The sequence below is a fragment of the Chelativorans salis genome (genome assembly GCF_025336525.1).
Lineage (GTDB): Bacteria > Pseudomonadota > Alphaproteobacteria > Rhizobiales > Rhizobiaceae > Chelativorans > Chelativorans salis.
Window position 1 is genome coordinate 57,672 of the sequence record NZ_JAOCZP010000014.1, and the last position, 48,868, is coordinate 106,539.

The window sequence follows — 48,868 nt, forward strand, 5'->3', positions numbered from 1 at the left end:
ACATCGCGATGGTGTTCCAGAACTACGCGCTCTACCCGCATATGACGGTGGCCGACAACATGGCCTTCTCGCTCAAGCTGAATGGCACGGCGAAGACGGAAATGGAACGGCGCGTAAGTGCGGCGGCGGAGATCCTCGGGCTTTCCAGTTTGCTCGACCGCTATCCGCGGCAGCTTTCGGGTGGCCAGCGCCAGCGCGTCGCCATGGGGCGGGCCATCGTGCGCGACCCGCAGGTGTTCCTGTTCGACGAACCGCTGTCCAATCTCGACGCCAAGCTGCGCGTGGCAATGCGGGCAGAGATCAAGGAACTGCACCAGCGCCTGGCAACGACGACGGTCTATGTGACGCACGACCAGATTGAAGCCATGACCATGGCGGACAAGATCGTCGTCATGCATGACGGCGTCGTCGAGCAGATCGGTGCTCCGCTCGATCTTTATGACAAGCCGGCCAATCTCTTCGTGGCAGGCTTCATAGGCTCACCGGCCATGAACATGATCAACGGCCGGCTGGACCCGGAGGACCGCACAGCCTTCGTGGCCGTGGATGGCACGCGGCTTCCGGTCGCCGATCCAGGGCAGGCCGCGGTCGGTCGCGACCTCGTCTACGGCCTCAGGCCTGAATTCATCCGCCTGGATGCGGCGGGCCTGCCGGCCGAGGTCATCGTCATCGAGCCGACCGGCTACGAGACGCATATGATCGTGAAGCTCGGCGGCGGCGAGGCAAACTGTGTGTTTCGCGAGCGCGTTCGGGTGGGACCAGGCGAGACGATCAACATTTCCATCGATGCCGACCATGTGCACCTGTTTGATAAAGACACGGGAAAGAGGCTTTCCAGGTGATACGGCATCGACCGGCTTTTCGGGACGGGCGGAAGAGGGCCTTTCCGAACAGCTGATCGGTGCCTCGGCATCCGCATCAGCGGGACAGCGGATGGCGACGGAACAATGTCCCGTGACCATGAGGAGGAGACGATGATTATTAAGCGACGCGACTTTCTGACCGCTTCGGCAGGGCTGGCCGGCATGGCCGGACTCGGCGCGATGGGCATACGCCCGTCCTTTGCCCAGACCGAGCCGACCTATACGCCGGAGGAGGGGGCGAGCCTGCGACTTCTGCGCTGGGTGCCCTTCGTCAAGGGCGACGAGGAAGCATGGAACGCCAACACGCAGAAGTTCATCGACCAGACCGGCATCCAGGTGCGCATCGACCAGGAGAGCTGGGAGGACATTCGCCCAAAGGCGGCCGTGGCCGCGAATGTCGGCAGCGGGCCGGACATGGTGATGTGCTGGTTCGACGACGCCCACCAATATCCCGACAAGCTGGTGGACGTGACCGAGCTCGCCAATTACCTGGGCGAGAAATATGGCGGCTGGTATGACGGCGTGCGCGGCTATGCCACGCGCGGCGACCAGTTCATCGCCATGCCGCTGACGGCGATCGGCAACGCCGTATGCTACCGCGACAGCCATATGCAGGCAGCCGGCTTCAGCGAATTCCCCGAAGATACCGAAGGGTTCCTGGAGCTGTGCAAGGCGCTGAAGGCCAACGGAACGCCGGCCGGCTTCCCGCACGGAAAGGCGGTCGGTGACGGCAACAACTACGCTCATTGGCTGTTGTGGAGCCATGGCGGCAAGATGGTGGACGAGGATGGCAAGGTCGCCATCAACAGCCCTGAGACAATCGAGGCGATCAACTATGCCAGAGCGCTCTACGAGACCTTTATCCCCGGCACCGAAAGCTGGCTCGACATCAACAACAACCGTGCCTTCCTTGCTGGCCAGATTTCGCTGACGGCCAATGGCGTCTCGCTCTACTATGCGGCCAAGAACGACGAGGCGCTGAAGGAGATTGCCGAGGACCTCCGCACCACCAACTTCCCCATCGGCCCCGTGGGCGAGAGCGCAGAGCTGCACCAAACGAGCTCGATTGTGCTGTTCAACCACTGCCAATATCCGGAAGCCGCCAAGGCCTACATCAAATTTATGATGGAAGCCGACCAGATGAACGCGTGGATCGAGGGCTCCAGCGCCTATTGCTGCCAACCGCTCAAGGCCTTCGCCGACAATCCCATCTGGACTGCCGACCCGGTCCACGCGCCCTATGCACGCGCGTCGGAGACCTTGCGCCCAAACGGCTACGCCGGCCCGCTCGGCTACGCCTCGGCGGGGGTCATGGCGGACTATGTGCTGGTTGACATGTTCGCCTCTGCCGTCACGGGACAGTCGACGCCGGAAGAAGCGGCGACCGAGGCGGAGCGGCGGGCCAACCGCTACTACCGCATCTAGAACTGCGCCTTGCGCGGCTCGTCCCGATCGGCTTGCGCACCGGCGTTCCAGTGAGCGCCGGTGCGCGCTAAACCCACTCCGGCCGGAGAAGTGCGATGTCCACCATGTCGATTGAAAAGCCCCGCTTTTCCCTGTCCACTCTCATGCAGAACGGCAATATGCTTGCCCTTTTGTTCATGCTGCCGGCGGCGGTCTTCCTCATCTGCTTCCTGACCTATCCGCTCGGGCTCGGCGTGTGGCTGGGCTTCACGGATACGCGCATCGGCCGCGAGGGCATCTTCATCGGGCTGGACAACTACCAATATCTGGCGAGCGACGGCGTCTTCTGGTTGTCGGTGTTCAACACGCTGCTCTATACGACCGTCGCCTCAGCGGTGAAATTCGCGCTCGGCCTGTGGCTGGCGCTCATCCTGAACGAGAAGCTGCCGTTCAAGTCCTTTTTCCGCGCCATCATCCTGTTGCCATGGGTCGTGCCGACGGTGCTTTCCGCGCTCGCCTTCTGGTGGATCTACGATGCCCAGTTCTCGATTGTTTCCTGGTCACTGATACAGCTCGGCATTATCGACAGCCCGATCAACTTCCTGGGTACGCCGAACAATGCGCGCGCTTCCGTCATCACCGCCAATATCTGGCGCGGCATTCCGTTCGTCGCCATCTCGCTGCTTGCCGGCCTGCAAACCATTCCGCAATCGCTGCACGAAGCCGCCTCGCTCGACGGCGCCACAAGCTGGCAGCGCTTCCGCTATGTCACCCTGCCGATGCTGACGCCAATTATTGCCGTGGTGATGACCTTCTCGGTGCTCTTCACCTTCACAGACTTCCAGCTCATCTACGTGCTGACCAAGGGCGGACCGGTCAACGCCACCCATCTGATGGCGACCTTGTCCTTCCAGCGCGCGATTCCCGGCGGCCAGCTCGGCGAGGGTGCGGCCATCGCAGTGGCCATGATCCCCTTCCTGCTTGCCGCCATCATGTTCAGCTTCTTCGGCCTGCAGCGCCGCAAGTGGCAGCAGGGCGGCCAGGATTGATGGCAGGGATCAAGGAGGCCAAGATGAACACGCAAGCGCAATCCGAAAGCCAGGCCCTGACCGACACCAGCGAGGGCATGAGCTACCTCAACCGGCTGCCGCGCCGGCTGGTGGTGCTCTACCTGCCACTGGCGATCTTCGTGTTCGTTCTTCTATTTCCGTTCTACTGGATGACCATCACTGCGATCAAACCGAACGCGCAGTTGACGGACTACAATAACTACAGCCCGTTCTGGGTCGTCGGGCCGACGCTGGCGCATATCCGGTACCTGTTCTTCGAGACCTCCTATCCCGGCTGGCTGGTCAACACGATGTATGTGGCGGTCGCCTCGACCGTGCTGTCCATCGCGGCGTCAGTCTTCGCCGCCTACGCGATCGAGCGCATCCGCTTCACCGGGGCGCGGCCGGTCGGTCTTCTGATCTTCCTCGCCTATCTGGTCCCGCCCTCGATCCTGTTCATCCCGCTCGCCTATATCGTCTTCAAGTTCGGCATCTACGATTCCAAGCTGGCGCTCATCTTCACCTATCCGACCTTCCTCATTCCCTTCTGCACCTGGCTCCTGATGGGCTATTTCCGCTCCATCCCCTTCGAGTTAGAGGAAAGCGCGCTAGTGGACGGTGCCTCACGCTGGCAAATCCTGACCAAGATCATCCTGCCGCTCGCCGTGCCGGGCCTGATCTCCGCCGGTATCTTCGCTTTCACGCTGTCGTGGAACGAGTTTATCTATGCACTCACCTTCATTCAATCGTCGGAGAACAAGACGGTACCCGTCGGCGTGCTCACGGAGCTTGTGCGTGGCGACATCTTCGAATGGGGCGCGCTGATGGCTGGAGCCCTTTTCGGCTCGCTGCCGGTAGTGATCCTCTATTCCTTCTTCGTGGACTATTACGTCTCCTCGATGACGGGGGCCGTGAAGGAATAGCGTCGAATGGGATTCACTGGGTGGATTCCACGGAGCGTTCAAGGCGGCCGAAATCGCCGCCTAGCTTATTCGCTCCTATCCCGGGGCATGTTCAGAGCGTCCATTCGCTGTCTGCACTGACTGTAGAAGCGCCAGCCTGAAGGTCGTCCAGCGTATATGCGTGGATATAGTCGATCTGCATCTGCGCAGGCGCAGCTAAGCCGTCATCGGGCTCGCCGGCGATACCGCCCACCGCAAGGTTGGCCAGCAGGTACATTTCCCGGTGCATGTCGGCCGGCGTGGACGTACGCGCCACCTCCGTATCGTCGAAATACCAGACGAGCTCATCTTCAGTCCACAGCACGCCATAGGTATGAAACCCTGCTGTGTCGGAGACATTGGCCGACGACAAGGTTTTGATGTGGCTGCCCGTTTCCTTTGTGTGGGCGGTCAGGTCGAGCCTATTCGGCTCCTGTCCGCGCATCTCGACCACGTCGAGTTCAGGCGGCCACGAGTGATCTTTTGGCAAGAGCCAGAAGGCCGGCCAGGCGCCGTCATTCTCAGGCATGTCGGCTCGCATTTCGAAGTAGCCATATTTCTGGGCAAAGGATTCGTAGCTCGTCAGCAAGCCCGAGGTATACTCATAGTTCTCGATATAGGGGCGAATATCCTCTGGCGCGCGCGCGGCCGTGATCGTGACAACGCCGTTGTCCACACTGAACGGAGTGACCGGATTGGTGGGCTCATAGTCGGGCTGAACGTACCATTGCAGCTCATCATTCTTGTAGAGCGTGCTTCCGTTCTCCTGACCCCACCAGAAGTTCGTGTCCCAGGTGCCGGACTCTCCGTTCCACAGATCAAGCGTGCCGAATTCTTCCGAGAAAGTCGCCTGGAAACTCGACCTGTCGAGCTGAAGCTGAAACTGGCTTTCATCGAATTGCTCGATGGTGGTGTCAGCGAAAACCAGCGCCTCGGCGCCAAGGTCAAGCAGAACGTCATTGTCCGCTTGGGTCATTCTCGCCTGAACCTCTTCGAACGAAGTTATCCCATAGCCATTCAGGCGCACCGTGTCCTCAGCCGCAATATCAACGATCAAGTCGCTGCCGTTACCTGCTTTGATACTGAATGTATCAGCACCTGCACCGCCTTCGAGAACGTCGTCACCCAAGCCACCATCCAGCGTTTGCGCGCCGTTCTTTCCCATGATGATGTTGTCGGCATCGTTGCCGAAGGCATAGCGCCCGTCACCGGTGACTTTCAGGTTCTCGAAATTGTCAGGCAAGGTGTAGCTCATCCAAGTGACAATTGTGTCGACGCCCTTGCCAGGACTTTCGCTGGCGCGGTTGGTAGCCGAGTAGAGATGATAGATATCATCGCCGCCGCCGCCATACATGGTTACATCGACGCTCCCATCGCCCCACATCGCGTCATTATTGGTGCTGCCGTAAAGTTCGGGGCCGGCATCCGTCGCCGAATAGTGGTTGACTGAGGCTCCGCTATAGAAAAGCGGAACGCCCTTGGCATTGAGCACACTGTTTTCCGGTGCTTCGTCAATCGTGAATTGGCTCTCATCGAGCTGATCAATGGTGGTGTCCGCGAAAACAAGGATCTCGCCCCCGTCAAGGTCGATCTGAACGCCGACGTCCGATTGGAACATCCTCGACTGCAGGTCCGCAAATGTGGTGATCCTGTATCCTTCGATGCGCACGCTGTCCTCGGTCGTGAAATCAAGGATCAGGTCGCTGCCATTTCCCGCTTTGATGATAAAATTGTCGGCCCCCGCACCGCCCTTCAGCACATCGTCACCCCTGCCGCCGTCGAGGGTCTGGGTCCCGTTCTTTCCCATGATGATGTTGTCGGCATCGTTGCCGGTGGCCTTGCGCCCATCGCCGGTAATCTTCAGGTTCTCAAAATTGTCCGGCAACGTATAGCTCATCCAGGTGACGATCGTATCGACGCCTTTGCCCGGAGCTTCGACTGCCCGGTTCTTCGGGGAGTAGAGGTAGTAGATGTCGTCGCCGTTGCCGCCGTACATGGTGACATCGACGCTGCCGTCGCCCCATAACGAGTCATTGGCTGAGGTGCCATAGAGCTGCGGGCCAGATCCTGTCGCCGAAATGTGATTGGCTGAGGTTCCACTGTAGGGGAGGGGTACGCCTCGGGCGTTTACAACGGTGGTCATCATCAAAATCCCTTGCCTGATATTCGCTGCCCTGCGGCGAGGCTAACATCCTGCGTTATGCCAGACGACGGGGCCGGCACTAACGTTGTGCTACAGCACGTCATGAACGAGCCGGAGTCGGACGTTCCTTCCAGATGAGCTCCACCGGCTGCTATATGCTGTACCTCTGGCTTTGAGCCGCGGTGGCCCGCTACCTGGCGCTATCAGCTTGAGAGGAATGCATGCCCACTACGACTTGCGCCCCATCCATTGAAATGCAGGCAAAGTGAAACGCAAACTGGCGGCCCTTTTCTCAAGGACCTATTCCTCCCGAAACGCCCGACTGAAGCTGTCGACGACCGGCTTAGCTAAATATTCAAAGAATGTTCGCTCGCTGACCTTGATGTAGGTCTCGACGGGCATGCCGGGATAGATTTGTTCCGCTGTGATTTCCGGGGGCAGTGCATCGGTCAGGCGCAGCCGTGCCGTGTAGTAGGCCTGCTCATTGCTACGGTCGACCAGCCGGTCGGCCGACAGATAAATCACGGTCGCATCGACTGTCGGCGTCGTGCGGGCATTGAGCGCGTTGAAGCGCAATCGCGCTTCCTGCCCCACTTTGACAATATCCACATCCTGCGGCAGGACACGCGCTTCGATCACAAGATTGGTTGCGGTCGGCAGGAGTTCGAGCAGGGTGTCGCCGGGCCGGACCACGCTCCCGCGGCTATTATAGGCCATCTTCACAATGACCCCGTCGCTCGGTGACCGGATCACGATCCGATCAAGGACGGCCTTTGCGGCGCTCCGCTGCTCCTCGGCGTCGGCCACTTCGGCGCGAACGTCATTGAGTTCGGAAACAGCCGTCTCGATGCGCTGTGTCTTCAGCCGTGCAATTTGTTCCTTGGCCTCGGCGATTTGCGTGCGCGAAGTCAGAATGGAGGCCCTGGTTTGGCCAAGCTGGCCCAGCAGATCAGCTTCGCTTCGCAACAAGGCCGTGTATTCCGACCGATCAGTGAGCCCTTGGTCCAACAGCCTCCTCTTCCGTTCTGCTTCGTCCTGGACGACCTCAAGTTGCCGTTCGACCGCAGCCTGCTGGGCTGCCATGCCCTCGATCTGCTCATTCAGCGCATTGATGCGCTGCCGCATGATAGCGAGATCCTGGCGATGACGCGCAAGACGCGTGTTGAATTCCGTCGCCTGCTCGGTCAGAACGCTGTGTTCACCTTCAGACTTGGCCGTTTTCTCAAGGTCTTCGGGGAAAAGGAGCTTGTCGGCACCATCCCGCTCGGCAGCGAGCCGCGCGGCGCGCGCCGAAAGAGCGATGAGATGCTTGCGAAGGCGATTGTACTGGGTGCGGACATTGGTTCCATCGAGCTCGAAAAGCGGCTGACCTGCTTTGACGTGGTCGCCTTCCTCGACAAGGATCTTGTCGACTATACCGCCTTCAAGGTGCTGAACACGCTGGTTCTGTCCGCCCGCGGCAACGACTCCCGGCGCGACAGCGGCCCCCGCAAGTGGAGCGAGCGAGGCCCAAGCACCGAAACCGAAGACGTAAAAAAGTGTGGCGGCAAGCCCGACAGCCGAGACCAACCGTGTACTGGTCTTAACGCTCCTGGCCCAATCTGCGTTGTCGTTCATATCCATCGTTCCCCGAAAGCCGGCTCAACGACCGACATCGGCTACGCTTGCAAACTGCCCGGGAACAACCCGCCGCGGCGCTTTGCTGGCACTATGTTGCTGCTCCTCTCGCGCAGCCTGCATTTTCTCGGCCTGACGCTGAAATACCTCCTCGCGAAGCCCGTAGTCTTCCAGAATCCCATCGTACAGGACCATAATCCGGTCCGCCTTCTCAACGACCGAACGTCTTTGCGTCGCGATCAAGACAGTAATTCCTTCCGACTTCGCAACGGCGAGAGCGCGCTCCAGAGCCTTCTCGCCATTGATATCGAGATTGGCGTTTGGCTCATCGAGGACCAGAATTCTCGGCTTGCCGAAGAAGGCCCGGGCGAGGCCGACACGCTGCCGCTGCCCGCCCGAAAGCTGGAGGCCCCCGGGGCCGATCGTCGTATCGTAGGCTTTCGGAAACTTTAGAACGAGATCGTCCACTTGGGCCATCTGGGCGGCGCGGATAATGGTCTCGCCAGAGGCCTCCGGATCAAAGCGGGCGATGTTCTGCGCGACGGTTCCCGGCATAAGCTCGACCTCTTGTGCGAGATAGCCGATGTACTGTCCGAGTTGCTCGGGGTCCCAATTACGAATATCCGCGCCGTCGATTCGCACCGCGCCTGATCGTGGCTCGACTGCTCCAATCAGCGTGCGCATGAGGGTCGTTTTGCCTGCCCCAGAAGGCCCAAGCACCGCCACGCATGTGCTCGCCGGAATCGTGGCGCTGACGCGTTTCAGCAACGGCTCGCCGGCGTGCGTGCCGTCGCGACCCGCTGCCTCGCCAGCCGGCGGGAAGACGATGACGGCTTCAAAACTCACTTCACCCTGCGGAGGGGGAAGGTGTGTGCGTGGCTCGACCGTCCTCGCGGCGGTAAGTGCCTCGGTCAAGCGCTTCCACGCCTTGCGCGCCTCGACGAATCCTCTCCAGTTGCCGATCACCTGATCGATCGGCTGAAGGCCACGCCCGGAGATGAGCGAGGCGGCGAAGATCATTCCCGCTGTCATTTCACCGGCCAGCACGAGATAGCCGCCGTAGCCGAGGGTGGCGATCTGGAGGCCGAGGCGCAGGACGCGCGAGAAGCCGGCAAAGAGTGCGTTGACCCGGTTCGTCCGATCCTGCGCCGCGAGAGACAGAGCTTCATCGGCACCCCAGCGACGGACGATGTTGCGGCTCATACCCATCGCCCTCAGGCTTTCGGCGTTCCGCACAAAGGCTTGGGCGGCAAGCGTCGCATTCATTTGGCCGGTGACAGCATCGCCCATCGATTTGGTGCTCGCCCACTGATTGGCTATCGCGACCGCGACAAGAACAATCGCTCCCATGATCGTCAGCCAGAAGAGATTCGGATGGATCAGGTAAAGAAGACCTATGAAAATAGGGGCGAAGGGCAGGTCGAGGAAATTGAAGAGCCCGCGCCCGGAGATGAAGCCGCGGACGGTATGGAGATCGCGGAGCGGCTGGACGTCACCTAAGCTTGCACGAGGACCGGCCATGCTGGCCAAAAGCGCGTCCGCACCGGCCACCACTTCGAGACGACTGGCAAGACGTCCAGCCATGATCGCTCGTACGCTGTCGATGATGCCGAGGAGGAGAAGTGTGCCGGCGGCAATAACGGAAATGTAGATCAATGTCTCGGAGGAGGCAGATAGCAGCACCCGGTCATAGATCTGGAGCATGTATATCGGCTGAACGAGCAGCAGCAGATTCACGATGAAAGTAAAGCCGATGAGCCCCATGAGGCCCTGGCGAAAAGTGGCCGCCAATCGCTCTCCGCCTTGCATTCGTGGATGGTTCCCTCGCAATGTCGCCGCAGGCTTGCCGAGCACCACCAGCCGCAGCCGGCAATGACCTCCTTCCTGCATCATATGCACATGAAGAAGAAATGACAGGCCGATGACGAGTCCTTTCTCATCGGCTTCAACCTTGAAACCCGCGCACGCGCGCCATCAGACTTCGCCCCGGCCTCGTCCAGGCTGGTTCGCATGTCGTCGTCAAATGGTGGAGAGTGTCGGCAGCGTCGCCGAGGCGTTCGAATGCCAGTTGATGCTTCCTTACGTCTCCGACCCGCTCCGCGCCGAAGCCTCCAACTCCTCCTCGGGGATGTCGTCGAAGGAGGCGTAGTTGAGGTTGTAGAGTTTGGAATAAAGGCCGCCCTTGGCCATAAGCTGGTCGTGGTTACCGGTCTCGATCACCTGGCCGTTCTGCAGGACGATGATGCGATCGGCGCCACGGATGGTGGCGAGGCGGTGGGCGATGACGAGGCCGGTACGGCCTTGAAGGAGCCTGACCAGCGCCTTCTGGATCAACATCTCCGTATAGCTGTCGATGTTGGCGGTGGCCTCGTCGAGGACGAGGATCTTGGCATCGGCCACCAGCGCGCGGGCAAAGCTGATGAGCTGGCGCTGGCCGAGCGAGAGATTGCCGCCGCGCTCGCCGAGTATGGCGTCATAGCCGCCGTCGAGGCTCATGATGAAATCGTGCGCGCCAACGGCCCTGGCCGCTTCGATGACCTGATCGCGGGTGGCGTCGGTCTTGTGGTAGCGGATGTTTTCGAAGACCGTGCCGGTGAACAGGAACGGCTCCTGCAGCACCATAGCAACCTGGCGGCCGAGCGATTCCTGCGTGAGATCGCGAACATCATGCCCGCCGACCAGGACCTTGCCCTTCTGCACATCGTAGAAGCGGTGGACCAGCGCCATGGCGGACGACTTGCCCGAACCCGTGGGGCCGACAAGGGCGACCGTCTCGCCGGGGTTGACGCGGAAGGAGACGTCTTTCAGCACCGGCTGCTTCGGGTTGTAGCCGAAGGTGACTTCCCTGAACTCGACCGAACCATCCATTTCCGGCGACAACACCTTGGCGTCCGGCTTGTCCTTGACGTCGACCCTGACGTCGAGCACGTCGGTGAGGCGCTTGCCCGAGGCCATGGCGCGCTGCATGACCGAGTACTGCAAGGTCAGCGAACGGATCGGGTCGAAGAAGCGCTGGATATAGAACAGGAAGGCGACCATGATGCCGACGTCGAGACCGCCGTTCAGGACCATGGAGCCGCCGACGACGATGACGAAAGCCATGGCGAGCCCAGTGAGGCTGTCGACGATCGGCACCATGATCTGAGCGTATTTCGCGGCGGTCAGGTGAGTATCGAGATTGGCGCGGGCCTTGTCGTCGTAGAGGGTGAAATTGACCTGCTGGCGGTCCATGGACTGCACCGCGCGTACGCCGTGGATGGCCTCGGCCAGCGCACCGTTGGCGACCGAATTGGTTTCGTGGGCGGCCATGAACGCCTCACGCGCGCGCGGCAGCCAGAAGATGCGGACGATGAAGAGGACCGGCATCACCGACAGCGTTAGAAGGCCAAGGCGGAAGTCGAGCCACAGCATGACGAAGACGATGCCGAACAAAAGCACGATGTCGCCGATCGACAGCACCGAGGTTTCGAGGAACTCCTGCATCGAGTTGACGTCGCCCTGAAGCCGCGACATCAGGCGCCCGACCTCGGTCTTGTCCATGAAGGAGAGCGAGACCTTCTGCAGGTGCTCGAACATGGCGCGGCGGATGTCGAACAGCACATCCTCGGCCATCTGTCCGACCACCGTCTCCTGCGTATAGCTGGCAGCGTAGTTGACGAGAATGGCCAGCCCAAATGCGGCGACGGAATAGAGGAGGGCAGGGTGGTCGATCTCGCCGAGCGCCATGCCGTTGTCGATGGCGTAGCGGATGATGAGCGGGATGACGAGCTGTGTGCCGGTGAAGATCAGGACCGCGGCCACCGAGATGATCACCTTGGCGCGGTAGGGGCGGACGAAGGCCCAGATGCGCTTGACAATGTTCTTGTCGAACGCCCGGCCGAACATCTCTTCTTCGATGCGGTGCGAGCCGACGACGGCGCGCGGCGGCCGCCGCCCGTCATCGCGCACCTCGTTGCGTTCGACCTCAAGTTCACCTGTGCCGGTAGGCGCCATCAGCTTCCGCCTCCCATCTCTTCCAGCATTTCATCGCCTGGACGGACCTGGAGGTCGTAAAGCGCCCGGTAGCGCCCGCCCTTGGCGAGAAGCTCCTCATGGGTGCCACGCTCGACGATTTCGCCGCCTTCGACAAAAAGGATCTGGTCGGCGTGCATCAGCGAGCTCAGCCGGTGGGCGATGACGATGGTCACCCGGTCCTTGGCGAAACGCCGCATGGCCGTGCGGATGCGCTGCTCGGTGGCGGCATCGATGGCGGCGGTGGAATCGTCGAAGACGATGACCGAGGGCCTAAGCATCATCGTGCGGGCGATGGTGAGCCGCTGGCGCTGGCCGCCCGAAAGCGATACGCCTCGCTCGCCCACCACCGTGCCGTAGCCGGCGGGAAGGCCAAGCACATAGTTGTGCAGCTGCGCGAACTCGCTCGCCCGCCCGATGCGCCGCTCATTCGCCCACGGGTCGCCATAGGCGATGTTGTTCTCGATAGTCGTGGTGAAGAGAAAGGCATCCTGCTGGACGACGGCAACCGACTGGCGCAGCGAGGCCAGCGTGGCCTTGCGGATGTCCTGCCCGTCGAGCGTGATGGCGCCGCCGGTGACATCGTAGAACCGCGGGATCAGATGGGCGATGGTCGATTTGCCGGAGCCGGGCGGGCCGACGATGCCGACCGTCTCTCCCTTGCGGGCCTCGAAGCTGACATTCTTCAGGACCTGGCGGTCCGCAGCACTCGGATAGGCGAAGGAGACGTTGTCGAAGCGCAACGTGCCATCGGTTATCTCGAGCGGCCTGGCGTCCGACGCATCCTTGATGGCGATGTCAAGGTCGAGCAGGCCGAACAGGCGTGAGCCACAGGTGGAGGCGCGGGCAAAGGCGTTGACCATCATGCCGAGTTGGCGCACCGGCATCTGCAGGATGGTCATGAAAGTGAGGAACGTTGCCAGGGTGCCGACGCTGATCTCGCCGGCGACGACCTTGTTGCCGCCAACCAGAAGCACCAGCCCCATGGCCAGGAAGAAGGAGAAGGTCATGGCCGAGGTGTTACGCACGCGGATGCCGACACGCTCGTGAGCGAGTTCGAGCGCGCTCTTCGACGCACGGTCGAACTTCGTCATCTCGTGGGCCTGGGCGGCGAAGGCGCGTACGACGCGGATACCGCCGAGGTTCTCCTCCATGACGCGGGTGAGCACCGACAGGCGCTCCTGTAGTTCAAGCCAGGTGGCGCGCAGCTTCAACCGGGTGACGGAGGAGCGCCAGCCGACGAAGGGAACAAAGCTCAGCGCCAGAAGGCCGAGCACGGGATCGGTGGAGATCAGGAAATAAGCACCGATGCCGATCAGCATGGTGAGCAGGACCGCGCGTACCAGCGCCGTCGAAAAATACATCCGCACGCCTTCAAGATCGAGCATGCCGATGGTGATCAGGTCGCCCGAATGCATCTGGTCGTGGAACGAGAAGGAGAGGCGCTGGATCTTCTCGTAGCAGGCAAGCCTGAGCTCATAGCCGATGTGGTGGCCGACGGCTTCGGCGTAGTAGTTCTGCGTCATGGTGAAAAGGCCGCGCAGCACGCTGACGGTCAAAAGCAGCAGCGCCGAGACCAGAAGCGCGCTTTCGGCGGCCGCCCCGGCCGCCCCACCACCGATCGCCGTCTGCGTCTGGTCCACGGCACGGCCGAGAAGCTGGGGAATGGTGAGCTGCAAAGTGGCGGCGATGATCGTCGAGCCGATGGCGAAGGCGACCTGCCAGGGATGGCGCAGATTCATGCGCGTGATCCGCAACAGCGTGCTGAGGCCCTGGCCCCAACCGGCCGCCTCCACATGCGCGAACGAATTTCGTGCCTTCGTCGCGCTGCCAATGGCATCGCTGCTCAAGGTGCTTTCCAGACTGAATTTCTTCGCCCAAAGGGCGGCGGCAAGGCAAAACGACTCGCCGTCAGGAACACTCGCCGCGCAATTAGGGCGCAACGGGACTGCGGGTTCAAGTGTTTTGAGCCCCTATATGGCGGTTTTTTGACGCCTGGCATAGCATTTGCGGCAGGCGTGGCACGATGCTGCCGGGCTGGAGGCTTCAGGCGCTCAGAAGCGCTTCGACTTCGGCTAGCTCCGGCATCGAGGGCGCGGTGCCTGGGCGGGTGACGGAGATGCCCGCCACAGCGCATCCGAAGCGCACCGCCTCGGCCGGTGTCAGACCACGTGCGAGGCCCACGGCGAACCCGCCGTTGAAGGCATCGCCCGCGCCGGTGGTCTCCACAACGGGACCGGCGGCGAATGCGGGGACGTGCTCGGCGCTATCGCGGTCGACAAGGAGTGCACCTTTCTCGCCGAGCGTCACCACCGCCGCTCCCACACCTTTTTCCAGAAGCGCCTCGCCGGCACGGCGCGCGTCAGCGGGGGAGGTCACGGCAATGCCCGTCAACTCCTCCGCCTCCGTCTCGTTGGGAGTGGCGTAATCGCAAAGGGCGAAGATCTCCGGCGGCAGCTTGGCGGCAGGCGCCGGGTTGAGGATCGTCGTCACGCCCGCTTCCCGGGCGATTTCCAAGGCACGGATGGCCGCCTCGATTGGCTGCTCGAGCTGCGTGACGAAGACGCCGGCGGAGCGGATGAGATCGGCACTGGCTTCGATGTCGGCAGGCGAGATAAGCGTCGCCGCACCCGGGCAGACGATGATGGCATTGTTGCCGCTCTCCTCCTCCACGAAGATATAGGCTGCCCCCGTGTAGCTCTCCGGCGTCTCGATGACCGCCGGTTTGACCCCCGCTTCCCGCCATGTCGTGAGCGCCATATCGGCGAAGGGGTCGCGGCCGAGACGCGTGATGAAGCTGACGTCGGCGCCCAGTCGCGCAGCGGCCACGGCTTGGTTTGAGCCCTTGCCGCCAGGGCCGAGTTTGAAGGCGCTGCCCAGCAGCGTCTCTCCCATCCGCGGCTGACGGCTGGCGCGGTACGCGGTATCGGCGACGAAGACGCCGAGGATAACAGTCGGCTTGCCTTTCTCCATGGAGGTCAGTCCTGATCGGGCGGGATGACGCCCTTGCGGAAGGCGAAGCAACCGTAGAAGCGGCGTTCGCCGGTCTGGATAACGCAATAGGCCTGTTTGGCGCGCTCGTAGAAGGCATAACGCTCGACGCCGATCATCGGCCAGGAACGGCCCTCCGCCTTGTCGACCACCTTCTGCACCTCCGCCTGCACCGGCGGGATTTCGTCCGGTTGGCCGACGATCTCCATGCGCGCCGCCGCGTCGTCTACGAAGGTGTCGAGCGGATAGACGGACAGGATGGCCGCGGCCACCTCGGCCGCCGTGGCGTCAATGCGCAGGAGCCTGCCGAGACGCGTCTGCCGGGCAACGGAATCGGAGGGGAAATTCGTGTCGGCGATGATGAGGTCGTCGCCGTGGCCCATGGCCCTCAACGCAAAGAGCACGTCGGCGTTCAATAGCGGGTTGATTCCCTTGAGCATGTCTTCCCTCCAAGAGCGGCCGGTCGCGGCCAATGTTTCGATTGCGGCCTTACAGCCTCTGCCCGGTGTCGGCGTGGAATAGGTGCACCTGGTCCGGACGGGGACGCAGGCGGATGGTATCGCCAGGCCGGAAATTGTGGCGCTGCCGGAAAAGAGCCACCAGATCGTTGCCGCCGAAATGCAGAAAGACCAGCGTCTCCGAGCCCGTCGGCTCGACCACCGAAATCTCGGCCGGCAAGCCGTCGTCGGCGAGTTCCAGATGTTCCGGGCGGATACCCAGCACGATCGGCTGACCGTCCTCGACCCTGTGCTCGCCGGAGACGGCGACATGCGCACCGTCGATCTCCACCGTGCTCTTCTCCCCGTTCACCTTGGCCTTCAGCATGTTCATGGAGGGCGAGCCGATGAAGCCGGCGACGAACAGGTTGGCCGGGCGGTCGAAAACCTCCAGAGGCTCGCCGATCTGCTCGACCCGCCCGTCCTGCATGACCACGATCCTGTCGGCCATTGTCATCGCCTCCACCTGATCGTGCGTGACGTAGACGGTCGTCGTCTTCAGGCGCTGGTGCAGCTCCTTGATCTCCGTGCGCATCTGCACACGCAGCTTGGCGTCGAGATTCGACAGCGGCTCGTCGAACAGGAAGACCTGCGGATCGCGCACGATGGCGCGTCCCATGGCGACACGCTGGCGCTGGCCGCCCGACAGCTGTCGCGGATAGCGGTCGAGAAAGGGCGTGAGCCCCAGAATCTCGGCCGCCCGCTCGACGCGCTGGCTCACCTCGCGGGCGTCCATGCCGCGCAGGCGCAGCGCGAAGGCCATGTTGTCCTTCACCTTCATGTGTGGGTAGAGCGCGTAGTTCTGGAACACCATGGCAATGTCGCGCTGGGAGGGCGGCAGGTGGTTGACGATCTTGTCGCCGACCAGGATCGCCCCCTTGGTGATGCTTTCGAGGCCGGCGATCATGCGCAGCAAGGTCGACTTGCCGCATCCCGATGGCCCGACGAGGACGACGAACTCCCCATCCGCAATGTCGATATCCACCCCGTGGATCACCTCCACGGGGCCGAAGGATTTGCGGACCCTGCGGACCGTAACGTTGGACATGGTTCCTCCCGTGACCCGACCCGGCGAGAAGAACAGACGAGCCGGCGCGCGATGTCAATCGTAAAGAACCACCCGCTTTCTTTACCATTTTTGTCCATCCGGCCTCCCACCGGCGATTTATTGACAATGGTCCAACTTGCCTCATACTCATCGGAACCGGGAGGCATACGGGGAGGAAACAGGCGGGAGAAGGGCGAGACGACATCCTCAGTGCCTGCCTTCGATAAATCGTTTTACCGGCTACCGATGGCTCCCAGCCACAATCATGGAAGTCTTAAGGGAGGAAACCATCCATGAAGGTCCATATCTACGAGCGACTGATGGCCATACAGGCCAGCCGTCGCGGCATCCTGAAGGGCGCGGCGGGCGCCGGCGCCCTGACACTCGGCGCAACGAGCGGACTAGGAGCGCTGGCGCGACACGCCGTCGCGCAAGACAACCTGCGCGCCGAAATCCTGAAGATCCCCGGCGTGGGCATGGGCTCGCCCACCGACGCCGACTGGCAGAGGGTCGGCGAGATGTGTCTCGGTGGCACCAGGGAGACGGTCGAGGAAGGCGAGTTCGAGGGCGTGCAACTCACCTTCATGGGTCTCAATAACCAGAACCTGCATAACTTCCTGTTCCGCGGTTTCTTAAGGCCGTGGGAGCAATATACCGGCGCCCGCATCGAATGGATCGACCTGGCGCAGGCGGACTACAACCCGCGGCTCCAGCAGTCGATCGCCACCGGCACGGTGGATTTCGACATGCTGGAAATGGGCGCGCCATTCGAGGGCGACACGGCCGGGCGCGGTCTGCTCGACGAGATGCCCGACTGGGTGAAGACGCTCATCGACATGGACGACTATGTCGACTACCTGAAAGAGCCGGTCGGCACCTGGGACGGCAAGACCTACCGGATCTCCATCGACGGCGACTGCCACACGCTAGCCTTCCGCACGGACTATTATGGAAACGAAGAGTTTGCCCAGGCTTGGGCAGAGGAGGGCGACGGCAGCCCATGGGAGTCGCCGACCACCTGGGCGCAGGTCAACGCGCACTCCAGGTTCCTGGCCGGCAAGACCGATCCGCTGACGGGCCTGCCCGCGTACGGTTTCCTCGATCCGCTGAAGATCACCTGGGGCGGCTTCGGCTTCTACTTCCTGGCCGACCGGGCGGCACCCTATGCCAAGCACCCGGACGATCCGGCCTGGTTGTTCGACCCCGAGACGATGAAGCCGCGGGTCAACAACCCGGCCTTCGTGCGGGCCATAGAGGAGGTGATGGAGTTGGTGGAGGCCGGCGCCTATCCGCAGGACCAGCTCAACGCCGACCCCAACACCACGGCCTTCCAGCAGTTCCTGGCCGGCACCGGCGGGATGCTGACCTGGTGGGGCGACGTCGGTTCCAACGCGCGCACCTCCGACACCTCAGTGGTGGGCGACGTGGTGGGCTTCTCCACCAATCCCGGCGCGGATGCGGTCTACAATTCCCAGTCCGGCGAATGGGAGCAGACAGCCAACGAGGCGCCCAACAACGCCTATATCGGCTGGGGCATCTATGTGACCAACCGTGTCTCGGATGATGAAAAGAAGCGCAAGGCGGCATGGTCGGCGGCGGCACATCTGGGCGGCAAGGACCTGTCCTTGTGGACCTCGGCCTATCCGTCCGGCTTCCAGCCCTACCGCAAGTCGCACTTCAATTACGACGAGTGGGAGGCGGCCGGCTACGACCGCGACTTCATCGAGGACTATCTGAGCTCCAACCGCGACAGCTATAATCACCCGAATGCAGCCATCGAGCCGCGCATTCCCGGCATCTTCCAGTACTATTCGATCGCCGAGGACGAACTGGCCAAGATATTCTCCGGCCAGTACGGCTCCGTGCAGGAGGGCGCCGACGCCATCGCTGAGGCCTGGGAGGGGATCACCGACCAGATCGGCCGCGAGCGGCAGATCGAGCTGTACAAAGCCTCGCTCGGCATGTGATCACCGCCTGAGGGCGACGGACGAAGGGGGACCGGCGGCCACGCCGCCGGTCCTTTCTCGCCCGGACTTGCGGTACGGGACAAAAATGGAGCTATAGTCGGTGAGTGTATCGCGGCGGGAGCACGGGCAAGCCTCGCGCCGCCGGTATCAACCACCGCAGGGAACAGGCATGGACGAGGCAACCGCACGGGCGATCGAGTCGGACGATTTCGTGGCGCCTGATCCGATTCCCGAATCGCGCAAGCGGCTGGGGCGAATGGTTTTCGCCGTGGGCACAGTGGTGCTCGTCGTAACGGCGCTGGCACGCCTGCTCCAGGAGCTCGGCAGCTTCGATTTCGGCTTCGTCACCTGGCGGCCGGTGCTCTACGCCTACATCTTCTGGGGCATCGCGCTCGGTTGGTCGCAGGTGCTGCGGCGCGGCGAGGACGGAAAGCGCGCACTGTTCGTGCTGCCGGCCGCACTGTTCGTCGTCGCCATGGTGGTGTTCCCGCTCCTGTTCGCCGTCTACGTCTCGTTCACGGATTGGAACCTGTCGGCGCTCGGCGGACCGAAGTTCAACGGCCTTGCCAATCTGCGCCGGATGACCAGCGACCCGTTTTACTGGAATGCCATGCTGAACATGGTGTGGTACATCCTGGCCATCATCGTCGAATATGCCATCGCCTTCGGCATGGCGCTGATCCTGCATTCGCAAATCCGCGCCCGGAAGTTCTTCCGCGTCGTCTTCCTCCTGCCGCTCATGCTCTCGCCGGTGGCGCTGTCCTGGATGGTCGGCAAGTCGATGATGGAGATCCGCTTCGGGCCGCTCGCCAATCTCGCGCGGTGGCTGGGATGGGACAATCCCGCCTTTTTCTCCGAACCGTGGCTGGCGCGGTCGTCGATCATGGTGATGGATGCGTGGACCTTCATCCCCCTGATGATGATCATCCTGCTCGCCGGGCTCCAGTCGCTGCCCAAGGAAGTGATGGAGGCGGCCAAGGTGGACGGTGCCACCCCCTGGCAGACTTTCTGGAAAATCACCTTTCCGCTCATGCTGCCCGTGTCGATCACGGCGGTCATCATCCGCGTGATCTTCAAGCTCAAGCTCGCCGACATCATCATCAACGTCACCTCGGGTGGGCCGGGCGGTGCCACCGATTCCATCACCAGCTTCATCTTCCGCGTTTACCGCGACCGCTCCAATGTCGGCTACGGCACGCTGCTCGCGGTGGTCTATCTGGTGATCATCGTGGCGTTTCTTCTGGCGCTGCTCAATCTGCTCAGCCGCTGGATGCGCGGCTACGATCAGGAGGTCTCATAGGCAATGGTCGCCGTCCCCGAAGCGATTCCCGAGGTTGTGGAGCAGGAGGAGACATCCGTCGAACGGTTGCGCAAGCTCTTTTTGCGCATGCTCGTCTACGGCATCCTGTTCGTGTGGGCCGTCATCTGCCTGTTCCCGATCTTTTGGACGGTGACGACCTCCTTCAAGATGGCGCCGGACGTCATGCGCGGGCATCTCATTCCCTGGGTTGACTTCACGCCGCAATGGCTCGGCTGGCGCTCGCTCGGCCTGTCGCCGGAGACGATCTTCAATTATTCGACCGTACGTGCGGAGTTCATGAAGCGCTTCATGAACAGCGTCGTCACCTCGCTCTCGGCCTCCTTCCTGGCGGTGGTTCTCGGCTCGCTCGCCGCCTATGGGCTGAGCCGCTTCCGCTACCACTTCGGCCCGATGAAGAACTCCGACATCTCCTTCTTCTTCCTGTCGCAGCTCATCCTGCCGCCGGTGGTGCTCGCCCTGCCGTTCCTGGCGCTCTACAAGGGGCTGGCCCTCCTCGATACGCGCATCGGGCTCATCCTCCTCTACACACTGATGGTGATGCCAATCGTCATCTGGATCATGCGCGACCAGTTCAAGGCCATTCCGGTGGAGCTCGAGGAGGCTGCCCTCGTCGACGGGCTGTCGGTATGGGGCGCGTTTTTACGCATCGTGGTGCCGATCTCGCTGCCGGGCATGGTCGCCGCCTTCATCCTGTCGCTCATCCTGTGCTGGAACGAGTATTTCTTCGCGGCACTTCTCACCAGCACCGAGGCCAAGACGCTGCCGGTGATGGTGGCGAGCCAGACGGGCAGCCAGGGCATCAACTGGTGGTCGATGGCCGCGCTCTCGACGGCAGCAATCGCACCGCTCCTGATCGTCGGCATCATCCTGGAGCGCTACATCATCGCCGGCATGTCGACGGGGGCGGGGAAGTAGGGGAGGGCAGGACGGTGCGTGCCTTCGCCCTTGCCCTCGACAAGCTCAGGATGAGGACAAAGGCAAGGCTAGCTCATCATAGTTTTAACGTTGGGCAGAAGGACGCAAACACAAGCCCTCATCCTGAGCTCGTCGAAGGACGAGGGCGGGATGCAGTGCTTAAGGTTTCAAACCGCCCCCGACATTTCCGCCATCAAGTCCCGCGTCTGCTCGTAAAGCCGCCGGAAGACTCGATACTGTCGCCCATAGACCGCCTTATGCTCCGGCCGGGCGGCAATGGTCCGCTCCACCGGATTCCAGCCTGCAATGTCCCCCTTCCGCGCATCCCCCACCGCCACCGCCGCAAGGAACGCGTCGCCGTAAGACGCACCGATGGTGCGGGCGCGCAGCACCTGGTCGAGACCGGAGATGTCCGAGGTCGCCTGCGCCCAGACCGTGTTTTTCGTGCCGCCGCCGACGGCGTAGATCGTCCCCGGCGGCCGGTCGATCTCGCGGTAAGTGTCGACGATATGGGCCGTGCCGCAGGCGATGCCTTCGAGAAGCGCGCGGTAGATGTCGCCGCGCGTGTGCGTCAGGTTCAGGCCGAAGAGGACGCCCTTGGCGTCGGGATCGTGGATGGGTGTCCGTTCACCGGAGAAATAAGGCAGGAAGACGAGGCCGCCAGCGCCCGGCGGCGCGCTTGCCGCCTCTTCGGCGAGTGCCGCGAAGGCTTCTTCCGCTTCCAGCTCACGCGCAAACTGGTCGCGGAACCAGTGGGTGAGGGTGCCGCTGGTGGCAAGCCCAGCCATCGAGGCGTGCTCGCCCTCAAACAGCCAGGGCGCATACCACAGGCGCCGGTCGCGGACGGGGCCATCGCTCACCATGATGGTGAAGATGGTCGAACCGTACATGACCATCATGTCGCCGGGGGAAAGCACACCGACGCTGAGCGCCTCGGCGGCCGCGTCGATGGTGCCGGCGATGACGGGGGTGCCGACGGCAAGGCCCGTCTCGGCAGCAGCCTCCGACGTCACTTCGCCGGCGATGTCGGTGGTCCACAGGAGATCGGGAAGCTGGTCGGGCTGGACGATATCGTCGGCGAGGTCGAAGACCCAGTCGCGCTTTTCGACATCATAGAGAGGGCTCGCGTTGGCGGCCGAATAGTGGTCGATGACATAGCGGCCGGTGAGGCGGTAATTGACGTAGCTCGTGGAGTTCAGGAACTTCGCCGACTTGCCGTAAAGCTCGGGCCGGTTGTTCTTGAGCCAGAGAATTTTCGGGCCGACCGACTGCGAAGTGAGTGCGTTGCCGCAGCGCTCAAGGATCGTTTCGGCGCCGATCCGTTCGTCAAGGGCCTCGATCTCGCGCGCTGCGCGCGTATCGACGCCGTAGAGAATGGCATTCGACAGCGGCTCGCCCGCCGCGTCAACCGGCAGCATGCAGGGGCCGATGGCGCTGCAGCCGACGGCGCGGATGGTCTTCGGGTCGACGCCACTTTCGGTCAGAACCTTCTGCGTGACGAAGACGAAGTCGCCCCACCAGTCCTCGCGCGGCCGGTGCTCGGCCCAGCCGGGCTGCGGAACCAGCATCTTGTGTGGGCGGGCGGCACTTGCGACGATGCCGCCCGTCTCATCCACGAGGACGCCCTTCGTCTCGAAGGTGCCGATATCGACGCCGAGATAGTGCTTCATGTCACGTAGTCGTCCCGGTCGAGACTGAATTTCGGATTGATTACGGCGATGGCGTCGGCCAGGAGGCGGGTGAGCTGCTCCAGATCGCCCAGGTCGCACACCTCCAGGGAGGAATGCGAGTAGCGCATGGGAAAGCCCATATCGATGCAGGCCACACCCTCGCCCACGAGCTGCACATAAGAGGTCTCCGTCAGCGCTCCGACGTGCGCGCTGCGCTGCAGCGGCATGCCGCGTTCGCCGGCAATGTTTTCGAACAGGCCCACGAGGGCGGGGTGCGGGATGAGGCCATTCAGCGTGCCGCGCCCATGGAAGGAATAGAGGCTCATTGCTGGCCCGCCACCGAGCTTCACGTCGCCGCGATGGGCCATGTCGGGCGTGTCTGTCGCCAGCACCAGGTCGATCTGGATGGCGATGTCTGGGGCGAGCGCCTGGGCCGCCGTGACGGCGCCGCGAAGGTTGAACTCCTCCTGCACGGCGAAGACGAGGTGGATGGTGGGACGCGGGCTCTTGTCTTTCAGCAAGCGCGCGGCCTCAAGCAGGACGGCGCAACCGGCGCGGTCGTCCACGGCGGTGCCGGCAATGCACTCGTCGCCCAGCTCCACCACGTTGGGAAGGTAGGTGACCGGCGTGCCGATCTTAACGCCGGCGGCCTGTGCTTCCTCGGCGGAGGCAAAGCCCGCGTCGATATAAAGATCGGCGTAGGGGACGACCTTGTATTTCTCGTCCAGCGTCGTTGCGTGGTGGCTCTTGTTGGCGATGACGCCCTTGCGGTCGCGCCCTTCGCCCACGCACAGGAGCACGGTCTGCGAGGCGAGAGCCCGTTCCGGCACGCCGCCCAGCCGCTCGACGCGGATGAAGCCGTCGGGCTCAATCTTGCGCACGACGAAGCCGAGCTGGTCCATATGCGTGAGAAGCATGACCGAGGGGACGGCAGCGTCACCCTCGATGGTGGCGATGAGGTTGCCCAGCATGTCCGTGCGGCAGGCGAGGCCGAGCAAGGTGAGCTTTTCCCTGATCGCGCGGCACACGCGGCCCTCGTGGCCGGAAAGGCCGGGAATGAGCATCAGTTCGGTCAGAAGCGTGCGCAGCCGTTCTTTCACCGTCCGCTCCTCAATCGCCACGGGCCGCACGCGCAAGGCGCATGAACTCCGCCGCGCGCTCGGGGTCGACCGGGTTCCACGTGTCGCCGTCAACCTTGAGCGAGGAGCCGACGATGCAGCCGTCGGCGATCTTCATGACATCGGCGACAGTGGCGTGCTTGACGCCGGTGTTGGCGAGCACCGGCGTCTCCGGCAGCGCCTTCTTGACCGCCTCCAGATCGCTGAGCTCGGCAGCCTCGCCTGTAATCTGGCCGGAGACGAGGATGGCGTCGGGGATCGAGGAGAAGACGGCGCTGCGGGCGCGGTCGGCGAGGCTGCGCCGGTCGAGCGAATAGGCGAACTCGGCCGAGATATTGTAGAGCATGGCGAGGTCGGAGCGATGCAGGCGATCGCGGTAGCGCATCGCCTCGCCGGCATCGGGCGTCCAGGGGCCCATGTCGGAGGCATATGTGCCAGTGAATATTTCGCGCACGAAGGCGGCCCCAGTGGCGGCGGCAAGCGCGACCGTGCTCGTCGGGTCCCACAAGACGTTGACGCCGAAGGGCACGGTGATGCGCTCGCCAAGGCGGCCGATCACATAGGCCATCACCGCGGTCGAGGCAGCGTCGACAGTAAACTCGTAGGGACGATCGTTCTCGTTGCCGAACATGACGGCGTCGACGCGGGCCCTCTGCAGGGCGTCCAGATCCTTCGCCGCATTGGCGACGAGCGCCTCCACGCCGCCCTCCGCATCGTAGAGCGGCGAGCCGGGCAAAGCGCCCAGATGCACCATGGCGATAACCGGCTTGGCGCTCTTGAACAAACGCCTGAACTTCTGGCTCATTCGTCCTCCCCGATTGTCCCTCGCTCCCGATAGGGGAGGGATGCTAGCAACCGCCTGAATGCGAGTCCAATGGTTCGGTGCGGTTCCGGCAGGCCGAGTGTGTGCTAATCTGGACGGCGGACAAGGGAGAGGAAATAACGATGAAGACGCGTCACTTCGAGCGCCTTGCCAGCCGCGGCATCACCTTCACCGAGCTCGGCTTCGGCACCGCGCCTCTCGGGAACCTCTACCGGGCGATCTCCGACGAAGAGGCGGAAGCTGCGCTGGAAGCCGCGTGGGAGACCGGCTGCCGCTATTTCGATACCGCGCCGCTCTACGGGCTTGGTCTTGCGGAGACACGGCTCAACCGCTTCCTGCGTGGGCGCAAACGCGACGACTACGTTCTGTCCACCAAGGTCGGCCGGCTTCTTCGCGTAGCTCCGCCGCAGGAGCGCACCGGCATCGGCAAGTTCTTCGACACACCGACGCGCCGCGAGGTCTACGACTACACTTATGACGGTGTCATGCGCTCGGTCGAGTTCTCGCTCGAACGGCTCGGCATCGACCGCATCGACATCCTCTACGCCCATGATCTCGACGTCTTCAACCACGGTTCCAAAGAAGCGCTGAAGGTGAAGCTCGAGGAATTGATGCGCTCCGGCTACTATGCGCTTCTTTCGCTGCGCGATCAGGGCGTGATCAAGGCGTTCGGTGCAGGGGTGAATGAATGGCAGCCCTGCCAGTGGCTTGCCGAGCACGGCGATTTCGACCTGTTCTTGCTTGCTGGCCGCTACACGCTTCTAGAGCAGGAGTCGCTGGAAACTTTCCTGCCGCTCTGCGAGGACCGTGGTATCGGCATCGTGCTCGGTGGGCCCTACAACTCCGGCATCCTCGCCACGGGCCCGAAGCCCGGCGCCTTCTATAACTACTCGGAAGCGCCGAAAGATATCCTGGAGAAGGTCGGCCGCATTGAGGCCGTTTGCGAGCGGCACGGGGCAAAGCTCATCGAAGCAGCGCTCAAGTTTCCGCTTCTGAGCCCGCTCGTCTGCTCCGTCATCCCCGGCGGGCAGAGCGCCGACCAGGTCAAGGCCAATCGGGCAATTCTGGATGCGGACATACCTGCGGAGCTGTGGAGCGATCTCAAGGCCGAAGGCCTCATGCATCCCGCCGCACCGACCGGGCTCCCGGGGCGGTAGGGCGTTGAGCGAGCCTCATGGCACGATAAGAGGAGAGATCGCGTGTCGTCGATCACCAAAGATATGGATAAGCAATATGCCGACAGCCGAAAGATCGCTGCGCGTGCGCGTCTCCACACCGAATACACGGTCGCCGAAATACCCTGGTTTGCATGGGTCGCGCGACAACTGCCACTCGCAGACGGCAATCATGTACTCGACGTTGGCTGTGGTCCGGGCTGGTTTTGGGCCGCGGTGGAGGACATGCTGCCGCAGGAGCTTGGGCTGAAACTTGCTGATTTGTCACCTGGCATGGTCCAGGAAGCATTGGAACGATGCAGGGCACTGCCGTTCAAGTCAGTTGAAGGCCGGCAGGCGGACGCCGCAAATCTTCCCTTTGACGACAGCACCTTTGAGGCAGTCATTGCAATGCACATGCTTTATCATGTGCCCGACCCCGCCGTCGGCATCGCGGAGATGTTCCGCGTGCTTAAACCTGGGGGCTTTCTCGCGGTCACAACCAACGGTGCTGGCAACATGCGCGAGATCTATGAATTGACGACTATGTTTGGCAGCGATCCATCCGAGCCAGCTGCCGCAGCCTTCGGCTTCGACACGGCTGAACGGCTGATGCAGTCGCGATTTGGCAATGTGACGAAGTTCCAGCATCCAGCGAGCCTTCGAATAACCGATCCCGAGGACGTTTTCCTCGCGCTCACGTCCTATCCTCCAGGCGAAGGCGCCAGCGAATCCCAGCAAAAGGCCTTCCGTAAAGCCATTGGTCACGCATTCCGGCAGGGGAACGGTGTGCTTGAGGTTCAGAAGGAGATGGGGCTATTCCTCAGCAGGAAAGTGTCCTGATCCGTCCTTGCACATCCAAATGAACGCACCATGACGCTTAGGAGGCGTCGCCCCGCTCAATGCCCTCGAAAAGCGCCACCACCGCCTCCTGCGCCACGGTGATGTGGTAGTGCAGCGCGGATAGAAGCTCCTCCCGGTCGCCCTTCTTCAGGGCAGCCAGGATCGGCTCGTGCGTCTCTGCAATACGGTGCGGGTCGTCATAGAGCTTGCCGATCAGGGTGATGCCGGCGCGCATCTCCGTGGCGAGCTCGTCATAGACCTTGATGAGCCGCGCATTGCCGCTCGCTTCGCATAGCATGCGGTGGAAGATAAAATCCTCGAAGATCTGGCTCTCCACCGAGCCGGCGTCGGCAAGCGCATAGAGCTTGGCAATCTGGCGTTCGAGCAGGGCGATCTCGGCAGGCCCCATACGCTCCAGCGCGATGCCCGCCGCATGCAGCTCCAGACCGATCCGCAGCTCGTAGATGTCGCGCATATCGGAAGCGGTGAGCGTACGCACAAAAAACCCCCGGCGCGGGTTTGAGACGACAAGACCCTGGCTTTCCAGGAGCCGCGCTGCCTCGCGCACCGGTGCCCGGCTGGTGCCGAATTCGCGCGACAACTGCAGCTCAGTCAGCCGGGCGCCCGGCCGCAGCTTTCCCGTCACGATTGCCTCGGTGATCTGCCGGGCGATCTGCGTGACGAGATCCGTGGTGGAAACGGTGGAGAACATTGTTGTCGTCATAAAGCGGCGTTGTGGGTCGGATGCTTGGGGGGCGGGTGCTGAATTTTACTCCAGCACTATTGCAGCAATTGTGATGATTGTCGACAATTGACTCGTAGTCCACGCTGTGCTTGCCTGCAGCGGGTGGTCACGCCTTCGCCCACCACGGCAGGGGCGGAATATGCAACGGAAGATCGGCTGCCGGCCCGACGCCCGGCAGGGGGAAAAGTGATGAACGTGCAGACCATGGAACCCAGCGCAGGCGAAGCCGGCGCCGCCGCACAGCCGCGCGAGCGCGTCGAGCTTGCCGCAGCCTACCGGCTGATTGCGCATTACCACATGGATGACAGCATCTTCACCCACATCTCCAGCCGCGCCCCGGCCGGGGAGGGGGAGCATGCCTTTCTCATCAATCCGTTCGGGCTGCGCTTCGATGAGGTGACGGCCAGCAGTCTGGTGACCGTCGACATCGATGGCGCCATCCTGCGCGACGAATACGGCGCCGGCATCAACAAGGCGGGCTTCACCATCCACAGCGCCGTGCACGCCGCCCGCCCGGACGTGCATTGCGTGCTGCACACGCATACGGTGGCGGGCGTTGCTGTCTCCTCCATGGAGGAGGGCATACTGCCGTTTAACCAGTGGTCGCTGCAATTTTATAACCGCATCGCCTTCCACGACTACGAGGGCATCGCGCTGGACCTTGGAGAGCGGGAACGCCTGGTGGCTGATCTCGGCGACCGTAATGTCATGATCCTGCGCAATCACGGTCTTCTCACCTGCGGGCGTACGGTCGGCGAGGCGTTTGCGCTGATGTTCAATATGGAGCGCGCGTGCCGGGCGCAGCTCGCCATCATGTCGTCGGGCGGTACGCCGCGCGTCATTGATCGGGAACTCGCGGAAAAGACGGCTCGCCAGTACGAGGGCTGGGATAAACATCACGAGGGCAACAAGCCGGACCCGCAATGGGACGCCTTCCAGCGTCTCGCCATCAAGCATTATCCCGGCCTCCTGGACTGAACGGGGCTCAGACAAGAACACAGCAAAGCCATCGGCGGAAAAAGAGGCGCAAACGCCCATGCCGCCCGCGAACTCAAGGGGAACGAACAGCTATGCTTAGACGATTGTCGCTGCTTGCCGCCGCACTTGCCATTTCGACTACACTCCACGCCGAACCGGTTACGGGCGGGCGCGCCAATGTGGTCATTCAGCCCGAGCCGCCGAGCCTGATGGTCGGACTGGTGCAGAACGGGCCTACGCAGATGGTGGCCGGCAACATCTACGAAGGTCTGCTGCGCTACGACACGGACCTGGAGCCGATGCCGCAGCTCGCCAAGTCCTGGGAGATTTCCGAGGACGGAATGACCTATACTTTTCACCTGCACGAGAACGTCAAATGGCATGACGGCGAACCCTTTACCGCCGCAGATGTGGTGTTCTCGGCCGATGTCTTCCTGCGCGAGACCCATCCGCGCCTGCGCACTTCGCTGGAGCATGTGGAGGAGATCAGCGCGCCGGACGACCACACTGTGGTCTTCAAGCTGAAACAACCTTTCGGGCCCTTCATCGGCATCTTCGAGGTCGGCACGATGCCGATGATCCCCAAGCACATCTATGAAGGCACGGATTTCGCCAACAATCCCGCCAACAATACCCCCATCGGCACCGGCCCCTTCAAGTTCGCCGAATGGGAAAAGGGATCGCACATCCTGCTCACGAAGAACGAGGACTATTACGAGGAGGGCAAGCCCTATCTCGACGAGATCTACTGGCATGTGATCCCCGACGCGGCCTCGCGCGCGGTTGCCTATGAGACCGGCGTCGTCGACATGCTGCCCGGCGGCTCGATCGAGAATTTCGACGTGCAGCGCATCGCCGAAATGGACAACACCTGCATTACCGACAAGGGCTGGGAGTATTTCGGCCCACACTCCTGGATGTGGCTCAACAATCGCGAGGGCCCGACCTCGGATGTGCGTTTCCGCAAGGCGGTGATGTATGCCATGGACCGCGAATTCGCGCGCGACGCGCTGTGGAACGGGCTCGGCAAGATCGCCAACAGTCCCGTCTCCTCATCGACGCGGTTCCATACTGATGACGTGACGGAATACGCCTATGACCCCGACAAGGCACGCGAGCTGCTGCAGGAAATGGGTTATGACGGCACACCCGTGCGGCTTCTGCCGCTGCCTTATGGAGAGACATGGCAGCGCTGGGCCGAGGCGGTGAAGCAAAACCTCGACGAGGTGGGTATCGAGGTCGAGATCGTCGCCACCGATGTCGCCGGCTGGAACCAGAAGCTGGCGGAGTGGGACTACGACATCGCCTTCACCTATCTCTATCAGTATGGCGATCCGGCGCTGGGCGTCGCCCGGACCTACGTTTCGAGCAACATCGCCAAGGGCTCGCAGTGGAACAATGTCGAAGGCTACGTCAATGAGGACGTGGATGCGCTGTTCGACCAGGCCGCCGTCGCCGTGACGAGTGAGGAGCGGCAGGAACTTTACACGAAGGTACAGCAGATCCTTACTGACGAGGTGCCCGTGGCATGGCTGCTGGAGCTCGGCTTCCCGACCATCTATCGCTGCAATGTGAAGGATCTCGTGACAACCGCGATCGGCGTCAATGACGGCTTCAAGGACGCCTATATCGAGAAATAGGGGTTGCGGCGCTTCACGCCGCCCCCAACTCTGGTCCCTCCCCAGCCTGAACGCCCGCGAAGGGGAGGGGCACAAGGCTGCGCACGGGGGAAGGTGTTGGGCGCCACCCAGGCAGTCATTCTATTTGCACGCTGTACGTTAGAGGTCCGATGCTACGCTTCATCCTCATGCGGCTGATGAAGGCGGCGGTCATCCTGATCGCAATCCTCACGCTTAACTTCTTCCTCATTCACGCAGCACCCGGCGATCCGGCGGCGGTTTTGGCGGGGGAGGCGGGGGCGGCCGACGCGCAATTCATCGAACAACTGCGCCAGCGGTTCGGTCTCGACAAGCCGCTTCTGACCCAGCTCGGCATCTATCTGGGCGGCGTCCTGCAACTCGATCTCGGCTATTCCTACCGCCAGCAGATGCCGGTGGCGGATTTAATCTTCGCCCGACTGCCGGCCACCTTGCTGCTCACCTTGACGGCCTTCGTCATCGCGTTGGTACTCGGCACGCTGGCCGGTGTGCTGGCCTCGGCACGGGTGGGCAAGTGGTCGGACACGGTGATCTCGACGCTGGCGCTGCTCTTCTACGCCACCCCGCTCTTCTGGGTGGCGCTGATGGCGGTGCTCGTCTTCTCGGTGTTTCTCAACTGGCTGCCCGGCTTCGGCTACGAGACGGTGGGCGCGAACTATACCGGCTTCAGGCGCGCACTCGATATCGCTCAGCATCTTATCCTGCCCGCCACCACGCTGGGGCTCTTCTTCATGGCCGTTTATATGCGCATGACGCGTGCCTCCATGCTGGAGGTAAGCCGGCTCGATTTCGTCAAGACCGCGCGTGCAAAGGGTCTGAGGCCGGGCATCATCCAGCGCCGGCACATCTTCCGCAATGCCATGCTGCCGGTGGTCACGCTGGCGGGCCTCCAGGCGGGCCAGCTCGTCGGCGGGGCGGTGCTGACGGAGACGGTGTTCGCCTGGCCCGGCATCGGACGGCTGATGTTCGAGGCGCTGACCCAGCGCGACTATAACCTTCTTCTCGGCGTCTTCTTCGTCTCGGCGGCGATGGTGCTCCTCTTCAATCTCATCACCGACATCCTCTACCGGGTCGTCGATCCCAGGATCAGGGTGGTGTCATGAGTGATTTCTGGAAGCGCTTCAGCCGAAACCGTGGCGCGGTGATCGGGGTCGTCATCCTCGCTGTGGTCGTGCTGGTGGCGGTCCTCGCACCCGTGCTCTTCCCGCAGTCGCCCTGGCGCATGGTGCAGCGGCCCTTCCTGCCGCCCCTTTCCATGGATCAGTACCCGTTGGGAACGGACGCGCTTGGCCGCGACGTGCTGGCCGGCCTTGCCTATGGTGCGCAGGTCTCGCTTCTTATAGGTGTTGTCTCGACAGCCGCAGCCCTCCTGGTCGGCATCCCCATTGGCGCACTGGCCGGTTATTTCGGCGGCGTGGCGGACGATGTGCTGATGCGCTTCACCGAATTCTTTCAGACGGTACCAAGCTTCGCGCTGGCCATCGTGCTGGTGGCAATCTTCGAGCCGAACATCCAGTCCATCATCGCCGCCATCGCCATCGTCAGCTGGCCGCCCGTGGCCCGCCTGGTGCGCGGCGAGGTGCTGTCGTTGCGCTCGCGCGAATATGTCGAGGCGGCTATCCTGTCGGGCCAGACGAGCGCAACGATCATCTGGCGGCAGGTCCTGCCCAACACGCTGTCGCCCATCATCGTGCTTGCCTCGCTGATGGTGGCGACGGCTATCCTGCTGGAATCCTCGCTGTCCTTCCTGGGGCTGGGCGACCCGAACTTGATGTCGTGGGGCTACATGATCGGCGCCGCGCGGACGGTTATCCGGCAGGCCTGGTGGCTATCCTTCTTCCCCGGTGTGGCGATCCTTTTGACGGTGCTGGCGCTCAACCTCATCGGCGAGGGGCTGAACGATGCGCTGAACCCGAGCCTCGCGCGGCGGGGGAGATAGAGCATGGCGATAACGGAACCGGTCCTGAGCATCGAGAACCTGACCATTGCCCTGCCGGAAGGGGCCGATCGGGCATTCGCCGTCGATGATGTAAGCCTGCAGCTCTTCGCTGGCGAAATCCTCTGCATCGTCGGCGAATCCGGCTCCGGCAAATCCATGTCGGCCAACGCCATGATGGGGCTGCTGCCGGACCTTGTGCGTCCGGTGAACGGCAGGATCGTGTTCGGCGCGGTTGATCTTCTCGACAAGACGGAAGCGGAGCTGATGGATTTGCGCGGGCGCAAGCTTGCCATGATCTTCCAGGAGCCCATGTCGGCGCTCAACCCGCTCATGCGGGTGGAGGACCAGATCGCTGAGGTGTTCGAGGCGCATCGGCTCCTGACCCCGAAGGAACGGGCGGCCCGCGCCGTGGAACTCCTGACGGAAGTGGGCATCCCCGATCCTGCGAAGGCGGCGAAGGCGTATCCGTTCCAGCTTTCCGGCGGCCAGCGCCAGCGCGTCATGATCGCCATGGCGCTGGCGCTCGAACCGGAGATCCTGATCGCCGACGAGCCGACCACCGCGCTCGACGTCACCACTCAGGCGCAGATCCTGGAGCTCATCCGCGACCTGCAGCAGAAGCGTGGCATGGCGGTGATGTTCATCACCCACGATTTCGGCGTGGTGGCCGAGATCGCGGACCGGGTGGCCGTGATGCAGTTCGGCAAGATCGTCGAGACCGGAACGGCCGACGCCGTGCTGGACGACCCACAGCATGCCTATACGCGCAAGCTCATCGCCGCCATTCCGAGACTCGTCGCTGGCCAGGCGCCGACACGCAAGGAAAAGCCACCGGTTCTCGAGGTCGAAAACCTCTTCAAGACCTATCGCACAGGCGGCGGCCTGTTCTCCAAGCCGCGCGTCGTAGAGGCCGTGAAGGATGTGAGTCTGCAGCTCGCCGAGGGAGAGACCTTGGGAATCGTCGGGGAATCCGGCTCCGGCAAGTCGAGCGTCGGGCGCTGCCTGGTGCGGCTGATGGAGCCGGACCGGGGGACGGTGCGACTGGCAGGCCAGGACATGGCGCATCTCAAGGGCGAGCACCTGCGCGCTGTGCGCGGTTCCATCCAGATGATCTTCCAGGACCCCTATGCCTCGCTCAATCCGCGCGCAAAGATCGGCCGCATCATTGCCGAGGGGCCGATGGCCCACGGCGTGTCGCGGCGCGAGGCCTATAAGCGTGCGGCGCGGCTGCTCGAACTCGTCGGGCTCGACGTTTCGGCCGCCGACCGCTACCCGCACGAGTTTTCCGGCGGTCAGCGCCAGCGCGTCGGCATTGCGCGCGCACTGGCGCTCGAGCCGCGCGTCATCATCGCCGACGAGGCGGTCTCGGCGCTCGACGTTTCCATCCAGGCGCAGGTGCTTGACCTGCTTGCGGATCTGAAGGAACGGCTCGACCTCGCTTTGATCTTCATCACGCACGATTTGCGGGTCGCCGCACAGATCTGCGACCGCATCGCCGTGATGCACCAGGGCGAGATCGTCGAGACTGGACCTGCGCACGACATCTTCAACCGCCCGCAGAATGCCTATACCCGCACGCTGATCGACGCCATCCCCGGCCGTGAGAAGGAGCTTGCGGCTGCGGGTTGATGGGTCATGCGGTGACGAACTGCCCGTAGGATTTGAGGAAACACCTTTGGACGAAAAACTCGCACAAGAGATCCTGGCTTCGGTCGAACGGGGTTTTGAAGAGCAGATCGCGTTCACCGAGGACCTGATCCGCTTTCCCTCGCTGCGCGGCAGGGAAAGGCCGGCGCAGGATTTCGTCCACAGGGCGCTGGAACAGCGCGGCTACGCCGTGGAAACCTTCGCAATCGATGTCGACAAAATCCGCGACCATCCTGGGTTCTCTCCGGTCACCATCGACTATTCCGACGCCGTGAACGTCGTCGCCACGCATCGTCCGCGCGTGGAGAAAGGCCAGTCTCTAATCCTCAACGGCCACATGGACGTGGTGCCGGAGGGTCCGCACGAGATGTGGGAGGTCACGCCTCCCTTCGAGCCGAAGCGTGTAGGGGACTGGCTTTATGGCCGAGGTGGCGGCGACATGAAAGCGGGGATTGCCGCCAATATCTTTGCGTTGGACGCGCTGCGCCGGCTTGGCCTACAGCCCGCATCGCGAGTACATGTGCAGAGCGTCGTGGAAGAAGAGTGCACCGGCAATGGCGCACTCGCCTGTCTGGTCGAGGGCTATACGGCCGATGCCGCCATCATCCCCGAGCCGGAGGACGAGAAGCTGGTGCGGGCCAATTGCGGCGTCTTGTGGTTCGAGGTCTACGTGGCGGGCCATCCGGTGCATGTGCGCGAGGCCGGCACCGGGGCGAATGCCATCGAAGCGAGCTTCCGCGTCATCGAGAGCCTGAAGAAGATGACGGAGGAGTGGAACGCGGAAAAGGCGAACTATCCCTACTTCGCCGATCTCGACCATCCCATCAATTTCAACGTCGGCAAGATCACGGGCGGCGATTGGGCCTCCACAGTCGCGGCGTGGTGCAAGCTTTCCTGCCGCATTGCCATCTATCCTGGCGACGATCCGGCCGAGCGGGCGCGCCGGATTGAGAAGCATCTGGCCCGGGACCTCGCCGGCGACACCTTCCTCGGTAACCGGCCGCCGCAGGTCACCTGGAACGGCTTTTTCGCCCGCGGCTATGTACTGGAGGAGGGCGGAGAGGCTGAAGCCGCGCTTGCCGACGCCCACCGCCGGGCAACGTCGAGCGAACTGGAGAGCTTCGTCACGCCGGGCTATCTGGATGCGCGCGTCTTCGTCATCTATGCCGGGACGCCATGTCTCGTCTACGGCCCGGTGACAGAGAATATCCACGGCTTCGACGAGCGGGTGAGCCTCGCCTCCATCAAACGCGTGACCGGTGCCATCGCGCTCTTCATTGCCGACTGGTGCGGGCTCGAACCCATCGAGGCCGGCCATGGCTGACGGGCGCCCCGTCGAGGGTGTCTACCTCAGCGGCGCACTCGACCTGGAGGCGCTGTTCGGGCGCTATTTCGCCGCCCATTCGGACCGCGTGCGGCTGCGCCGTCCTGAAGAGATCGAGCGGCCGGAAGAGGTATGCTTCGCGCTGACATGGCTGCCGACCGCGGATGCCTTCCGGCCTTATCCGAACCTCAAGCTCGCCGCCTCCATCGCGGCTGGCGTCGACAGCATCGTCCATTGCCCCAGCCTGCCGGCGGATGCAATCGTGACGCGCGTGCGCGACGAAAACCAGGGCGACCTGATGGCCGGCTTCGCCGCCTGGCAGGTGGTCTGGCATCACCGCAACATGCGCTTCCACATCAACCATCAGATGCGTGGGGAGTGGGCGCGCCGCAATGTCGATGACTATATCCCGCCGCGCGACTGCACCGTCGGCCTTCTCGGCTACGGTTTCATGGGCAAGGCGATCGCCAGGGTGGTGACGGCGATGGGTTTCCCGGTGGTGGCAGCGGTGCGCACCGCGCCTCCGGAACAGGCCAACGGCGTCACTTTCGAGGCCGGGGAGGACGCCATCCTGAAAACTGCGGCGCGTTCGCGCATCCTCATCAACGTCCTGCCTCTGACGCACGCCACGCGTGGCATCTTGAACGCCCTGCTTTTTTCCGCAATGCCGAAAGGTGCCGCGCTCGTTCAGCTCGGCCGTGGCGAGCATCTGGTGGACGAGGATTTGAACCGCGCACTCGATAGCGGCCAGCTTGCCGGTGCCTCGCTCGACGTCTTTAGCCGCGAACCGCTGCCGCCTGACCATCCCTGGTGGCGCGATCCGCGGATATTGGTCACGCCGCATCAGGCAAGCGACTGTTCACCCGTTCTCGTCGCCGCCCAGGTGTGCCGGGCCGCGCTCGATGTGGTGGCGGGTAGGCGGCCCGAGACGGCGGTGCACCGTGCCAACGGCTACTGAAGGAAAGGAAGGGAACCGGGTGAAGGCGATTTTCGACGAGCGGCAGCTTCTCCACAAACCCGAACGCTATTTCCGACGCGGCGCCTATGTCCCGCACCCCGAGCAGCCCGAGCGCGCCCTCCTCATCCGCGACATGCTGGAGCGCAACGGCTTCCCGATCGAGCGCCCGCGCGATTTCGGCGAAGCGCCCATCAAGGCCGTCCATGACGCGGGCTATGTCGACTTTCTGAAAGATGCCTACGTGCGCTGGCGCACGGCGGCGGGCGATGCCGAGCCGATACCGAACTATCATCCCGGCCGCAGGGCGGGCAGGCGACCCTCCGAGATTTTCGGTCAGCTCGGCTGGTACGTCACCGACACCTCCGTGCCATTAACGCAAGGCCTTTGGGAGGCCGCATACTGGTCCGCCCAGACCGCGGCAGAGACCGCCGAGCGCGTGATGAGCGGCGAGCGGATGGTCTACGGACTGTGCCGCCCGCCTGGCCACCACGCGCTGTCCGACGCCGCCAACGGCTTCTGCGCCTTCAACAACGCGGCGATCGCGGCGCAGAAATTGAGGGAGCATTTCTCAAGGGTCGCCATCCTCGACATCGACACCCATACGGGCAACGGCACGCTCGACATCTTCTACGAGCGCGGCGACGTCTTCCTGTGCTCCCTTCACGTCGACCCGGCCAACTATCCGACCTACTATCTGGGCTATGCTGACGAACGCGGCGAAGGAGAAGGCGAGGGCACAACGCTGAACCTTCTTCTGTCACCGGGCGAGGATGTGCAGACGATCCTGGCGCGTTTCGTGGAAGGGCTCGCCGCCATCCGCGCTTTCGGCGCCGAGGCACTCGTCGTCTCGCTCGGCTTCGACATGGCGGGGGATGATCCCCTGTCCGAGGTGAATATGACCGGCGAGGGTTTCGCCGCGATGGCGCGCGAGATCGTGCGGCTGCGCCTGCCCACTGCGCTTATCCAGGAGGGCGGTTATCTGGGGCCATCACTTGCCGGGAATGCCGAAGTCTACCTGACAGCCAGCCGGGACGAGCTTGCTAAGGATATCCAAGAGGTTCGAGACGAACCGTGACGCAGAGGTTCATCCGATTGGAATGTCGCTCGCCCTGCAAAGTAGAAATGTCGCCATTGCCTTCGAAGGGCGCTGTGAGGAGGGAACGCTGCCGACTGAACAGCAAGATAGAAATGCGACATTCACGCCCGGAGGCGCACGGCTGCGAGCACCCGACCGGGCGTAAGCTGGTCAAGTTGCGCAACCCAGTCGGAGGCGAACCGGCTTGACTCCCGCAGCTTTAGCTTTGAGAGCCCCTTCACAAAGCGCAATGCTGCAATTTGCCGGCGGGGCTCGGGCTCGAAACGTCGAGTTTTTCTAGATGTGGAGCGGGTGTCCAAGGGCGTTTAGAGCCGCTTCCTGGAAGGCTTCGCCCTGCGTCGGATGAGCATGAATCGTGCCGGCGACGTCTTCTAGGCGTGCGCCCATTTCGACCGCAAGCGTGAAAGCGGCGGCAAGCTCTGAAACCCCGTTGCCGACGGCCTGGATGCCGAGCACGACGTGGTTGTCCGCGCGCGCGACCACGCGCATGAAGCCTTCCTCCGCTTCCGTGGTCATGGCACGCGCGTTGGCTGTGAACGGAAAGTGTCCGATCCGGACATCGCGCCCCGATGTCTTCGCCTCCTCCGGCAGCAGACCTACCGTGACGATCTCCGGATCGGTGAAGCAGATCGCCGGAATGCACCGCTTGTCCCACGCGCGCGGACGGTCGGCGACAATCTCTGCGACCATTTCGCCCTGTGCCATAGCGCGGTGAGCGAGCATCGGCTCTCCTGTCACATCACCGATGGCATAGATGCCGCGCATGGAGGTGCGGCACTTCTCATCGATGCGGATAAAGGGGCCATCCATGTCGAGCACGAGTTCTTCACGGCCCCACCCGTCCGTCACCGGTCGGCGTCCGACGGCGACCAGAACCTTTTCGGCGTTCAGCCGGACCTCCTTGCTGCCGGCGACATCGACCAAAAGCTGGCCGCTCGGCGCCATTCCTTTCGCCCTGGCACGCGTGAGCGACGCCACCCCCAGTGCATCCAGCCGTCTGGCAACGGGTCCGGATAGCTCGGCATCGTAATTCGGCAGGAGGCGCTGCTCTGCTTCCACGACCGTCACATTCGTGCCCAGCTTAGCATAGGCCGTACCGATCTCGAGGCCGATATAGCCGGCACCGATGACGGCAAGAGATTCCGGCGCCTTTCCCAGCGAAAGCGCCTCGGTGGAGGATATGACGGAGTGGCCGAAAGGAAGCGCATCCACTTCCACGGGAGCGGAGCCGGTGGCGATCACAACGTTCTCGCTCCGGATCACCTGCAGGCCGGTTTCCGTATCGACCTCGACCGTCTTGCCGTCGCGGAAACGGGCCCTGCCGTGCACGATCTTGACATTGGCTTTTTTCAGAAGGCCGGACACGCCGTTCGTCAATCTTCCGACGATTTGGTCCTTCCAGGCGATGGTTTTCTGGAGATCGAGGCGCGGCTCCGACAGCTCGATCCCGAGGGGGCTTTCGCCCGCCTCCGCTGCCTTGATGCGGGCGAACGCGTCGGCCGCATGAATCAGCGCCTTGGAGGGAATGCAGCCGACATTGAGGCATGTGCCTCCCGGCCGTGCCACTTCGACGACCACGGTGTCGATACCGAACTGCCCCGCGCGGATGGCACAGACGTAGCCGCCGGGGCCAGCGCCGATGATGAGAAGCTTGCAGGAGATCTCCCTCATCGTCTCATCCATCAATGAAGATCAGCGCCGGCGTCTCGAGGAGCGTCTTGATGCGCTGGATGAAGCGGGCGGCGTCCCAGCCATCGATGACGCGGTGGTCGAAGCTCGAGGAAAGGTTCATCATCTTCCTGGGGATGAAGGCGGAGCCGTTCCAAGCCGGCCGGACCATGATCTTGTTGACGCCGATGATTGCGACCTCGGGATGATTGATGACGGGCGTGGTGACGACCCCGCCCATAGCGCCGAGGGAGGTGACGGTAATAGTGGAGTCGGTCAGCTCTTCGCGCTTTGCGGTGCCGTTCCTCGCCGCCTCCGTCAGTCGGCTGAGTTCCGCCGCGCATACCCAGATGTCGCGCGCCTCGACGTGCCTTACCACGGGAGCCATCAGGCCCGAGGAGGTTTGCGTGGCGATGCCGATATGGACGCCCCCATACCGCCGGACGACACCCGCCTCCTCGTCATAGAGCGCGTTCATTTCCGGCTGCTCACTGATAGCCTTCACCATGGCGCGCATGAGGAAGGGAAGAAGCGTAAGCTTCGCTCGGTCGCCGCGCATATGGCCGTTCATCGTTGCGCGCAGCTCTTCCAGCGCCGTTACGTCCACCTCCTCGACATAGGTGATGTGCGGGATGCGCGCGTTGGCAAGCGTCATCTTCTCTGCGATCCGGCGCCGCAGCCCCACAACCTTGATCTCCGTGACCGACGTGTCGCGGGCAAGGGCCGCGGCCGGCCGGATCTGTGTCCCGGCCGCCAGGAAAGTATCAAGGTCCTCATGCAGGATCCGGCCGGCGGGGCCGGAGCCGGGGACCTGGCGCAAGTCGATCCCCGCCTCTCGCGCCCTCAGCCGAACGGCCGGAGAGGCGAGAGGCTTTTCTCCCGGAGCTCGGGGTATTCGGGCTCTCGGCGCAGGTCCCCCGGGCCTCGGCGGCGTAGGACGCGCGGTCTGTGTGACTTCGATGGTGGGCGGCGGCGGTTGGCGTTCGCCCTCCTCCGCCATGCCTTCGGCAATCGGCGCCCCCCTCTGCCGGTCGTCCATCGGCGCGGTGTCGTCTGCTTCGGTGTCCTCCCTCCCTACCTTTAGTCGCGCCAGCGGCGAGCCCACCGAGACGGACGCTCCGACATCCGCCGCCAGCCACGCGACCTCGCCCTCAATTGGCGAGGGAATCTCGACCGTCGCCTTGTCGGTCATGACAGCGGCGAGCACCGTGTCCTCGCGCACGATGTCGCCCACTTTCACGTACCATTCCACCAGTTCCGCCTCAGCCACACCTTCGCCGACATCCGGCATCTTGATGATGTGCTCGCCCATCTCAGGCCTCCATCACTTCGCGAATTGCGTGACTGACGCGCGCTGGGCCCGGAAAGTAGTCCCATTCCTGCGCGTGCGGATAGGGAGTGTCCCAGCCGGCAACGCGTATAGCCGGCGCCTCCAGATGGTAAAAGCAATGCTCTTGGACCAGGGCTGCAAGTTCGGCACCGAACCCGGACGTCAGCGTCGCCTCATGAACAATCACGCAGCGACCCGTCTTCCGGACGGACGTGACGATCGTGTCGAGGTCGAGCGGCAGCAGGGTGCGCAAGTCGATCACATCAGCCTCAACGGCCGCCTCATCCGCCGCCGCTTCCGCCACATAGACCATCGTCCCGTAGGCGAGAATGGTGACGTCACTCCCCTCCCGCCGCACGGCGGCACTGCCGAGCGGCACCTTGAAGGTGCCCTGCGGGACCTCGCCGAGTTCGTGTTTTGACCATGGCGTGACGGGTCGATCGTGGTGGCCGTTGAAGGGCCCGTTGTAGAGCCGCTTCGGCTCCAGGAAGATGACCGGATCGGGATCATCGATCGCAGCGATCAGCAGGCCCTTGGCATCGTAGGGGTTGGACGGGACCACCGTCTTCAGGCCCGAGACATGCGTGAACAGTGCTTCCGGGCTCTGGCTGTGCGTTTGCCCGCCGAATATCCCACCGCCGGTGGGCATGCGGATGACGATGGGACAGGTGAACTCGCCGTTGGAGCGGTAGCGAATGCGCGCTGCTTCGGAAACGATCTGGTCATAGGCGGGATACATATAGTCGGCGAATTGAATCTCCACGCAGGGCCGAAGGCCATATGAGGCCATGCCGATGGCGGCAGCAATGATGCCGGACTCGTTTATGGGGGTGTCGAAGCAGCGACTGGAACCATATTTCTGCTGCAAGCCTTGCGTGCAGCGGAAGACGCCGCCGAAATAGCCAGCATCCTCGCCGAAAACGACCACATTATCGTCGCGCCCCATGGCAACGTCCATCGCGTCCCGGATCGCCTCTATCATGGTCATGCGAGGCATGATCTCAGACTCCGGCCTGCTGGCGCTGGCGCTTCAGGTGCGGCGGCATCTCCGCAAAGACCTCTTCGAACATGTCGCGTGTCGAGGGCTTGCCGCCGGCGTGCAAGGTCCCGTGCTTCTCCGCTTCCTTCTGCGCCGAGATCACCGTGTCAAGCACCTCCGCTTCCGCCTGCTTGTGCCGTTCCTCCGACCAAACCTCGCGGACAATGAGATGGTTCTTGAGCCGCAGCACCGGATCGCCCAGCGGCCAAGCGTCGGACTCGGTCTTGGGCCGGTAGGCGGAGGGGTCGTCGGAGGTGGAATGCGCGCCGACACGGTAGGTGACGTGCTCGATTAACGTCGGTCCGAGATTGCGCCGCGCCCGCTCGATGGCCCATTTCGAGACGGCGTGGATGGCCAAGTAATCGTTGCCGTCGACACGCAAAGCGGGAATGCCGAAGCCGAGCCCGCGCGCGGCAAAGGTGCCGGAACCGCCGCGGGCGATGCCTTGGAAGGTCGAGATGGCCCACTGGTTGTTCACGATATTGAGGACGACCGGCGCCTTGTAAGTCGAGGCGAACACCAGTGCGGCGTGGAAATCGCTCTCTGCCGTCGACCCGTCTCCGATCCAGGCAGCGGCAACTTTGGTATCGCCCTTGATTGCGGAAGCCATGGCCCAGCCGACGGCCTGCGGATACTGGGTCGCCAGGTTCCCGGAGACGGAGAAGAAGCCATACTCGCGCGAGGAGTAAAGCACGGGCAGCTGGCGACCCTTGAGCGGGTCCAGTTCGTTTGAATAGATCTGGTTCATCATATCGACCATCGGATACCCACCAGCTATCAGGAGGCCGGCCTGCCGATAGGTCGGGAAATTCATGTCCCCGGGGTTGAGCGCCTTACGGAAAGCGCAGGAAACCGCCTCCTCGCCCATATGCTGCATGTAGAAGGAGGTCTTGCCCTGACGCTGCGCCATCAGCATGCGTGCATCGAACGCACGCAGCGCCATCATATGCTTCAACCCCTCCAGGAGTTGTTCGTCCGTAAGAGCGCCGGCCCAAGGGCCGACCGCCTCGCCTTGGCGGTTGAGAACGCGGATGATGGAATAGGCCAAGTCACGGATGTCTTTCGGATCGACGTCCACCGACGGCCGCGGCACTGAGCCGGCCCTGGGGATGACGACATCGGAAAAATCCGGCTCGTCACCAGGGCGCACTTCCGGTTCAGGGACGTGGAAGGACAAGCGGTTTTCTGCAACCATCTCAAAATCCCTCCGCATGTTGTGGCGTCGCTACCGGAGTTTCAGGCGACGATCTCTTTGGAGTCAACTATTGCGAACGCCGAATAGGGCCCTGTAGTTGCCTGCAACTGCCCAGTGGACGGATTCGCGCTAGCCACTGCTTCGGCCAAGCCAAGAATTTCGTGATGAAGCTGGTCTATCCGCCCGCTTCGCTGAATGCCCGAGACAAGGTAGTGGGGACGACCAGATAACTGGCGCGTGTGTGTCAGGGATGTCGCGGGCGGCTTTTGCCAGGCGATTCCGACCAATCTCGGTTGTGTTTGCCGCCATTCGTGGATCTCGAGGCATGTCCGCCCTGGGTAGATTAATTGCCTTCTCCAGTGTCAAAGGAGGGTGGATACAGTTGAAAATCTCCGCTTGAAACGGGTGTTTAGCGCTGATTTAGCAGCCTCAGCCCATTGCAGCCACTCGTAAGCGCTCGCGCTACACAGCCAGTCTCTTAGCGCGATGAGAACCTACATAGATCCTTATGCATTTCCGGTGCAGGAGCGAAATCCGTCGCGACCATTCCGATCATCCGGAATCCGGACGCCTCGTAGAAGGCGCGAGCTCGCTCGCTGGCAATGACATGTAGCGCGTGTGCGCCGAGCGCCACAGCGCGACGTTCCGCTTCGGCAAGCAACTGTGCACCCACACCCCTGCGCCATACATTGGGAGCGACAAATAAGTCTTCCAACTCGGCTTGGAGAGCATTCTCGCCCGAAAGGACCGTGGCAAAGCCAACGATCTCTCCCGCAAGCTCGGCTACGATGACGAAGGGTACATGCGCAGCCGGGACGTATCGCGCTTCAGGAAGCGCCAGCAACTCATCGATATGATCTCCCCATCCCAGCGATGACTGCAGCTTAAGCGGTCCGAGTTTGGACCAGTCTTCGTGGGATGCAGTACGGATGAAAATTTGAGATTCCATAGCGACACATTATCCGGGTTTCCGTCAGCTTGCACATCCAAACGAAACGGCTTTCAGGAATTAACACGGCAAACGGCTCAACAGAGCCCAATACGGCTGACCAGGGCTCGCGGATCGCCCGGACCGCCATCGCCAATGCAACGAAGATGATCAGGACACCCCAGGATCATCAACCAGTGCGCCTTGACGACCTCGTTGGCTCCGATCAATTCGCTACCGGGCTGACGGGCATGCCAGGCCCTGTCCCAGAAGACGCCCAGTACGCCGAGAACCAGGCCAGCGACGGCGATCCACAACAGTCGGCGAGCGCTGCTCCTCTGTTTTCATGAATTCGCAACTCGTTCTTCCGCTGAATGGCGACGATCCCGCCACCATTGCCACAAAAGCGCAGCCGTGACGGCGATAGCGGCAAGGTTCAGGAAAAACACATAGTCGATCCGGAACTGCGCAAGCTGCTGCACGCTGCCGGCCTGTGGTTCGGGGATCAAGCCGAGTAGCCAGAACAGGGCGTGCATGATGATGCCTGCGCCGACGGCCGAGACGGTGAAGATCGCGGCCAGATAGGCGGCGAAGCGCCAGCCATAGTAGGTCGTGTTGATCCGCAGCGAGGGGATGACGACGAAGTCCGAATACAGGAAGGCGATGATGCCCGCGAACAGGACTCCGTTCTCCCAGAGCACGGCGGCGAGCGGACCGTTTCCCATGGAGCCGATGATCGTCAGCAGCGCCAGCACCGGTCCGAGGAGCGCATGGATGACGACGAGCAGAACGGGCGTCAGGCCCTGCGGGAAGATCGCCTGGAACACCGCGTCCGGCACGAGCACGGCGACTGCGCCGGCGACCAGGAAGCCGAACAGCAAGTCCTTCCAGACCATGTGCCACTCGCCGAAATAAGTCGTGCCGATACGGCGCCACGCCTTGCGGCTTGCCAGCTTCTCCCGCCAGGGGCGAGGCAGTCCCTCCGCCGGGTCGCCGTGCCCGGCATGTCCTGCCTCGGACGCGTCCTCCCGCGCGCGCTCGACCATGGCTTTCGGGTAGGTGAGGCGCACCGCCGCCGCCATCACGAGAACGTGCGCGATGGAGCCGACGACGACGGCCAAGGCGAACTGCCAGCCGAGAAAGATCCAGGCGAGGGCCGCGACCTGCGGTGACAGGTTGGTCGCGCCGAACAGGAACGCCATCATCGGCGTGAGCGCCGCACCCTTCACCAGCAAGGCGCGGCCGGCCGAGAGTGCGGCGAAGGAGCAGGACGAGGACGCCGGCCCGAGCACCATCGCCAACACCGTCTCCTTGAAGCCGGCGCGCCCGAGATGCCTGGCGATCACCTCGCGCGGGACCAGAACCTGGATGAGCGAGGAAAACGCATAGCCGAAGGCGAGCGCCCAGAACGCCTTCCAGAAAAGGCCGGCGCTGACGTAAAGAGTTGTGCCGACGCTTTCGATCATGTCGCTCCTTCAATGGACCGTGAGGCCACGACGGCGCTCCCCCCCAACGGCCGGCGTGCTGCACTGTTCCGCGCGTTCGCCGCCGCCGATTTTTATGAGGTGCAGTGCAACGGCGTGCGCGAGAAGCGCGGCGTCAGCCGGAACAGCGTTACGCCGTCGCCTGACGCGCGACAGCACGGGCTCGTAGCTTCCACCCCCAATTCCCCGTGACGATCCGCCTCTCACACGCCTGATTGGAAGTCGGCGGCCAAACCTCTATATTGTCATCGCATGAAGACTGTCCGTTGCCTCCTTGCCGCGCTCCTGCTCCTCGCCTTCGGGGGCGGGACCGCATTGGCTGGAATACAGCCGATGGAGACGGCCATGCCGGGGATGGAGGCCTCTGTCGATCAGGCGATGCCCGGCGGCTGCGATCACTGCGACGACAGCGATATGGCCATCGCTGGAGCGCAGTGCACGGCACTTGGGATTTGCCTTTACGGTTTGCTTCCCGCTGCCACTGGGTTCGTCCCGCGCGCCGCTTTCTTGGCCCATGCTCACTATGCCCCGGCCATAAGCGGCCTTCACAGGGCTCCCGATCCCTTCCCTCCCAGATCTGACATCCTCGCCTAGGACGGGCTGCGCCGCTCGGCGCAGTTAGCCGTCCTGTCGAGTCCCGGCGAGCATGCTTCCGCGTGCGCGTCCGTAATGGACCGAATCCGAAGCAGGCTTGGCCTGCGCGAGGAACAATCCAATCGGTGAGGAAGATGTCTTCCGATTCATGCATGGCTCGTATCGATGCGAGCAACCCGTCCTCGCTTCAGGGTGAGGCGGCGGACACGGGCGGAGCCCGGGCCATCGCTCGTCACCGTGCGCTGCACCGCGAACGGATCGCAGCCCTCATTGCGGAGTTGCGGCAATGAGCACCATACGCGCCATGAAGCCTCGAACCGCAGCCATCCTGGCGGTCGCCGTCATCGGTGGGCTCGCCGCAGCGGGAGCGTTATGGAAATTCGCGAATTCTGACGGAAGCGAGATTGGAGCCGAGGGTTCCGGCTCGTCAATTTCCACGGCGACCCCGCAAGCCAGCGGAACTCTGGTCTTTCACGAGACGCCGCAGGTCGTGCCGGACCTCTCCTTCGTCAATCGCGACGGACGCGAGATGTCTCTGGCGGACTTCCGCGGCCAGACCGTCCTGCTCAATATCTGGGCGACGTGGTGCGTCCCGTGCCGCGAGGAGATGCCGTCGCTCGATCGGCTTCAGGCCGAGCTTGGCGGTTCCGATTTCGTGGTCGTCCCGCTGTCGATCGACAGGGGCGGCATCCCTGCAGTCGCGGCGTTCTATCAGGAACTCGGCCTGACGAAGGTGGGCATCTATGTCGACGAGTCGGGGCGGGTCTTCAGAAAGCTGGGAGCGGTCGGGATTCCGACGACACTTCTGATTGGTCCCGAAGGCAAGGAACTTGGCCGGCTGGTCGGTCCGGCGGAGTGGGACAGTCCTGAAATGGTCGCGCTTCTGCGTGGCCAACTGCAATCGGCCGCAAATGTCGACTGAACCGTTCGAAACGAGAACCGCGGGATGATCGGGGCAAGAAATGTGCAGCGAAGATCATCCATCAAAGAACCTGGAGGAGAGAAAGACCAACCATGAGCAAAACCGTAGAAGAGACGTCGCTTGGCGCGGACATATATCGATACATCCGCTATCAGCTCCGCGGCCGGCGCGGGCTGATAGCGGCGGCCGTCGCCTTGGCTATTCCCGCCCTGTGGTTTAGCTGGCCATGGCTGGTGGTGGCCGGAGTAGCGCCAATTCTGGTCACGCTCGCCCCCTGCGCCATCATGTGCGCCTTGGGCCTGTGCACGATGAGGGCCTGTTCTTCCTCGGGTGCCCAAGGCAGTTCCTGTTCGAAGGCTCAGGCTTGCGACGGAGCGCCTGCGACTTCGGTCACAGCGACGCCCCTCGAGGTGGTCGCTGCGTCGCAAACCGCCGACCAGACGACCGCACGGGAGGCCGCGAAACAGCTGCCGGCGGGAACGGACGAGCCGCTGGCCATCGCTGCTCCGTCGCAGGTCATGGAAAACGTGGTCGAAGTCGAGGTGGAGGCCGCAACCAAGGCCGCCTCCGGAAGGGCCGGACCCTCCGGCGAAGATGCCGCTCAGGAAGAAGCGGTCAACCAGGAAAAGGAGACGCTACAATGAACAGGATGTCGAAAACCGCCGTTGCGCTCGCCGTTCTAGGTCTCGCGGCGATACCGGTTGCCTTTGCGCAGGACGATACCGACAGCGGGCAGCAGCCGGCAGAGTCGCAAGACATGCAGCAAATGATGGAAGGCATGCAGGGTGACGGCATGGGGATGATGCCCATGATGCGGATGATGTCCCAGATGAACGACATGATGAGCAACTGCAACAAGATGATGCAGGCCATGATGTCGGACATGGACATGCAACCCGGTGACGGTGAGCAGCCCGATACGCAGAATTGAGGCGTGAAGCCGGGCCGGCATTGGTGCGGGCCCGGCTTCACCCAAGGATAGCCAGGTGAATACGATGCCCCTAACACGCGTGCTTGCCGCCGCGGCTCTCGCCGGCGCGATCCTTGTTCCTGCGGCGGCCATGGCCCATTCGCTGGAAGACGTGCAGCAGGATCTTTTCGAGAAGGAGAAGTATTTCGAGATCCGGGATGAGCCGGCGCCTGACTTGGCGCTTCAGGATGCCGACGGCAACCCGGTCGGCCTTAAGGATCTGCGCGGCAAGGTCGTGGTGCTCCACTTCATCTACGCGGGCTGCCCGGATGTCTGCCCTTTGCACGCCGACCTGATCGGCGAGATCCAAGAGATGGTCAACGCATCCGCGATGAAGGACAGGGTCGAGTTCGTCACGGTCACCACGGACCCGGAGCGGGACGCGCCCAAGGTGCTCAAGGATTACGGCCCCGTTCACGGCCTCGATCCCGAAGCGAACTGGGTCTTCCTGACAAGCGGGCCCGACCGTCCGGAGGATACGACGCGCAAGCTGGCCGAGAAGTTCGGTCACGGATTCACGGTAAGCGAGGACGGCTACCAGGTGCACAGCGTGGTAACCCACATCATCGACCAGAACGGGCGGTGGGTGGCCAATTTCCATGGTCTCGGCTTCGAGCCAACGAACATGGTCGTCTTCATAAACGGGCTGACGAACGCGAACGTCCCCCACCACGAGCCCGAGCCATCGCTGTGGGACCGCATCCGCTCGCTCTTCGCGGCGTCGACAGAACACTCAAGCAACTGAGGAACCCCCAATGAGAATACAACTGAAATCCTGGATCGCTGGAGCGGCGGTCGCGAGCCTGCTGGTGGCGGGCGTTGTCGGACTGGGAAGCCAGGCCGGCGAGCGCGTTCAACTTTCCGAAGTTTCCCACATTCACGGCATCGCGGTGGATCGGGAAGACCCTTCGCGCCTCTATCTCGCGACCCATCATGGTGTCTGGCACACCGCCGCGGACGGCACGGCGGAGCGGATTTCCGACAACCGGAACGACTATATGGGCTTTACGCCGCATCCGGCGGAAGCCGGCGTCTTCTTCGGCAGCGGCCATCCCGTTGACGGCGGCAATATGGGGGTGATCGTCTCGCGCGACGGCGGCCACACGTGGGAGATGATGGCCAGCGGCGCCAACGGGCCGGTCGATTTTCACGCAATGGACATCAGCCAGGCTGATCCCAACGTGATGTACGGCTCCTACGGGAGCATCCAGGTCAGCCGGGACGGCGGCAAGACCTGGGAGGTCGCCGGCGCGCCGCCGGCCGACGTCTTCGCCATCGCGGCGTCTGCGGCCAATCCGGACATCGTCTATGCGGCGACCCGGAACGGGCTCATGATTAGCCGGGACGGCGGCGGGACATGGGAGGGCGCGGGGTTTGAAGGCCGACCTGCGACCATGGTGAAAGTCGGGCCGGATGGGTCGGTCTACGCCTTCGTTCTCGGCACGGGCCTAGTCACGGCGCCCGCTGCGGCACTGGCCTGGCAGACCGTCGCCGACGATTTCGGCGAGCGGGTCCTTCTCCATCTCGCGGTTGACCCGAACGAACCACAACGCCTGTTCGCTGTCACGGACGAGAGCCGTATCCTGACCAGCACCGACGGCGGACGGAGTTGGGAAGCACTCGCGTCATAGGCCTTCAGAATGACTGCATTTGAACCGTCTGACGGTGCAAATCCGACTGGAGCTGCAGCAATTGCCAAGTCCGGAGCGCCGCCGCGATCGTTCTCTCCGCGCTCGTGGTGCTCTTTCGTCAGCGGCGCTGCTCGTCGCGACCGGTTTCGACTTCCGCCGCTCGTCAAAGTCAATCTGGCAATACGATCGGGAAAGGGAGGTGTTCATGTGCAATTCCTCGTGAGCAATAACCCCTTGATATCGCTGCCGAGTCGCACTTCAAAATAGGATCCACCCGCCTACAGTGTGTGTTGCAACCAAGTTGGAATGTCCGGCTGAGCGCAAAGTTAAAATGTCATGCTCCCCTGGCACCGAAGCCAGAAGAGCCGGGCAGGGCGGAGAGCTCAA

At 62.9% G+C, this 48,868-nt stretch carries 41 protein-coding genes and 1 pseudogene (1 of these 42 running past the window's edge); 23 read left to right on the plus strand and 19 right to left on the minus strand.

Annotation, left to right across the window (positions count from 1 at the left end; genetic code table 11):
* The 4 genes from N5A92_RS26025 to N5A92_RS26040 form a co-directional block, all read left to right on the plus strand.
* Positions 1-842, plus strand: partial view of an ABC transporter ATP-binding protein gene (locus N5A92_RS26025; protein WP_260907439.1) — the 3' portion only. The gene continues 226 nt to the left of window position 1, outside the view; the window shows 842 of its 1,068 coding nt (coding positions 227-1,068); the start codon falls outside the window, past its left edge; its stop codon occupies positions 840-842.
* A gap of 132 nt (positions 843-974) precedes the next feature.
* Complete coding sequence (locus N5A92_RS26030) at positions 975-2,288, plus strand: ABC transporter substrate-binding protein (protein WP_260907441.1); 1,314 nt, start codon at positions 975-977, stop codon at positions 2,286-2,288.
* Positions 2,289-2,383: 95 nt separating this feature from the next.
* On the plus strand, positions 2,384-3,316 hold the full coding sequence (locus tag N5A92_RS26035) for a carbohydrate ABC transporter permease (RefSeq protein ID WP_260907443.1): 933 nt from the start codon (positions 2,384-2,386) through the stop codon (positions 3,314-3,316).
* 23 nt (positions 3,317-3,339) lie between these two features.
* Positions 3,340-4,239 carry a carbohydrate ABC transporter permease gene (locus tag N5A92_RS26040; RefSeq protein ID WP_260907445.1) on the plus strand — a complete coding sequence of 300 codons (900 nt, stop codon included), beginning with the start codon at positions 3,340-3,342 and terminating at the stop codon, positions 4,237-4,239.
* 91 nt (positions 4,240-4,330) lie between these two features.
* Here N5A92_RS26040 and eglC read toward each other — a convergent pair whose 3' ends face one another.
* The 9 genes and pseudogenes from eglC to N5A92_RS26085 all read right to left on the minus strand — a co-directional run bounded on the left by eglC (position 4,331) and on the right by N5A92_RS26085 (position 16,564).
* Positions 4,331-5,773 (minus strand): endo-1,3-1,4-beta-glycanase EglC, encoded by a 1,443-nt coding sequence (gene eglC, locus N5A92_RS26045; RefSeq protein WP_260907502.1) that lies wholly within the window; start codon positions 5,771-5,773, stop codon positions 4,331-4,333.
* A 237-nt stretch (positions 5,774-6,010) separates the two neighbouring features.
* Positions 6,011-6,403, minus strand: a pseudogene (locus N5A92_RS26050) (1,3-1,4-beta-glycanase); the annotation flags it as partial.
* Positions 6,404-6,700: 297 nt separating this feature from the next.
* Positions 6,701-8,017: an HlyD family type I secretion periplasmic adaptor subunit gene (locus N5A92_RS26055; RefSeq protein ID WP_260907446.1), complete on the minus strand. Its 1,317-nt coding sequence runs from the start codon at positions 8,015-8,017 to the stop codon at positions 6,701-6,703.
* Between the two features lie 24 nt (positions 8,018-8,041).
* Positions 8,042-9,910, minus strand: coding sequence for a type I secretion system permease/ATPase (locus N5A92_RS26060; RefSeq protein WP_313958466.1), 1,869 nt, complete (start codon positions 9,908-9,910; stop codon positions 8,042-8,044).
* A 186-nt stretch (positions 9,911-10,096) separates the two neighbouring features.
* Positions 10,097-12,010, minus strand: a complete 1,914-nt coding sequence (locus tag N5A92_RS26065; RefSeq protein ID WP_260907448.1) for an ABC transporter ATP-binding protein — start codon at positions 12,008-12,010, stop codon at positions 10,097-10,099.
* Complete coding sequence (locus tag N5A92_RS26070) at positions 12,010-13,878, minus strand: ABC transporter ATP-binding protein (protein WP_260907450.1); 1,869 nt, start codon at positions 13,876-13,878, stop codon at positions 12,010-12,012. The genes N5A92_RS26065 and N5A92_RS26070 overlap by 1 nt, the downstream gene beginning before the upstream one ends.
* Positions 13,879-14,074: 196 nt before the next feature.
* The gene (rbsK, locus tag N5A92_RS26075; protein ID WP_260907451.1) at positions 14,075-15,001 is read right to left on the minus strand and encodes a ribokinase; all 927 of its coding nucleotides are present in this window, start codon (positions 14,999-15,001) and stop codon (positions 14,075-14,077) included.
* 5 nt (positions 15,002-15,006) lie between these two features.
* Positions 15,007-15,459 carry an RbsD/FucU family protein gene (locus N5A92_RS26080; RefSeq protein WP_260907453.1) on the minus strand — a complete coding sequence of 151 codons (453 nt, stop codon included), beginning with the start codon at positions 15,457-15,459 and terminating at the stop codon, positions 15,007-15,009.
* 49 nt (positions 15,460-15,508) lie between these two features.
* A complete protein-coding gene (locus N5A92_RS26085) occupies positions 15,509-16,564 on the minus strand; it encodes an ABC transporter ATP-binding protein (protein WP_260907454.1) in 1,056 nt (351 codons plus the stop codon).
* A gap of 293 nt (positions 16,565-16,857) precedes the next feature.
* Between N5A92_RS26085 and N5A92_RS26090 the strand changes: the two genes are divergently transcribed.
* From N5A92_RS26090 to N5A92_RS26100, 3 genes are all read left to right on the plus strand, one after another.
* Positions 16,858-18,531, plus strand: coding sequence for a type 2 periplasmic-binding domain-containing protein (locus N5A92_RS26090; protein ID WP_260907456.1), 1,674 nt, complete (start codon positions 16,858-16,860; stop codon positions 18,529-18,531).
* Positions 18,532-18,700: 169 nt separating this feature from the next.
* Positions 18,701-19,831: a carbohydrate ABC transporter permease gene (locus N5A92_RS26095; RefSeq protein WP_260907457.1), complete on the plus strand. Its 1,131-nt coding sequence runs from the start codon at positions 18,701-18,703 to the stop codon at positions 19,829-19,831.
* A 3-nt stretch (positions 19,832-19,834) separates the two neighbouring features.
* Positions 19,835-20,767: a carbohydrate ABC transporter permease gene (locus N5A92_RS26100; protein WP_260907460.1), complete on the plus strand. Its 933-nt coding sequence runs from the start codon at positions 19,835-19,837 to the stop codon at positions 20,765-20,767.
* Positions 20,768-20,934: 167 nt separating this feature from the next.
* Here N5A92_RS26100 and N5A92_RS26105 read toward each other — a convergent pair whose 3' ends face one another.
* Genes N5A92_RS26105 through N5A92_RS26115 form a run of 3 tightly spaced genes read right to left on the minus strand, consistent with a single transcriptional unit; the run spans position 20,935 to position 24,360 of the window.
* On the minus strand, positions 20,935-22,437 hold the full coding sequence (locus N5A92_RS26105; protein ID WP_260907461.1) for an FGGY-family carbohydrate kinase: 1,503 nt from the start codon (positions 22,435-22,437) through the stop codon (positions 20,935-20,937).
* Complete coding sequence (locus N5A92_RS26110; RefSeq protein WP_260907462.1) at positions 22,434-23,537, minus strand: M42 family metallopeptidase; 1,104 nt, start codon at positions 23,535-23,537, stop codon at positions 22,434-22,436. Before N5A92_RS26110 ends, N5A92_RS26105 begins: the two co-directional genes overlap by 4 nt.
* 10 nt (positions 23,538-23,547) lie before the next feature.
* The gene (locus N5A92_RS26115) at positions 23,548-24,360 is read right to left on the minus strand and encodes a BtpA/SgcQ family protein (protein WP_260907463.1); all 813 of its coding nucleotides are present in this window, start codon (positions 24,358-24,360) and stop codon (positions 23,548-23,550) included.
* Positions 24,361-24,500: 140 nt separating this feature from the next.
* On the opposite strand from N5A92_RS26115, the gene N5A92_RS26120 reads away from it, so the two are divergent.
* Positions 24,501-25,535, plus strand: coding sequence for an aldo/keto reductase (locus tag N5A92_RS26120; protein ID WP_260907464.1), 1,035 nt, complete (start codon positions 24,501-24,503; stop codon positions 25,533-25,535).
* A gap of 42 nt (positions 25,536-25,577) precedes the next feature.
* Positions 25,578-26,375 carry a class I SAM-dependent methyltransferase gene (locus N5A92_RS26125; RefSeq protein WP_260907465.1) on the plus strand — a complete coding sequence of 266 codons (798 nt, stop codon included), beginning with the start codon at positions 25,578-25,580 and terminating at the stop codon, positions 26,373-26,375.
* 37 nt (positions 26,376-26,412) lie between these two features.
* On the opposite strand, the gene N5A92_RS26130 is transcribed toward N5A92_RS26125, so the two are convergent.
* Positions 26,413-27,099, minus strand: coding sequence for a GntR family transcriptional regulator (locus N5A92_RS26130; RefSeq protein WP_260907466.1), 687 nt, complete (start codon positions 27,097-27,099; stop codon positions 26,413-26,415).
* Positions 27,100-27,309: 210 nt separating this feature from the next.
* On the opposite strand from N5A92_RS26130, the gene N5A92_RS26135 reads away from it, so the two are divergent.
* From N5A92_RS26135 to N5A92_RS26170, 8 genes are all read left to right on the plus strand, one after another.
* Entirely contained in the window at positions 27,310-28,098 is a 789-nt protein-coding gene (locus N5A92_RS26135) for a class II aldolase/adducin family protein (protein WP_425248649.1), read from the plus strand.
* A gap of 92 nt (positions 28,099-28,190) precedes the next feature.
* Positions 28,191-29,738 carry an ABC transporter substrate-binding protein gene (locus N5A92_RS26140; protein ID WP_260907467.1) on the plus strand — a complete coding sequence of 516 codons (1,548 nt, stop codon included), beginning with the start codon at positions 28,191-28,193 and terminating at the stop codon, positions 29,736-29,738.
* 149 nt (positions 29,739-29,887) lie between these two features.
* Complete coding sequence (locus N5A92_RS26145) at positions 29,888-30,859, plus strand: ABC transporter permease (protein WP_260907468.1); 972 nt, start codon at positions 29,888-29,890, stop codon at positions 30,857-30,859.
* Positions 30,856-31,695 carry an ABC transporter permease gene (locus tag N5A92_RS26150; protein WP_260907470.1) on the plus strand — a complete coding sequence of 280 codons (840 nt, stop codon included), beginning with the start codon at positions 30,856-30,858 and terminating at the stop codon, positions 31,693-31,695. Before N5A92_RS26145 ends, N5A92_RS26150 begins: the two co-directional genes overlap by 4 nt.
* 3 nt (positions 31,696-31,698) lie before the next feature.
* The gene (locus N5A92_RS26155) at positions 31,699-33,324 is read left to right on the plus strand and encodes an ABC transporter ATP-binding protein (protein WP_260907471.1); all 1,626 of its coding nucleotides are present in this window, start codon (positions 31,699-31,701) and stop codon (positions 33,322-33,324) included.
* A gap of 46 nt (positions 33,325-33,370) precedes the next feature.
* Positions 33,371-34,666 (plus strand): ArgE/DapE family deacylase, encoded by a 1,296-nt coding sequence (locus N5A92_RS26160; protein WP_260907472.1) that lies wholly within the window; start codon positions 33,371-33,373, stop codon positions 34,664-34,666.
* Complete coding sequence (locus N5A92_RS26165; RefSeq protein WP_260907473.1) at positions 34,659-35,624, plus strand: NAD(P)-dependent oxidoreductase; 966 nt, start codon at positions 34,659-34,661, stop codon at positions 35,622-35,624. Before N5A92_RS26160 ends, N5A92_RS26165 begins: the two co-directional genes overlap by 8 nt.
* A gap of 19 nt (positions 35,625-35,643) precedes the next feature.
* Complete coding sequence (locus N5A92_RS26170; RefSeq protein ID WP_260907474.1) at positions 35,644-36,699, plus strand: histone deacetylase family protein; 1,056 nt, start codon at positions 35,644-35,646, stop codon at positions 36,697-36,699.
* A gap of 297 nt (positions 36,700-36,996) precedes the next feature.
* Here N5A92_RS26170 and lpdA read toward each other — a convergent pair whose 3' ends face one another.
* From lpdA to N5A92_RS26200, 6 genes are all read right to left on the minus strand, one after another.
* The gene (gene lpdA / locus N5A92_RS26175; protein WP_260907475.1) at positions 36,997-38,391 is read right to left on the minus strand and encodes a dihydrolipoyl dehydrogenase; all 1,395 of its coding nucleotides are present in this window, start codon (positions 38,389-38,391) and stop codon (positions 36,997-36,999) included.
* A 4-nt stretch (positions 38,392-38,395) separates the two neighbouring features.
* Entirely contained in the window at positions 38,396-39,700 is a 1,305-nt protein-coding gene (locus N5A92_RS26180; RefSeq protein WP_260907477.1) for a dihydrolipoamide acetyltransferase family protein, read from the minus strand.
* A gap of 1 nt (position 39,701) precedes the next feature.
* Positions 39,702-40,715 (minus strand): alpha-ketoacid dehydrogenase subunit beta, encoded by a 1,014-nt coding sequence (locus N5A92_RS26185; protein WP_260907479.1) that lies wholly within the window; start codon positions 40,713-40,715, stop codon positions 39,702-39,704.
* A 4-nt stretch (positions 40,716-40,719) separates the two neighbouring features.
* Positions 40,720-41,952 (minus strand): 3-methyl-2-oxobutanoate dehydrogenase (2-methylpropanoyl-transferring) subunit alpha, encoded by a 1,233-nt coding sequence (locus N5A92_RS26190; protein WP_260907481.1) that lies wholly within the window; start codon positions 41,950-41,952, stop codon positions 40,720-40,722.
* Between the two features lie 478 nt (positions 41,953-42,430).
* Positions 42,431-42,901 carry a GNAT family N-acetyltransferase gene (locus N5A92_RS26195; RefSeq protein ID WP_260907482.1) on the minus strand — a complete coding sequence of 157 codons (471 nt, stop codon included), beginning with the start codon at positions 42,899-42,901 and terminating at the stop codon, positions 42,431-42,433.
* 323 nt (positions 42,902-43,224) lie between these two features.
* Positions 43,225-44,346: a permease gene (locus N5A92_RS26200; protein WP_260907484.1), complete on the minus strand. Its 1,122-nt coding sequence runs from the start codon at positions 44,344-44,346 to the stop codon at positions 43,225-43,227.
* Between the two features lie 898 nt (positions 44,347-45,244).
* Between N5A92_RS26200 and N5A92_RS26205 the strand changes: the two genes are divergently transcribed.
* The 6 genes from N5A92_RS26205 to N5A92_RS26230 all read left to right on the plus strand — a co-directional run bounded on the left by N5A92_RS26205 (position 45,245) and on the right by N5A92_RS26230 (position 48,704).
* Entirely contained in the window at positions 45,245-45,880 is a 636-nt protein-coding gene (locus tag N5A92_RS26205) for a TlpA family protein disulfide reductase (RefSeq protein ID WP_260907486.1), read from the plus strand.
* A 92-nt stretch (positions 45,881-45,972) separates the two neighbouring features.
* The gene (locus N5A92_RS26210) at positions 45,973-46,524 is read left to right on the plus strand and encodes a hypothetical protein (RefSeq protein WP_260907488.1); all 552 of its coding nucleotides are present in this window, start codon (positions 45,973-45,975) and stop codon (positions 46,522-46,524) included.
* Positions 46,521-46,811, plus strand: coding sequence for a hypothetical protein (locus N5A92_RS26215; RefSeq protein WP_260907490.1), 291 nt, complete (start codon positions 46,521-46,523; stop codon positions 46,809-46,811). The genes N5A92_RS26210 and N5A92_RS26215 overlap by 4 nt, the downstream gene beginning before the upstream one ends.
* Before the next feature lie 64 nt (positions 46,812-46,875).
* On the plus strand, positions 46,876-47,595 hold the full coding sequence (locus N5A92_RS26220; protein WP_260907491.1) for an SCO family protein: 720 nt from the start codon (positions 46,876-46,878) through the stop codon (positions 47,593-47,595).
* 10 nt (positions 47,596-47,605) lie between these two features.
* Complete coding sequence (locus N5A92_RS26225; RefSeq protein WP_260907493.1) at positions 47,606-48,481, plus strand: WD40/YVTN/BNR-like repeat-containing protein; 876 nt, start codon at positions 47,606-47,608, stop codon at positions 48,479-48,481.
* Positions 48,482-48,500: 19 nt separating this feature from the next.
* Positions 48,501-48,704 carry a hypothetical protein gene (locus N5A92_RS26230; protein WP_260907495.1) on the plus strand — a complete coding sequence of 68 codons (204 nt, stop codon included), beginning with the start codon at positions 48,501-48,503 and terminating at the stop codon, positions 48,702-48,704.
* The last annotated feature ends 164 nt before the right edge of the window (positions 48,705-48,868 follow it).

What these genes read in the sequence shown, in the direction of transcription:
- N5A92_RS26030 (WP_260907441.1), top strand. Translation starts at nt 975, where the DNA reads ATGATTATTAAGCGACGCGACTTTCTGACCGCTTCGGCAGGGCTGGCC.
- N5A92_RS26035 (WP_260907443.1), top strand. Translation starts at nt 2,384, where the DNA reads ATGTCCACCATGTCGATTGAAAAGCCCCGCTTTTCCCTGTCCACTCTC.
- N5A92_RS26040 (WP_260907445.1), top strand. Translation starts at nt 3,340, where the DNA reads ATGAACACGCAAGCGCAATCCGAAAGCCAGGCCCTGACCGACACCAGC.
- N5A92_RS26055 (WP_260907446.1), bottom strand. Translation starts at nt 8,017, where the DNA reads ATGAACGACAACGCAGATTGGGCCAGGAGCGTTAAGACCAGTACACGG.
- N5A92_RS26060 (WP_313958466.1), bottom strand. Translation starts at nt 9,910, where the DNA reads ATGATGCAGGAAGGAGGTCATTGCCGGCTGCGGCTGGTGGTGCTCGGC.
- N5A92_RS26065 (WP_260907448.1), bottom strand. Translation starts at nt 12,010, where the DNA reads ATGGCGCCTACCGGCACAGGTGAACTTGAGGTCGAACGCAACGAGGTG.
- rbsK (WP_260907451.1), bottom strand. Translation starts at nt 15,001, where the DNA reads ATGGAGAAAGGCAAGCCGACTGTTATCCTCGGCGTCTTCGTCGCCGAT.
- N5A92_RS26080 (WP_260907453.1), bottom strand. Translation starts at nt 15,459, where the DNA reads ATGCTCAAGGGAATCAACCCGCTATTGAACGCCGACGTGCTCTTTGCG.
- N5A92_RS26085 (WP_260907454.1), bottom strand. Translation starts at nt 16,564, where the DNA reads ATGTCCAACGTTACGGTCCGCAGGGTCCGCAAATCCTTCGGCCCCGTG.
- N5A92_RS26090 (WP_260907456.1), top strand. Translation starts at nt 16,858, where the DNA reads ATGAAGGTCCATATCTACGAGCGACTGATGGCCATACAGGCCAGCCGT.
- N5A92_RS26095 (WP_260907457.1), top strand. Translation starts at nt 18,701, where the DNA reads ATGGACGAGGCAACCGCACGGGCGATCGAGTCGGACGATTTCGTGGCG.
- N5A92_RS26100 (WP_260907460.1), top strand. Translation starts at nt 19,835, where the DNA reads ATGGTCGCCGTCCCCGAAGCGATTCCCGAGGTTGTGGAGCAGGAGGAG.
- N5A92_RS26105 (WP_260907461.1), bottom strand. Translation starts at nt 22,437, where the DNA reads ATGAAGCACTATCTCGGCGTCGATATCGGCACCTTCGAGACGAAGGGC.
- N5A92_RS26115 (WP_260907463.1), bottom strand. Translation starts at nt 24,360, where the DNA reads ATGAGCCAGAAGTTCAGGCGTTTGTTCAAGAGCGCCAAGCCGGTTATC.
- N5A92_RS26120 (WP_260907464.1), top strand. Translation starts at nt 24,501, where the DNA reads ATGAAGACGCGTCACTTCGAGCGCCTTGCCAGCCGCGGCATCACCTTC.
- N5A92_RS26130 (WP_260907466.1), bottom strand. Translation starts at nt 27,099, where the DNA reads ATGACGACAACAATGTTCTCCACCGTTTCCACCACGGATCTCGTCACG.
- N5A92_RS26135 (WP_425248649.1), top strand. Translation starts at nt 27,310, where the DNA reads ATGAACGTGCAGACCATGGAACCCAGCGCAGGCGAAGCCGGCGCCGCC.
- N5A92_RS26140 (WP_260907467.1), top strand. Translation starts at nt 28,191, where the DNA reads ATGCTTAGACGATTGTCGCTGCTTGCCGCCGCACTTGCCATTTCGACT.
- N5A92_RS26145 (WP_260907468.1), top strand. Translation starts at nt 29,888, where the DNA reads ATGCTACGCTTCATCCTCATGCGGCTGATGAAGGCGGCGGTCATCCTG.
- N5A92_RS26150 (WP_260907470.1), top strand. Translation starts at nt 30,856, where the DNA reads ATGAGTGATTTCTGGAAGCGCTTCAGCCGAAACCGTGGCGCGGTGATC.
- N5A92_RS26155 (WP_260907471.1), top strand. Translation starts at nt 31,699, where the DNA reads ATGGCGATAACGGAACCGGTCCTGAGCATCGAGAACCTGACCATTGCC.
- N5A92_RS26165 (WP_260907473.1), top strand. Translation starts at nt 34,659, where the DNA reads ATGGCTGACGGGCGCCCCGTCGAGGGTGTCTACCTCAGCGGCGCACTC.
- lpdA (WP_260907475.1), bottom strand. Translation starts at nt 38,391, where the DNA reads ATGAGGGAGATCTCCTGCAAGCTTCTCATCATCGGCGCTGGCCCCGGC.
- N5A92_RS26180 (WP_260907477.1), bottom strand. Translation starts at nt 39,700, where the DNA reads ATGGGCGAGCACATCATCAAGATGCCGGATGTCGGCGAAGGTGTGGCT.
- N5A92_RS26185 (WP_260907479.1), bottom strand. Translation starts at nt 40,715, where the DNA reads ATGCCTCGCATGACCATGATAGAGGCGATCCGGGACGCGATGGACGTT.
- N5A92_RS26190 (WP_260907481.1), bottom strand. Translation starts at nt 41,952, where the DNA reads ATGGTTGCAGAAAACCGCTTGTCCTTCCACGTCCCTGAACCGGAAGTG.
- N5A92_RS26195 (WP_260907482.1), bottom strand. Translation starts at nt 42,901, where the DNA reads ATGGAATCTCAAATTTTCATCCGTACTGCATCCCACGAAGACTGGTCC.
- N5A92_RS26200 (WP_260907484.1), bottom strand. Translation starts at nt 44,346, where the DNA reads ATGATCGAAAGCGTCGGCACAACTCTTTACGTCAGCGCCGGCCTTTTC.
- N5A92_RS26205 (WP_260907486.1), top strand. Translation starts at nt 45,245, where the DNA reads ATGAGCACCATACGCGCCATGAAGCCTCGAACCGCAGCCATCCTGGCG.
- N5A92_RS26210 (WP_260907488.1), top strand. Translation starts at nt 45,973, where the DNA reads ATGAGCAAAACCGTAGAAGAGACGTCGCTTGGCGCGGACATATATCGA.
- N5A92_RS26215 (WP_260907490.1), top strand. Translation starts at nt 46,521, where the DNA reads ATGAACAGGATGTCGAAAACCGCCGTTGCGCTCGCCGTTCTAGGTCTC.
- N5A92_RS26220 (WP_260907491.1), top strand. Translation starts at nt 46,876, where the DNA reads ATGCCCCTAACACGCGTGCTTGCCGCCGCGGCTCTCGCCGGCGCGATC.
- N5A92_RS26225 (WP_260907493.1), top strand. Translation starts at nt 47,606, where the DNA reads ATGAGAATACAACTGAAATCCTGGATCGCTGGAGCGGCGGTCGCGAGC.